54 protein-coding genes and 1 other RNA gene (1 of these 55 only partly in view) are annotated in these 55,575 nt (G+C 64.9%); 29 read left to right on the top strand and 26 right to left on the bottom strand.

From position 1 onward, the window contains the following. On the bottom strand, positions 1-231 hold the 5' portion of the coding sequence (locus BI327_RS33125) for a phytoene desaturase family protein (protein ID WP_076865575.1). It extends 1,371 nt beyond the left edge of the window; only the first 231 of its 1,602 coding nucleotides appear in the window; its start codon is at positions 229-231; its stop codon lies off the left edge, out of view. A 235-nt stretch (positions 232-466) separates the two neighbouring features. On the opposite strand from BI327_RS33125, the gene BI327_RS33120 reads away from it, so the two are divergent. Then, positions 467-2,731 carry a spermidine synthase gene (locus tag BI327_RS33120; protein ID WP_076865574.1) on the top strand — a complete coding sequence of 755 codons (2,265 nt, stop codon included), beginning with the start codon at positions 467-469 and terminating at the stop codon, positions 2,729-2,731. Positions 2,732-2,743: 12 nt separating this feature from the next. Here the strand turns inward: BI327_RS33120 and BI327_RS33115 are convergent, their stop codons facing one another. After that, the gene (locus BI327_RS33115) at positions 2,744-3,331 is read right to left on the bottom strand and encodes a TetR/AcrR family transcriptional regulator (protein ID WP_076865573.1); all 588 of its coding nucleotides are present in this window, start codon (positions 3,329-3,331) and stop codon (positions 2,744-2,746) included. Positions 3,332-3,469: 138 nt separating this feature from the next. Here BI327_RS33115 and BI327_RS33110 point away from each other — a divergent pair, with 138 nt between their 5' ends. Continuing rightward, positions 3,470-4,027, top strand: coding sequence for a DUF308 domain-containing protein (locus BI327_RS33110; protein ID WP_076865572.1), 558 nt, complete (start codon positions 3,470-3,472; stop codon positions 4,025-4,027). Positions 4,028-4,076: 49 nt separating this feature from the next. On the opposite strand, the gene BI327_RS33105 is transcribed toward BI327_RS33110, so the two are convergent. Together BI327_RS33105 and BI327_RS33100 are read right to left on the bottom strand one after the other, a co-directional pair. Next, positions 4,077-4,946, bottom strand: a complete 870-nt coding sequence (locus tag BI327_RS33105; RefSeq protein WP_245335005.1) for an alpha/beta hydrolase — start codon at positions 4,944-4,946, stop codon at positions 4,077-4,079. Between the two features lie 259 nt (positions 4,947-5,205). Beyond that, positions 5,206-5,997: a L,D-transpeptidase gene (locus BI327_RS33100; protein WP_076865571.1), complete on the bottom strand. Its 792-nt coding sequence runs from the start codon at positions 5,995-5,997 to the stop codon at positions 5,206-5,208. A 285-nt stretch (positions 5,998-6,282) separates the two neighbouring features. On the opposite strand from BI327_RS33100, the gene BI327_RS33095 reads away from it, so the two are divergent. Beyond that, entirely contained in the window at positions 6,283-6,609 is a 327-nt protein-coding gene (locus tag BI327_RS33095) for a hypothetical protein (protein WP_076865570.1), read from the top strand. Between the two features lie 51 nt (positions 6,610-6,660). On the opposite strand, the gene BI327_RS33090 is transcribed toward BI327_RS33095, so the two are convergent. From BI327_RS33090 to BI327_RS33060, 7 genes are all read right to left on the bottom strand, one after another. Continuing rightward, on the bottom strand, positions 6,661-7,422 hold the full coding sequence (locus BI327_RS33090; RefSeq protein ID WP_074128774.1) for an ABC transporter permease: 762 nt from the start codon (positions 7,420-7,422) through the stop codon (positions 6,661-6,663). Continuing rightward, positions 7,419-8,342, bottom strand: a complete 924-nt coding sequence (locus BI327_RS33085; RefSeq protein ID WP_076865569.1) for an ABC transporter ATP-binding protein — start codon at positions 8,340-8,342, stop codon at positions 7,419-7,421. Before BI327_RS33085 ends, BI327_RS33090 begins: the two co-directional genes overlap by 4 nt. Positions 8,343-8,463: 121 nt before the next feature. Continuing rightward, a complete protein-coding gene (locus tag BI327_RS33080) occupies positions 8,464-8,754 on the bottom strand; it encodes a type II toxin-antitoxin system HicB family antitoxin (RefSeq protein ID WP_076865884.1) in 291 nt (96 codons plus the stop codon). 8 nt (positions 8,755-8,762) lie between these two features. Then, positions 8,763-8,957: a type II toxin-antitoxin system HicA family toxin gene (locus tag BI327_RS33075; RefSeq protein WP_076865568.1), complete on the bottom strand. Its 195-nt coding sequence runs from the start codon at positions 8,955-8,957 to the stop codon at positions 8,763-8,765. A gap of 79 nt (positions 8,958-9,036) precedes the next feature. Continuing rightward, positions 9,037-9,726 carry an OmpA family protein gene (locus BI327_RS33070; RefSeq protein WP_076865567.1) on the bottom strand — a complete coding sequence of 230 codons (690 nt, stop codon included), beginning with the start codon at positions 9,724-9,726 and terminating at the stop codon, positions 9,037-9,039. Continuing rightward, positions 9,723-10,136 carry a hypothetical protein gene (locus BI327_RS33065; protein ID WP_076865566.1) on the bottom strand — a complete coding sequence of 138 codons (414 nt, stop codon included), beginning with the start codon at positions 10,134-10,136 and terminating at the stop codon, positions 9,723-9,725. The genes BI327_RS33070 and BI327_RS33065 overlap by 4 nt, the downstream gene beginning before the upstream one ends. A gap of 77 nt (positions 10,137-10,213) precedes the next feature. After that, complete coding sequence (locus BI327_RS33060) at positions 10,214-12,751, bottom strand: ATP-dependent helicase (RefSeq protein ID WP_076865565.1); 2,538 nt, start codon at positions 12,749-12,751, stop codon at positions 10,214-10,216. A gap of 282 nt (positions 12,752-13,033) precedes the next feature. On the opposite strand from BI327_RS33060, the gene BI327_RS33055 reads away from it, so the two are divergent. Then, positions 13,034-13,207: a DUF1328 domain-containing protein gene (locus BI327_RS33055; RefSeq protein ID WP_076865883.1), complete on the top strand. Its 174-nt coding sequence runs from the start codon at positions 13,034-13,036 to the stop codon at positions 13,205-13,207. A gap of 181 nt (positions 13,208-13,388) precedes the next feature. On the opposite strand, the gene BI327_RS33050 is transcribed toward BI327_RS33055, so the two are convergent. Next, positions 13,389-13,874, bottom strand: a complete 486-nt coding sequence (locus BI327_RS33050) for a thioesterase family protein (RefSeq protein ID WP_089025681.1) — start codon at positions 13,872-13,874, stop codon at positions 13,389-13,391. Between the two features lie 157 nt (positions 13,875-14,031). Here BI327_RS33050 and BI327_RS33045 point away from each other — a divergent pair, with 157 nt between their 5' ends. Together BI327_RS33045 and BI327_RS33040 are read left to right on the top strand one after the other, a co-directional pair. Beyond that, the gene (locus tag BI327_RS33045; protein WP_076865563.1) at positions 14,032-15,456 is read left to right on the top strand and encodes an FAD-binding oxidoreductase; all 1,425 of its coding nucleotides are present in this window, start codon (positions 14,032-14,034) and stop codon (positions 15,454-15,456) included. Between the two features lie 198 nt (positions 15,457-15,654). Further along, positions 15,655-16,047 (top strand): hypothetical protein, encoded by a 393-nt coding sequence (locus BI327_RS33040; RefSeq protein WP_076865882.1) that lies wholly within the window; start codon positions 15,655-15,657, stop codon positions 16,045-16,047. A gap of 75 nt (positions 16,048-16,122) precedes the next feature. Here BI327_RS33040 and BI327_RS33035 read toward each other — a convergent pair whose 3' ends face one another. Both BI327_RS33035 and BI327_RS33030 read right to left on the bottom strand, forming a co-directional pair. Continuing rightward, on the bottom strand, positions 16,123-17,817 hold the full coding sequence (locus tag BI327_RS33035) for a SulP family inorganic anion transporter (protein ID WP_076865562.1): 1,695 nt from the start codon (positions 17,815-17,817) through the stop codon (positions 16,123-16,125). 251 nt (positions 17,818-18,068) lie between these two features. Next, on the bottom strand, positions 18,069-18,800 hold the full coding sequence (locus BI327_RS33030; RefSeq protein WP_083742303.1) for a cytochrome c biogenesis CcdA family protein: 732 nt from the start codon (positions 18,798-18,800) through the stop codon (positions 18,069-18,071). A gap of 206 nt (positions 18,801-19,006) precedes the next feature. On the opposite strand from BI327_RS33030, the gene BI327_RS33025 reads away from it, so the two are divergent. Continuing rightward, on the top strand, positions 19,007-19,291 hold the full coding sequence (locus BI327_RS33025; RefSeq protein ID WP_076865560.1) for a hypothetical protein: 285 nt from the start codon (positions 19,007-19,009) through the stop codon (positions 19,289-19,291). A 208-nt stretch (positions 19,292-19,499) separates the two neighbouring features. Here BI327_RS33025 and BI327_RS33020 read toward each other — a convergent pair whose 3' ends face one another. Then, a complete protein-coding gene (locus tag BI327_RS33020) occupies positions 19,500-20,249 on the bottom strand; it encodes a FadR/GntR family transcriptional regulator (protein ID WP_245335004.1) in 750 nt (249 codons plus the stop codon). Between the two features lie 172 nt (positions 20,250-20,421). Here BI327_RS33020 and BI327_RS33015 point away from each other — a divergent pair, with 172 nt between their 5' ends. From BI327_RS33015 to BI327_RS32985, 7 genes are all read left to right on the top strand, one after another. Further along, positions 20,422-21,453, top strand: a complete 1,032-nt coding sequence (locus tag BI327_RS33015) for a TRAP transporter substrate-binding protein (protein ID WP_076865881.1) — start codon at positions 20,422-20,424, stop codon at positions 21,451-21,453. A gap of 9 nt (positions 21,454-21,462) precedes the next feature. Next, positions 21,463-23,319, top strand: a complete 1,857-nt coding sequence (locus BI327_RS33010; RefSeq protein ID WP_076865558.1) for a TRAP transporter large permease — start codon at positions 21,463-21,465, stop codon at positions 23,317-23,319. A 12-nt stretch (positions 23,320-23,331) separates the two neighbouring features. Continuing rightward, positions 23,332-24,309, top strand: coding sequence for an NAD(P)-dependent oxidoreductase (locus BI327_RS33005; protein WP_076865557.1), 978 nt, complete (start codon positions 23,332-23,334; stop codon positions 24,307-24,309). Positions 24,310-24,516: 207 nt separating this feature from the next. Next, positions 24,517-25,713 carry an ABC transporter substrate-binding protein gene (locus BI327_RS33000; protein WP_245335003.1) on the top strand — a complete coding sequence of 399 codons (1,197 nt, stop codon included), beginning with the start codon at positions 24,517-24,519 and terminating at the stop codon, positions 25,711-25,713. Positions 25,714-25,732: 19 nt separating this feature from the next. Then, entirely contained in the window at positions 25,733-26,590 is an 858-nt protein-coding gene (locus BI327_RS32995) for a branched-chain amino acid ABC transporter permease (RefSeq protein ID WP_076865556.1), read from the top strand. Continuing rightward, positions 26,590-28,389 carry a branched-chain amino acid ABC transporter ATP-binding protein/permease gene (locus BI327_RS32990; protein ID WP_076865555.1) on the top strand — a complete coding sequence of 600 codons (1,800 nt, stop codon included), beginning with the start codon at positions 26,590-26,592 and terminating at the stop codon, positions 28,387-28,389. Before BI327_RS32995 ends, BI327_RS32990 begins: the two co-directional genes overlap by 1 nt. Beyond that, the gene (locus tag BI327_RS32985; protein WP_076865554.1) at positions 28,370-29,113 is read left to right on the top strand and encodes an ABC transporter ATP-binding protein; all 744 of its coding nucleotides are present in this window, start codon (positions 28,370-28,372) and stop codon (positions 29,111-29,113) included. Before BI327_RS32990 ends, BI327_RS32985 begins: the two co-directional genes overlap by 20 nt. Before the next feature lie 75 nt (positions 29,114-29,188). On the opposite strand, the gene BI327_RS32980 is transcribed toward BI327_RS32985, so the two are convergent. Genes BI327_RS32980 through BI327_RS32970 form a run of 3 tightly spaced genes read right to left on the bottom strand, consistent with a single transcriptional unit; the run spans position 29,189 to position 32,923 of the window. Further along, the gene (locus BI327_RS32980) at positions 29,189-30,229 is read right to left on the bottom strand and encodes an A4/G1 family peptidase (protein ID WP_159450501.1); all 1,041 of its coding nucleotides are present in this window, start codon (positions 30,227-30,229) and stop codon (positions 29,189-29,191) included. Continuing rightward, the gene (locus BI327_RS32975) at positions 30,226-31,107 is read right to left on the bottom strand and encodes a phosphatase PAP2 family protein (protein ID WP_083742302.1); all 882 of its coding nucleotides are present in this window, start codon (positions 31,105-31,107) and stop codon (positions 30,226-30,228) included. The genes BI327_RS32980 and BI327_RS32975 overlap by 4 nt, the downstream gene beginning before the upstream one ends. Positions 31,108-31,150: 43 nt before the next feature. Then, the gene (locus tag BI327_RS32970; protein ID WP_076865551.1) at positions 31,151-32,923 is read right to left on the bottom strand and encodes an adenylate/guanylate cyclase domain-containing protein; all 1,773 of its coding nucleotides are present in this window, start codon (positions 32,921-32,923) and stop codon (positions 31,151-31,153) included. A gap of 700 nt (positions 32,924-33,623) precedes the next feature. On the opposite strand from BI327_RS32970, the gene BI327_RS32965 reads away from it, so the two are divergent. Continuing rightward, a complete protein-coding gene (locus BI327_RS32965; protein ID WP_076865550.1) occupies positions 33,624-34,916 on the top strand; it encodes an MFS transporter in 1,293 nt (430 codons plus the stop codon). A gap of 2 nt (positions 34,917-34,918) precedes the next feature. On the opposite strand, the gene BI327_RS32960 is transcribed toward BI327_RS32965, so the two are convergent. Then, positions 34,919-35,533, bottom strand: a complete 615-nt coding sequence (locus BI327_RS32960; RefSeq protein ID WP_076865549.1) for a TetR/AcrR family transcriptional regulator — start codon at positions 35,531-35,533, stop codon at positions 34,919-34,921. Positions 35,534-35,680: 147 nt separating this feature from the next. Between BI327_RS32960 and BI327_RS32955 the strand changes: the two genes are divergently transcribed. Together BI327_RS32955 and BI327_RS32950 are read left to right on the top strand one after the other, a co-directional pair. After that, entirely contained in the window at positions 35,681-36,913 is a 1,233-nt protein-coding gene (locus BI327_RS32955) for a cytochrome P450 (protein ID WP_076865548.1), read from the top strand. 212 nt (positions 36,914-37,125) lie between these two features. Next, positions 37,126-40,860, top strand: a complete 3,735-nt coding sequence (locus tag BI327_RS32950; protein ID WP_076865547.1) for an AsmA family protein — start codon at positions 37,126-37,128, stop codon at positions 40,858-40,860. Positions 40,861-40,924: 64 nt separating this feature from the next. On the opposite strand, the gene BI327_RS32945 is transcribed toward BI327_RS32950, so the two are convergent. The 6 genes from BI327_RS32945 to ssrA form a co-directional block, all read right to left on the bottom strand. Further along, positions 40,925-41,278 carry a VOC family protein gene (locus BI327_RS32945; protein WP_076865546.1) on the bottom strand — a complete coding sequence of 118 codons (354 nt, stop codon included), beginning with the start codon at positions 41,276-41,278 and terminating at the stop codon, positions 40,925-40,927. 56 nt (positions 41,279-41,334) lie between these two features. Beyond that, positions 41,335-41,610, bottom strand: coding sequence for a ribbon-helix-helix domain-containing protein (locus BI327_RS32940; protein WP_024580116.1), 276 nt, complete (start codon positions 41,608-41,610; stop codon positions 41,335-41,337). Continuing rightward, a complete protein-coding gene (locus BI327_RS32935) occupies positions 41,607-41,795 on the bottom strand; it encodes a DUF4169 family protein (RefSeq protein ID WP_076865545.1) in 189 nt (62 codons plus the stop codon). Before BI327_RS32935 ends, BI327_RS32940 begins: the two co-directional genes overlap by 4 nt. A 275-nt stretch (positions 41,796-42,070) precedes the next feature. Further along, positions 42,071-43,486, bottom strand: coding sequence for a class II fumarate hydratase (gene fumC / locus BI327_RS32930; protein ID WP_076865544.1), 1,416 nt, complete (start codon positions 43,484-43,486; stop codon positions 42,071-42,073). Between the two features lie 179 nt (positions 43,487-43,665). Further along, entirely contained in the window at positions 43,666-44,187 is a 522-nt protein-coding gene (locus tag BI327_RS32925; RefSeq protein WP_076865543.1) for an SspB family protein, read from the bottom strand. Between the two features lie 145 nt (positions 44,188-44,332). After that, positions 44,333-44,695: a transfer-messenger RNA gene (gene ssrA, locus BI327_RS32920) on the bottom strand. A gap of 76 nt (positions 44,696-44,771) precedes the next feature. Between ssrA and BI327_RS32915 the strand changes: the two genes are divergently transcribed. From BI327_RS32915 to BI327_RS32860, 12 genes are all read left to right on the top strand, one after another. Continuing rightward, the gene (locus BI327_RS32915; protein ID WP_076865542.1) at positions 44,772-45,383 is read left to right on the top strand and encodes a chromate transporter; all 612 of its coding nucleotides are present in this window, start codon (positions 44,772-44,774) and stop codon (positions 45,381-45,383) included. Beyond that, a complete protein-coding gene (locus BI327_RS32910; protein ID WP_076865541.1) occupies positions 45,380-45,913 on the top strand; it encodes a chromate transporter in 534 nt (177 codons plus the stop codon). The genes BI327_RS32915 and BI327_RS32910 overlap by 4 nt, the downstream gene beginning before the upstream one ends. A gap of 93 nt (positions 45,914-46,006) precedes the next feature. Further along, on the top strand, positions 46,007-46,507 hold the full coding sequence (locus BI327_RS32905; protein WP_076865540.1) for a tripartite tricarboxylate transporter TctB family protein: 501 nt from the start codon (positions 46,007-46,009) through the stop codon (positions 46,505-46,507). 7 nt (positions 46,508-46,514) lie between these two features. Continuing rightward, on the top strand, positions 46,515-48,029 hold the full coding sequence (locus tag BI327_RS32900) for a tripartite tricarboxylate transporter permease (RefSeq protein WP_076865539.1): 1,515 nt from the start codon (positions 46,515-46,517) through the stop codon (positions 48,027-48,029). A gap of 134 nt (positions 48,030-48,163) precedes the next feature. Further along, positions 48,164-49,144 carry a tripartite tricarboxylate transporter substrate binding protein BugD gene (locus BI327_RS32895; protein ID WP_076865538.1) on the top strand — a complete coding sequence of 327 codons (981 nt, stop codon included), beginning with the start codon at positions 48,164-48,166 and terminating at the stop codon, positions 49,142-49,144. Positions 49,145-49,318: 174 nt separating this feature from the next. Next, the gene (locus BI327_RS32890) at positions 49,319-50,113 is read left to right on the top strand and encodes a thymidylate synthase (protein WP_076865537.1); all 795 of its coding nucleotides are present in this window, start codon (positions 49,319-49,321) and stop codon (positions 50,111-50,113) included. Then, entirely contained in the window at positions 50,113-50,598 is a 486-nt protein-coding gene (locus BI327_RS32885; protein WP_076865536.1) for a GNAT family N-acetyltransferase, read from the top strand. Before BI327_RS32890 ends, BI327_RS32885 begins: the two co-directional genes overlap by 1 nt. Further along, positions 50,598-51,110: a dihydrofolate reductase gene (locus BI327_RS32880; RefSeq protein WP_076865879.1), complete on the top strand. Its 513-nt coding sequence runs from the start codon at positions 50,598-50,600 to the stop codon at positions 51,108-51,110. The genes BI327_RS32885 and BI327_RS32880 overlap by 1 nt, the downstream gene beginning before the upstream one ends. Positions 51,111-51,254: 144 nt before the next feature. Beyond that, positions 51,255-52,400, top strand: coding sequence for an FtsH protease activity modulator HflK (hflK, locus tag BI327_RS32875; RefSeq protein WP_076865535.1), 1,146 nt, complete (start codon positions 51,255-51,257; stop codon positions 52,398-52,400). After that, a complete protein-coding gene (gene hflC, locus BI327_RS32870) occupies positions 52,397-53,296 on the top strand; it encodes a protease modulator HflC (protein ID WP_076865534.1) in 900 nt (299 codons plus the stop codon). The genes hflK and hflC overlap by 4 nt, the downstream gene beginning before the upstream one ends. A gap of 90 nt (positions 53,297-53,386) precedes the next feature. Then, a complete protein-coding gene (locus BI327_RS32865; protein WP_050628416.1) occupies positions 53,387-53,587 on the top strand; it encodes a DUF2065 domain-containing protein in 201 nt (66 codons plus the stop codon). 167 nt (positions 53,588-53,754) lie between these two features. After that, positions 53,755-55,251, top strand: coding sequence for a Do family serine endopeptidase (locus BI327_RS32860; protein WP_076865533.1), 1,497 nt, complete (start codon positions 53,755-53,757; stop codon positions 55,249-55,251). 144 nt (positions 55,252-55,395) lie between these two features. Here the strand turns inward: BI327_RS32860 and BI327_RS32855 are convergent. Beyond that, the coding region (locus tag BI327_RS32855; RefSeq protein ID WP_143271732.1) for a transposase at positions 55,396-55,575 on the bottom strand (180 nt) is incomplete at its 5' end.

Genomic DNA, 55,575 nt, shown 5'->3' with positions numbered 1-55,575 from the left:
GCCGTGATCGGCAAGTTTCAGGTCAGAAATGATCTGCGGGTTGAGCAAGCTCACCGTGTAGGCGGCAACCGAATTGCGGAAGCCCGGACAAAATTCTTCCGTGACGGCGGCACCGCCGACCACCTTGCGGCGTTCCACGACCTTCACCCGCAGCCCCGCCATCGCGAGATAGGCCGCGCAGGTGAGGCCGTTATGCCCCGCACCGATGATGACGACGTCTGCTTCGTTCATGTCCGCTTCAAGAAGGAGTGATTAGAGCATGATCGAGAAAGAAGGAAACCTTCGTTCCCGGAAGGATCACATCCGAAAGATCCAATGTGCTGTGGCGCCGCCGCGCCGCGTCGTCAAGTCCACGTGACCGCGGTTTCTTGTCCGTGATACTGCCGTATGCTCAATTCAAGTCCTCCGGTGTGCCGCCGCCGGACCGTCCGCCTCCGGCGCCCGCCGGGTCCATGCCGGAGCTTTCATGACATCTGAGCCGTCCGCCTCGCGAAACCGGCTGGTGCTGGTTGTCTACACCGCCGCGATCTTCGTCAGCGCCCTGCTGCTGTTCTCGGTGCAGCCGCTGTTCACCAAGATGGTGCTGCCGCGGCTCGGCGGCTCGCCGGCGGTGTGGTCGGTGGCAATGGTGTTCTTCCAGTCGCTGCTGCTCGGCGGCTACGCCTATGCGCATCTCCTGATGAAGCTGAAGCGCCGTGTCGCGCCGGTTGCGGTGCATCTGGTTCTGCTCGTCGTCGCGCTCGTGACATTGCCGCTGTCGATCAGGAGCGGCTGGGGCGAGCCGCCGAATTCGGGCTACGCGCTCTGGCTGCTCGGCCTGTTCGCGGTCTCGATCGGGCTGCCGTTCTTCGCGCTCGCCGCCAACAACCCGCTGCTGCAGGCCTGGTTCGTGCGCACCGGCCACCCCAACGGCCCCGATCCGTATTTCCTCTATGCGTCCTCGAATATCGGCAGCTTCCTCGCGCTGTTGTCCTATCCGGTGCTGCTCGAGCCGATGTTCACGTTGCGCACCCAGAACCTGATCTGGACCGCCGGCTATGGTCTCTTGATCATTCTGATTGCCGGTTGCGGCGTGCTGCTGTTGCGATCGCCGGCCAGTGCCGGCGTACTCAACATGCAGGTCGACGACGCCAACGCGCCGGCGCCGTCGTGGGGCTTGCGGGCGCGCTGGATCTTCCTCGCCGCGGTGCCGTCCGGCCTCCTGATCGCGGTGACGGCGCATATCTCGACCGACGTCGCGGCGGCTCCGCTGCTCTGGGTGCTGCCGCTGTCGCTGTATCTCCTGACCTGGGTGCTGGTGTTCCAGTCGCGGCCGCTGCTGCCGCACAAATGGATGCTGCTGGCACAGCCGCTGGCGATTGCCGGTGTCGTGATCCTGCTCGCGGTCGGCGGCGAGCAGAACCTGCTGCTGACGCTCGGCGGCCATCAGCTCTGCTTCTTCATCATCGCGATGGCCTGTCATGGCGAGCTCGCACGCACCCGCCCGGCTGCGAAATATCTCACCGGCTTCTACGTCGCGCTGTCGTTCGGCGGCATGGTCGGCGGCCTGTTCGCGGGACTGATAGCGCCGTTCACGTTCTCATGGATCGCCGAATATCCGATCCTGCTGGCGCTCGCGGCGCTGTGCCGTCCGCCCGGCGGCGCGGAGCGGCTGCCGCGCTGGAGCGCCTGGTACTGGCCGTTCCTCGCGGTGCTGGCGGTGGCGCTGATCGCGCCGAGCTATTCGGCGGGCGACATCTTCAACTGGTTCGACGACCATCGGGTATGGGTGATCGGCGCCGTCGGCGTGCTCTCGGCGCTGCTCGCGCTCGCGCTGAATGCCAATCGCTGGAAGATCTTCGCCACCGTCGTCGTCGCGTTGGTGGTACTGCGCGCCTATCCGTCCGACGATGGCCGCGTCGAAACCGTCCGCAGCTTCTTCGGCGTGCACAAGATCGTGGTGACGCCGAACGGGCAGTATCACGTGCTGATGCATGGCACCACGATCCACGGTGCCGAGAAGTTCAAGAACGACGACGGCACGCCGGTCACCGGAAAACCGGAGCCGATCAGTTATTATCACAAGGACGGCGGCATCGGGCAGGCGATCACGGCGATCCGCGAGCGCAAGGGCGCGCCGCTGAAAGTGGCTGTCATCGGGCTCGGTTCGGGGACGCTGACGTGCGCATCGGCCCCTGGCGAGGACTGGCGCTTCTTCGAGATCGACCAGTCGATGGTCGACACCGCGCGCGACCCGAAATACTTCACCTACATCCAGAACTGCGAACCGAACCTCAAGCCTGTGATCGGCGACGCGCGGCTGACCTTCGCCAAGGAGCCGGACGGCGTCTACGATCTCATCATCGTCGACGCCTATTCGTCGGACGCGATCCCGATCCATCTTGCGACCGAAGAGGCGATGGCGATCTACAAGGAGAAGCTGGCGCCGCAGGGCGCGGTCGTGATGCACGTCTCCAATCGCCATCTCGAACTGGCCAGCGTCGTGGTCGGCATTGCCGATGCCAACGACATGAAGAGCTGGGTCTACAGCGAGGATTCCGGCCGCGACAACGAGTACATCTTCTCGACCTCGGTCGTGGTCTCCGCGCGCGAGGAGGAGGACGTCGGCAAGCTCGCATCGTCTGATGTCTGGACCGAAACCGAAGCCGACGAGAAGCAGCGGGTCTGGACCGACGATTATTCGAACGTGCTGGGTGCGGTCTACCGGCGCTTGCGCGACGGCGAGCAGTAGCGCCGGCCGTCTCTAGCGGTTCGCTACCAGCAGCCTGGCGATCTGCGGCTTGACGATTGCGGCAAACATTCCGGGGTCGCCGAAGGCTCTCGCGGAGAGCATTGCGCCATGGACCGATGCCATCAGCATCTGGGCCTCGTCATCCGGCCGCTTGTCCAGCCGGATCAATTGCTGCTCCGCGCCGGCCCGCAGCACCGACGTCAGCCATCCCGCGAGATGATGGAAATGGGCGCGGACGCGGGATGCGACCTCTTCCGGCAGCATCGGCGTCTCGCCGGCAAGCATCGCGCACACACAGAACGGCAGCGTGGCGTCCTGAATGCACGCCTGCCAGAAGTTCACGTAAGCCTGCAGTTGATCGGCCGGGCTTGCGGACTGCTCCCGGAGCGCCTTCAGGCCCAGCTCGGTCTGCTGCCTGTAGCGATCCACCAGCGCCGCAACCAGCTCGGCCTTGGTCGGGAAATGATGGTGGATGCTCGCCTTCCGGATGCCGATCGCATCCGAGATGTCGGCATAGCTGAAGCCGTTGTAGCCCCCCGCAACGATGAGGGACTGCGCGACGTCGAGAATTTTTTCGGAAGTCGAAATCATCGCATTCATGTCAGCCCTACCTTCCAGTAGGTAAATTGCTAAGGCATATCAAGGCCTTCGTCGTCTCACACAAGGACGTGTCCAGGCACCAATTGACTCGAAACTTCTGTCTACCTACTAGTAGGAAGACAAATAGGGAGTCTGTCAATGCAAAGCCACCTTTCGACCCAGTCCGCCTGGCTGCGATCCTATTATCTCGGGCGCGCCATCTTCTCGATCGCCTGGGTTGCCGCCGCCGTCCTGTTCAGCGCGCAAGCCGGCCCCGCCGCGTTTCTGCTCGTGATCTACCCGGCATGGGACGGCGTCGCCAATCTGGCCGACGCCCGGGTCAACGGCGGGCTGATCGCCAATCCATCCCAGACCTTGAATGCCGTGGTCAGCGCTATAACCGCGCTCGCCGTGATCGCGGCGGTGGGCCACAGCAGCTATGCCGTTCTCGCGGTATTCGGAGTTTGGGCGATCCTGTCGGGCGTGCTGCAATTGGTCACCGGCGCCAGACGCTGGCGTGACTATGGCGCGCAATGGGCGATGATCCTGAGCGGCGCGCAGTCGGCACTCGCCGGCGGCTACATGATCAGCCGATCGCTAGGCACCGTGGCGCCGACCATTCTGGACGTCGCTCCCTATGCAGGATTCGGCGCATTCTACTTCCTGCTGTCCGCGATCTGGCTGGTTGCGACAGCCCGTCGCCACGCACGTGCGTAGGTGTTGGCTGGCTGCGTCGGAGAGCGCCAGCTCGACTCCAACGCGATAGCTATTTCTGTTCCGGCGGCGCTGCGTTCGCCGAGGTGGTCGCCGCCGTCGGCTTGTCCGGGCTTGAGGCGGCGAGCAGCGGCATCGTCGGCGTGGTTTCGCCGGCGTCCTCGTCGAGGAATTGCTCCACCCCGGCCTGGATCGACGCCTTCGCGCTGTCCGGGCCGCGGTCGCTGAGGTCGTTGTGATGGAATTCGGTCCGCACCACCTTGATGCCGAGCCGCGCGCAGGTCTCGTCGTCGGGCACGACGCCCGGATCGGCCTTGAACACCGGATCCCTGGAGCGGAACGAGAGAATCTTGATCTTGCCGTCGGTGATGAAGGGGACGCGCAGATTGTCCAGCGTCACGACCTTCTTGACCAGGTCGGGATGCTGCTTGGCGAAGAACATCGAGATGTCGCCGCCGTTGGAATGGCCGATCAAGGTCAGCTGGCGATAGTTCGCGTTCGGATAGAGCTTCTTGAGCTCGTCGATCGCATACATGATGTTGAAGACGCCGCGATTGTATTGCATGCGGCGGCCGACATATTCCTCGCCGACCCTGGTCACCATCGGCGCATCGGTGTCGAGATCATGCTGGATGCTGATCACGAGGTAGCCGCGTGACGCGAAGACGTTGGTGAGGAACGAGTACTCGGTGTTCTTGACCGTGTTGCCGTGGCTCAGGATCGCGACCGGCAGCTCGATCATCTCGGCCATGGCCTGCATTTGCCGGTCGCGACGGACCGCCACCTCGACCGTGACGTTGCGGTCGCCGCGCAGAACGTCATGGAACGTCAGCGTGGTGTGACGGATGGCCCATCTGTCCGTCGTGAAATAGCCGGCCATCGTCACGATGCACAGGCAAAGGACAATGATGCCCCGTTTCATTTTGACCTCTGATCTTGCCTACGTGGCGCGCGCTCCGGCCATGATGTCACGGGCATTCCGCGTGAATCGGCCTCCAGAGGCCAGGCGGGCGCTGTTGCCGCCGAATATCGGGCCAATTTTACAATCAGATGACGACACGACGACGGGCCACGGCGCAGGGCGGCGCGGGCGTTTTGCGGCGGTCACAAGCGGGTGAGGGGAGCGTGAACTGACGGCGCGCGGGCTGTGGCGCCGTCAGTGGATCAGGAGAGCAGGCGTCTCAGTTCTGATAGCTGTTGCCGTAGAAGTCGCGCTGCTGCTGGTAGTACGGCCGCGGCTGATAGTAGCCCTGCGGCGCCGGCGCGTAGCCCTGGTTGCCGTAATACTGCTGCTGGCCATAGGCCTGCGCGTCGTAGACGCGACGGCTCGAGGGCGGCGCCGGGTAGCGCTGCGCGGTGGAGCTGCCGTCGGCCGGATAGATATAGCCGTCGTCGGCACGGGCCTGCGCGGGATATTCGCGCGGCTGCGGTGTCAGGACCATGGGGTCGCCGGCGGCGGCGGTGCCGTACTGCTCGTCCTGCTGCGGCGCGCGGCGGGCGACCGCGGTGCCATTGCGGCCACGCGGATTGCGCGCCAGCGCGACCTGGGATGAGCCGGTCAGCGTCACCGTGGTGTTGAGCACGCCTTCCTTCTGGACCAGAGCGTAGAGCGTGGTCGCGTTGTCGCGCGACAGCCGCACGCAGCCATGCGAGGCCGGCGTGCCGAGGCGGCTGACCGAGTCGGTGCCGTGAATCGCGTGTCCGATCTTGGTGAAGAAGATCGAATGTGGCATCGGCGCGTCGTCGAATTCCTTGGAGTAGTGATCCTCTTCCATGCGGAAAGCGCGGAAGCTGCCGTTCGGCGTTTCGCGCGAGGGGATGCCGGTCGAGACCGGCCAGTGATAGCGCGCGACACCGTCGACCGCGACGGTCATCTGCTGGTTGTCCTTGTCGATGGTGATATCGACCTTGGCCTGCGCGGCGCCGGCGGTGAACAGCATCACGGACGTGAACGCAATGAGGAACGAACGCATTTTACCTTTGGCCTCCGGGCCCAATCGCAGCAGCGGCTCTCCGTCCCCGCAACCAATATGCACGGAATCCGAATTTGGTTCCAGTCGGGGACCCCATGCATCGTTAATCCCGCACGCGGCGCAAACAAGGCCGAAGCCGGGCTCGCATGTCACGCTGGGCTGACATTTTCGCGAGCGGGCCGCGACCATGGCCCCAATTCGCCGCCGATACGCAACCATTTGGCCGCACGGGCGTTTTACAATCCCGCCCAGCGCCGCACTCGCGTCGCGCATCAAGGAATCCAGATGAACAACACGGTTAAGACCGCGGCCGTCGTCCCAGCCGGCCTTTCCGCGCGGCCCCTGCTTGCTGCCGCAGCTCTCGCTTTGGCGCTGGTGGCAGTCCCCCATGCCGGTCATGCCCAGGGCATCGTCCGTGGCGCGCATGAGGGCGCCTATGAGGGCAACCGGGTTGCCGGTCCGGTGGGTGGCGTGGTCGGCGGCGCGGTGGGTGCTGGCGTCGGCGGCGCCATGGGCGCGGTCAAGGGCGTGTTCGGCATCCCGGATCGCGGCTACCGCCGTGGCCACCGTTGCCGCGGCTATTACCGCCACGGCCATTTCCATTGCTATTGATTGGAATCGTCATTCGGGGCGCGCCGCGACGCGCCCCGAATGATTGCTTAGTCAGTTCTTCAGCCGGTAGCCGGTCCGGAAAATCCAGGCCACGATCACCATGCAGGCGACCAAAAAGGCCGCGGTCATGCCGAGGCTGAGCCCGACGCTGACATCGGCGATCTCGTAGAAGCTCCAGCGGAAGCCGGAGATCAGATAGACCACCGGATTGAACAGCGTGATGGTGCGCCAGCCGGACGGCAGCATGTTCACCGAGTAGAAGCTGCCGCCGAGGAAAGTGAGCGGCGTCACCACCAGCATCGGGATCATCTGCAGCTTCTCGAAGCCGTCGGCCCAGATGCCGATGATGAAGCCGAACAGGCTGAAGGTGACGGCGGTGAGCACCAGGAAAGTCAGCATCCACACCGGATGCTGGATATGCAGAGGTACAAAAAGTCCGGCCGTCGCCAGGATGATCAGGCCGAGGATGATCGACTTGGTCGCGGCGGCGCCGACATAGCCGATGACGATCTCGAAATACGAGATCGGGGCCGACAGGATCTCGTAGATGGTGCCGGCGAATTTCGGGAAGTAGATGCCGAACGAGGCGTTGGAGATGCTCTGCGTCAAGACCGACAGCATCACGAGCCCGGGCACGATGAAGGTGCCGTAGCTGACGCCCTCGACCTCGGTGATGCGCGAGCCGATCGCGGCGCCGAACACTACGAAATACAGCGACGTCGATACCACGGGCGAGACGATGCTCTGCAGCAACGTGCGCCAGGTGCGCGCCATTTCGAACAGATAGATGGCCCGGATTGCGCGATAGTTCATGGCGCCCTCACGAGGCTGACGAAGATGTCTTCGAGGGACGATTGCCTGGTATCGAGATCGGAGATCCGGATGCCGGCATTGCGCAGATCGTTGAGCAGGCTGGTAATGCCGGTGCGATCACCCTTGGTGTCGTAGTCGTAGGTCACCGTGCGGCCGTCGCTGGACAGTTCGAGATTGTAGGCGGCCAGCACAGCAGGAATGGCATCGAGCTTGCTCTGCAGTTGCAGCGTCAGCTCCTTCTTGCCGAGCTTCTGCATCAACGTCGCCTTGTCCTCGATCAGGATGATCTCGCCCTTGTTGATGACGCCGATGCGGTCGGCCATCTCCTCGGCTTCTTCGATGTAGTGCGTGGTCAGGATGATGGTGACGCCGGCCGCCTGCAGCGTGCGGACCACCTCCCACATGCCCTTGCGCAATTCGACGTCGACGCCGGCGGTGGGCTCGTCGAGGAACAGGATCTGCGGCTCGTGCGACAGCGCCTTGGCGATCATCACGCGGCGCTTCATGCCGCCGGACAGCGTGATGATCTTGTTGTCCTTCTTGTCCCACAGCGAGAGGTCCTTCAGCACCTTCTCGATATGGGCGGGATTCTTCGGCTTGCCGAACAGGCCGCGGCTGAAGCTGACGGTCGCCCAGACCGATTCGAACGCGTCGGTGTGCAGTTCCTGCGGAACCAGCCCGATCATCGACCGCGCCGCGCGGTAGTCCTTGATGATGTCGTGCCCGCCGATCGCAATGCGGCCCTCGCTCGGATTGGCGATGCCGCAGATGATGCTGATCAGCGTGGTCTTGCCGGCGCCGTTCGGACCGAGCAGCGCGAAGATCTCGCCCTTGGCGATATCGAGATTGATGCCCTTCAGCGCCTTGAAACCGGAGCCATAGGTCTTTGAAAGATTGGATACGGAAATGATCGGCGACATCTGGGATCGGAAGCGTGAGGGAGGGGCGCGCGCGGATTTGGGCCCGGGCGGGCGCGTGATGCGGGTTCAGCCGAGATAGGGACGCTAGATACGTTCCGCAATCACCCCGCGGCGCGGAAATTTATTCTGCGGCGTGCGCTCTGACGGGCAGTTCGACCAGTGCGACCATGTAGGTCTTCAGGTCGTCAGCGACCTCAGGGTCTGCCTTCAGTTCGGTCAATGTCCGGGGACGGGGCAGTTCCTGTCCATCGTCCCTCAGGCCCTCGGCATAGAGCTCCAGCGCCTCGGGGGCATTGCGCAACGCCTCGTCGATATCATCGCCGGCGGACGTGCAGCCGGGCAGGTCCGGAAACCAGACGCCTACGGCGTAGTCCGGTCCGGCGTCCTCGATGATGGCGACGTAATGGGTCAAGGTGTGCCTCAATCGGGTTTCCAGCCCGCCCCCTTATAAATGGCACGCACCAGGCCTTTTCCCAAGTCCTTCTTGGGGTGCGGAACGACCAGCGTTTCGCCGGACCGTGGATTCTTGAAGACATGGTGAGAACCGGCAACCCGGACGAGGCTCCATCCCTCCCGCTCGAGGCGCCGAATGATGTCGCGGCTGTTGGTCAACATGAGGATTTCCGAGAACCAAGCGATCCAGACACTATGGTCGTGATTCGCACCGCGTTAAGTGAGCGGGGTCAGGCGTGCTCTAGCGCTTCTTCATTGATTTCGGCGGCTTCTTGGCCGCCGCGGGGGCGGGGTGCGCGGGCGGCGCGCTGTCGGCGACCTTCGCGACCAGCATGATCTGCACCTGGTTGTTGACCGGCGCGTTGGGGCGGGCGGGGTCGAGCAATTGCTCCTCGCCGAGCCCGACCGATTGCAGGCGCTTCGGCGTGATCTTGAAGGTGTTGACCAGGATGTCGCGGATCGCGTCGGCCCGACGCTGGCTAAGGATCACGTTGTTCTCGCGCCGTCCGGTCGATTCGATGTGACCGACGATCAGGAAGGTGTAGGGCAGCAGCGAGGAGTGCGTCAGCGCGTCGGCGATGCGCCCGACGGTCTGGTAGGAATCCGGCAGCACGATCGGCGTGTCGACGTCGAACGCGATGTCGGCATTGAACGTCGGCAGCTTGGTGAGGTCGGGGGCGATCGGCGGCCGCTTCGACGGCGGCGGCTCGTTCTTCGCGCGCGACTTCGATCGTTCGGCCACCTGCTGGCGCAGCGCGGGAACGTCGATCTCGGCGTCGGTCTCGAAATGATTGAGCTTGGCGATGACGTCGTCGCGCGTGACGGCGGTCTGCGCATGCGCCGGCGCGAGCGGCATCGCCAGCAGAAGCAGCGTGCCGAGCAGGCCCAAAAGGTCAAGATCGCGCAAGCCTCGCCGCGACAGCCGCATCATTGATACCCCGCGTCATTGATCGCCTGGGCGCAATTGCGGCTGAGGCCCTTGGCGCTGACGAGGCAGGGCACCGACTTGCTGGTCTCCTTGGTCGAGCCGCCGCAGACCTTGACGATCTCGCGGGTGCAGGCGTTCGCAACGGTGACGCGCGCCGCGATCCGCTTCTGGATCGCATCGAGGGTGGAGAAATAGCTCTCCTTGCACTGCGGCGAGATCACGTCGCGGTTGCGCGAGAGGCATTCCTTGAGGCGGTTGGAGTCGAGATTGACGCCGCGGCAGTTGGCCGTGATGTCGGCGCCGCAGGCCTTGGCAAGTGCGGCTGCCGAATCGCCAAAGCTGATCGTCTCCGCGACCGCCAGCGACGGCGCAGTGAGCGCGACGACAAAAAGGAAAAACCCACCCCGGACCATGAGGCCATCTCAACCCATGAAATCAACTGGGGTCAAGGGCTACGAACAGAGGAGGCCGTCAAGCAAGGCCGGGTGTGTCACACCCGCTCCACAAAGCTGTCGACCACCTTCTTCTCGCCCGCCTTTTCGAAGGCGATGGTCAGCTTGTTGCCGTCGATCTTCACCACATGGCCGTAGCCGAATTTCTGGTGAAACACCCGATCATCCAGCGAAAATTCCGACGTCGTGCCGGTGGACTTCGCCACCAACTCGCCCTCGATCACCATGGGGCCGCGCTTGCTGCGATTGAAGCTGTCCGAGGAGGCATCGCCCCGCGAGCCTGTAAACGACGACTGCCGCTCCTCGAATCCGCTGCTACGGCTTCCGCCACCGCGATTGCGGTTGGCCTGGGCGCGCTGCCAGCCCGGGGTCGTATAGCTCGAGCCGAATGATTCGAGGTTGTCGAAGCGCGAGGCGCCGTAGCCGCCGCTGCCGCCCCAGCCCGATCCGCCCTTGGATTCGGTGATCTCGACATTGTGCGCCGGCAGTTCGTCGAGGAAGCGCGACGGGATCGTGGTCGACCAGGTGCCATGGATGCGGCGGTTGGTGGCGAAATAGATCTTGGCGCGGCGGCGGGCGCGGGTCAGCCCGACATGGGCGAGGCGGCGCTCCTCCTCGAGCCCGGCGCGGCCCTGTTCGTCCAGCGTGCGCTGGCTCGGGAACAGGCCTTCCTCCCAGCCCGGCAGGAATACGTTGTCGAACTCCAGGCCCTTGGCCGAATGCAGCGTCATCAGCGACACCGCCTCGTCGCCGGCCTCGCCATCGCGGTCCATCACCAGCGAGATATGTTCGAGAAACCCTTGCAGGTTCTCGAATTCCTCCATCGACCGCACCAGCTCCTTGAGGTTGTCGAGCCGGCCCGCGGCGTCGGCCGAGCGGTCCTTCTGCCACATCTCCGTATAGCCGCTCTCGTCGAGCACGATCTCGGCGAGCTCGGTATGCGAAGTCACCTCGCGTTGGGCGCGCCAGCGGTCGAACTGCATCACGAGGTCGCGCAAGCTCCCGCGCGCCTTCGGCTTCAGCTCGTCGGTCTCGACTACCGCGCGCGCCGCCTCGAACAGCGGGATGCGGCGCTTGCGGGCGTGGTCGTGCAGCAGCTGCACGGTGGCATCGCCGAGGCCCCGTTTGGGCACGTTGACGATGCGCTCGAAGGCGAGATCGTCGGCCGGCGAATTGATGGTGCGCAGATAGGCCAGCGCATCGCGGATTTCGGCGCGCTCATAGAACCGGGGACCGCCGATCACGCGGTAGGGCAGGCCGAGCGTGACGAAGCGGTCTTCGAACTCGCGCATCTGGAACGAGGCGCGGACCAGGATGGCGACGTCGTTGAGATTTTCGCCCGATCGCTGCAGCTCCTCGAGCTCCTCGCCGATCGCGCGCGCCTCCTCTTCCGAATCCCAGGAGCCGGTGACGGTGACCTTCTCGCCGTCGACATCCTCGGTGCGCAGCGTCTTGCCGAGCCGGCCTTCATTGTGCGCGATCAGATGCGAGGCCGCGGCCAGGATATGGCCGGTGGAGCGATAATTGCGCTCGAGGCGGATCACCTTGGCGCCGGGGAAGTCGTGCTCGAAGCGCAGGATGTTGTCGACCTCGGCGCCGCGCCAGCCATAGATCGACTGGTCGTCATCGCCGACGCAGCAGATGTTCTTCGGCGGCGCGAGCGCAGGCGACGGCGCGGGCTGCGCGGCAGGCGGCTCGGCCGCCGCATCGTCCGTGTCGAGCGGTCCCGGAATCACCGCCGAGAGCGGCAGGCCCGGCCGCGACGGCGCCTGCGACAGCAGACGCAGCCACAGATACTGCGCGACGTTGGTGTCCTGATATTCGTCGACCAGGATGAACTTGAAGCGGTTCTGGTACTGCCGCAGCACGTCGGGGTTTTCGCGGAACAGGCGGATGTTCTCGAGCAGCAGGTCGCCGAAGTCGGCGGCGTTGAGGATCTTCAGCCGCTCCTGATAGGTCGCGTAGATCTTGCCGCCTTTGCCGTTGCCGAACGAGGCGGCTTCGCCCGCCGGCACCTGCGACGGCGACAGCCCGCGATTCTTCCAGCTGTCGATCAGGCCGGCCAGCATCCGCGCCGGCCAGCGCTTGTCGTCGATGTTCTCGGCCTGCAGCAATTGCTTCAGCAGTCGCACCTGGTCGTCGACGTCGAGCACCGTGAAGTTGGATTTGAGCTGCACCAGCTCGGCATGGATGCGCAGGATGCGGCCGCCGATCGAGTGGAAGGTGCCGAGCCACGGCATGCCCTCGACCGCCTGGCCCAGCATCTGGCCGAGCCGCAGCTTCATCTCGCGCGCCGCCTTGTTGGTGAAGGTCACCGACAGGATTTCCTGCGGCCGCGCGCGGCCCTGGCTCAAGATGTGCGCGATGCGCGTGGTCAGCACCCGCGTCTTGCCGGTGCCGGCGCCGGCCAGCACCAGCACGGGGCCGTCGAGCGTCTCGACCGCGTCGCGCTGCTCCGGATTGAGGCCTTGCAAATATTGCGGACCGGCGGCCGCCCGCGCACGCGCGGCGATGCCGCCAGCCACCGGCTGGTGCTCGGGAACGCCGTGATGGGGCAATTTGCTCGGCTCGGTCATTGGCGAATCGTCTTGGCCCCACGATGGCACCGTGGGACGGTGAAGGGGAGCCTTCTTAACAGGGATTGAAGGCCATATAGGGCCTGATCGGCCGTTTTGACAGGTTTTATCCCCGTCGGCAGTCACGGTTTTGGCAGCAGTCTGCAGCCAGTTTGGTTCCTGAAATCGGCGAAAATTTCGCGGTTTCGCGCTCAGGAACCCGCGTTTCCCCGCAGGATTGTTTCAACAGGTGCGGCGCTGGACCGAGGGTCCGCGCAACGAAACGAAGCGAGAGGTTTGATCATGCTGAGCTGGGTCGTCACATTTCTGGTCATCGCCCTGATCGCGGGCGTTTTAGGCTTCGGCGGCATCGCCGGCGCCTCGATCGAAATCGCCAAGGCGATCTTCTTTATCGCCATCATCCTGTTCCTGGTGACGGCTGTGGTCGGATTGGCGCGCGGCCGCACAAGGGTTTAGCCGCGACGGCAGCGTGAAACCTCTCCCATCGGGAGAGGTCGCGCCGAAGGCGCGGGTGAGGGGTTACGCTCTCTCGCGGGACCTGAGCCCCTCACCCGATTTGCTGCGCAAATCGACCTCTCCCGATGGGAGAGGTGATGAGGTTGCGGCGAGATACCCTCAAACAACAACCAAGGGTGAATCACTTCGAGGGCATCGCCACGTTGCGGCCGATGCCCTCGGGGCGCGTCACGCCTGCGTAGCTATTCACGATCGCTTGCGCCCGGGCGCGGATGTCGGGCGGAAACGGTGCCACCTTGCGCGCCTCCATGTCGATGTGCAGCGTGAGGTTTTCCGAGGTCGCCGAGAGCCAGCCTTCGGTGGCGTGGCGCAGCTCCTCGAATGTATGCAGCCGCTTCTCGTCGGCGCCGAGCAGGAACACCGAGACCTGCACGGGATCGCCGAGATGGATTTCCCTGAGATAGCGGACGTGGCACTCGGCGGTGAAGGTCGAGCAGTGCCGCGCCTTCATGTAGGCCGGCCCGATGCCGAGCTGCAGCCACATCTCGTCGATGGCGCGGTCGAACATCACATTGTAGTAGGCCATGTTGAGATGGCCGTTATAATCGATCCATTGCGGGTCGATCTGCATCACAGACGATCTGAACGGGGCAGGCGGGAGCGGCATCTCGCTGGCGGTCACTGAAGTCATCTCCGATCCCTGGTTCGTTGGCGTTCGAGCATGAACTTTTCTGCGACTCCGGCGTCCACATTTTCAAGTCAGGCTCTCTTGACCCCTTATACAAGCTTTGCCACGGTCGGCTAAAGCCGGGAGGAAAATTGACGTGGCGACAACGATTTCGAGCAATGTGACGCGACCTGAGCCGCAGGCCCTGAAGCGCGCGATCGACGCGCTGGCGGCGCGGTTCGGCAACCGGCTCGTCACATCGCAGGCGGTGCGCGAACAGCACGCCCATACCACCACTTGGCTGCCGAACCAGCCGCCGGACGCGGTTGTCATGGCGCAGGAAACCGCCGACATCCAGGACGTGGTGCGGATCTGCGCCGCAAACCGCGTGCCCGTCATCGCCTTCGGCACCGGAACCTCGCTGGAAGGGCAGGTCAACGCGCCGGCGGGCGGCGTGTGCATCGATCTGCGCGACATGAACAAGGTGCTCGAGGTGCATGCCGAGGACCTCGACTGTGTGATCCAGCCCGGCGTGACGCGCAAGGCGCTGAACGAGCATCTGCGCGACCAGGGCCTGTTCTTCCCGATCGATCCCGGCGCCGACGCCTCGCTCGGCGGCATGACCTCGACGCGGGCCTCGGGCACCAACGCGGTGCGCTATGGCACCATGCGCGAGAACGTGCTGGCAATGAAGGTGGTGCGCGGCGACGGCGAGATCATCACCACCGGCACGCGCGCCAAGAAGTCCTCGGCCGGCTACGACCTGACGCATCTGTTCGTCGGCGCCGAAGGCACGCTCGGCATCATCTCCGAGCTGACCATCCGCCTGCGCGGCATTCCCGATACGATCGCGGCGGCTGCCTGTTCGTTCGAGACCGTAGGCGGCGCCTGCCAGGCGACGATCCTGGCGATCCAGACCGGCATTCCGGTGGCGCGGATCGAGCTGCTCAACGCCGCGCAGGTGAAAGCCTGCAACAGCTATTCAAAACTGTCGTTGCCGGAGACGCCGCTGCTGCTGCTGGAATTCCATGGCAGCGAGGTCGAGGTCGCCGAGCAGTCGAAGAATTTCCGCGACATTGCCGCCGAATGCGGCGGCGGTGACTTCACCTGGACCACCAAGCCGGAGGACCGCACCAAATTGTGGCAGGCCCGCCACGACGCCTATTGGTCGGTCAAGGCGCTCCGCCCCGGCGACAGCATCGGCGTCGTCGCAACCGATGTCTGCGTGCCGATCTCGCGGCTGGCCGACTGCGTGACGGAGACGGAGGAGGATCTGACGCGGCTCAATCTGCTGTCACCGATCGTCGGCCATGTCGGCGACGGCAATTTCCACTGCTCGCTGCTCTGCGACGTCAACAACAAGGACGAGATGGCGCGCGGCGAGGAATTCATGCACCGCCTGGTCGAGCGCGCGCAATCGATGGACGGCACCTGCACCGGCGAGCACGGCATCGGCCAGGGCAAGCAGAAGTATCTCAAGGCCGAGCTCGGAGTGGAGGCGCTCGACGCGATGCGGGCGCTGAAGCTCGCGCTCGATCCGCAGAACATTTTCAATCCCGGAAAGATCGTTCCTGCCGCCTGAGCGCGCAGCACTGTCTTGCCCGGCGTGTGTGACGCCGTGTGATCACGGATTCTCGCTCCGGGCGCGTATTGCGCGTGGAACGGACGGTTTGGTGTGACCTCAGCGCCATAGTTCGCGGCTTGCTCGGCGTCGCGCAGACTCTGCCATTCACAGGTTGCACCAGGGCCAGCTATGCTTGCCGCGCTTTCGGGTACGGCGATGTGGTTGTTCAACAAGGTCAAGCGCAAGGACATCTGGGACGATCCCGCTGAGCAGCCGCTCGGCGACATCGAGGCTGCGCACAGGATCCGTGCGATCTGCCGCGATGCGGCCGGCTGCGCCGAGGCGGTCGGCTCGCCCGACAAGCGTTCCCCGAAGAACCAGCAGATCGAGCGCGATCGCTACGAGCGCGCCGCCAAGGCCGCGATGGAGACCGCGATGAAGATCTCCGACGAGCTGGTGCGGGACTCCGCGGTGCGCGAGATCGTCGGCCTCTGCATGAAGGCCAACAACGTCAAGACCGGGCGGGCGCTGTTCCGCGCCATCCACGCGGGCTCGATCAAGGCGGAGGTGCTGAAGGAGCATCCGTCGCTTGTGGACGAGCAGGGGTGAGGTGGTCCCCGTAGCCCGGATGGAGCGAAGCGATATGCGGGAACGGTTTCCCGGGTATCGCTGCGCTCACCCGGGCTACGGATTGTCGGCTCCGCCGAGCGTGCGGACCGCTTCATCGACGCTGCGGAAGACGTGGTCCCGCGGCAGAACCTCGTAGAGATCGAAGCGCTCGAATGCGTCCTGCGCGCGGGAGGATTCCAGCCGCGCCACCGCCACCGTCACGCCGTCATCGCGGCATTCGCGGAACAGGTCGCGCAGTGCCTGCGCCGCGGTGAAATCGATCTCGATCATGCCGCTGGCCTCGATCACCAGCAGACGCGGCTTCGGTGTCGCCGCGCTGATGGCCTTGAGTACATCGCTGTGGAAGCCTTCCGCGTTGAGGAACGACAACGGTGCCTGCAGGCCGACCACGGCGATGCCCACCTTGCGCTCGCCGGTGACATGCGGGCCCGCCGGCCACCAGATCGTGGTGCCGGGGACGTGGACGAATTCCACCAGCCGGCCCCGCGTCGTGGTCCAGATGCCGTGCAGCAGCGACAGCGCGATGCCGACGGCGACGCCTTGCTCGATCGGCAGCACGATGATCGCGGCCGCTGTCGCCACCACCAGCAGGAATTCGTAGAACGACTGGCGGAAGATCTCGACAATCTGCTTCACGCGGATGATGCGCAGCGCCACGAACAGCAACACGCCGCCGAGCGCCGCATCGGGCACATGCTGCAGCAGCGTCGCACCGAACGCCAGCAGCGCGAGCACGATCGCCGCGGCAAACAGCCCGGCAAGCTGGGTGCGTCCGCCGGTCTCCGACACGATGCCGGTCCGTGGCGGACTGGCATTGACGGGAAAGGCGCCGAACAGGCCGGACAGCAGGCTGCCGGCGCCGGCGCCGAGGAAGTCGCGGTCGACGTCGGCCGGCTTGTCCGGATCGGATAGAAACGAGCGCGTCGTCGCTGCGGTCTGCACCATGACGACGACGGCGATCAGGATCGCCAGCGACAGCAGCTTGATCCAGCGCTCCGGCGCGACGTCCGGAAACGACGGCTTCGGGAGCGTGGCCGGAACCGTGCCGACCACCTTGACACCCTTGCTCTCGAGATGGCCGGCGATGACAGCGATGGTGGCCACGACGAGGCCGATCAGCGCGCCCGGAATCCGCGCGCTGATTTTCTCCGATCCCGCGACCAGCGCCAGCACGCCGAGGCCGATCGCCAGCGTGTAAAAATTGGTCTGGCCGATCTTGTCGGCGAGGACGCCGAGCTTGTAGAGCGTCGGCCCGTCCGGCGTGGTCAGGCCGAGCACGCCCGGCAGCTGCGAGACCAGGATGTGGACGGAAATGCCGGCGAGGAAGCCGACCGTCACCGGTGTTGACAGCAGATTGGCGATCCAGCCGAGCTTGAACAGGCTGCCGGCGACCATGATCACGCCGACCATCAGCGCCAGCGCCATCGCGAACGCCTGATAGTCGGGCGAGCCCGCCGTCGCCATCAGCGCGAGCCCGCCGGCGAAGATCGGCGTGATCGTGGAATCGGCGCCGCAGGACAGGAAGCGGTTGGCCCCGAACATCGCAAAGCCGAGCGAGCCCGCCATGAAGGCGAAGAAGCCGATCTGCGGCGAGAAGCCGCCGAGCCGCGCGGTCGCCATCTGCTCGGGGATCGCGATCGCGGCGAGCGTCAGTCCCGCGATCAGATCTCCGGGCAGGTTGCTCGGCTGAAAGCCGGCCAGCGAACGGAAGACCGGCCAGCTGGCGCGGGTCGCGGGGATTTGGGCCATCGGTCTCCGACTCATCTGGCGGCGAGGGGTCGGCAAGTGTCCGTCATCGCGTGGCCAAAAGCCAGCGGTGTTGAGTTTACGTGTGTCTGTGAGGTGGACGGCGCTATACGCCGCCGTCATTGCGAGCCAACGGGTCGCGCGAACGCGCGCCCGATGACAGGCTCCGCGAAGCAATCCATGGAGCCGCGTACGCGGAGGCATGGATTGCTTCGTCGCTATCGCTCTTCGCAATGACGGAGATAAAGCAGGCTCTAGCCGATGTTCTGCAACGCCGGGAAGGTTTCCAGCAGCCAGACGCTCACACCAGAGACCGCGCCGGTCAGGAAGCCGATGCCGGTGATCACCATCAGCACGCCCATCGCCCGCTCGACGGTGTCGAGATGGCGCTTCATCCGCGCGAACAGCGAGGAGAACTGCTTGACCATGAAGGCCGCGAGCAAAAAGGGGATGCCGAGCCCGGCGGAATACACCGCGAGCAGGCCGGCGCCCTTTGTCACCGTGGCCTCCGCGGCCGCAATCGAGAGGATCGCGGCCAGGATCGGTCCGATGCACGGCGTCCAGCCGAAGGCGAACGCCAGGCCCATGACATAGGCGCCCCACAGCCCGACCGGCTTCGGTGCGGTGAGCCGCCCCTCGCGCATCAGGAGGCCGATCCGGGTCACGCCGAGGAAGTGCAGGCCCATGATGATGATGACGATGCCGGCCAGGATCGAGAGCTCGGCCGACCAGGCGCGCACCAGCCCGCCGACGAACGACGCGCTGGCGCCGAGCGCGACGAATACGGTGGAGAAGCCGAGCACGAACATCAGCGCCGCCGTCATCACCGCGCGCTTGGAGGCCGCGGTGGCGCCGTCCTGGTTGACCTGCTCGATGGTCGCGCCGGTCAAATAGATCAGGTAGGGCGGCACCAGCGGCAACACGCAGGGCGACAGGAAGCTGACAAGGCCGGCGATCAAGGCTGCCGGGATCGAGACGTCGTGCATCAATGAAACCTTCGCGGAATAGCGCTTCTGTCTTGGCGTCTACGCGGCCAACAATCCAGAAGTTTCGTCGTCGGCGCATTCAACTATGGTCACAGGCCCGTGTGCGGGGCCGGCGGCGGTCTGGAGATGCGGGCCAAGGTTTGCCAGCGTGCGGAAAATGGCGCTATCGTTCCGCGGATTGCGCGGCCGATCCACGGGAGAGCGGCATGAACGAACAGGATTTCGAGAAGCAGTTGAAGGCCGACGGTTTCCAGGAAATCGAGTTTCAGAAGCTCGATCCTCGCCCCGGCAAGGGACGGCACCGGCATCATTTCGAGATCCGCGGCCTGGTGATCTCAGGAACTTTTGTCGTCAGGCAAACCGGTGAACCCGTCGTCTATCGGTCCGGGCAGATATTTTCCGTGGCCGAGGGCGAACTGCACGACGAGTGGATCGAGGCCGACGGCGCGCACGTCCTGGTCGGCCGGAAATTCTCCGAGGCCAGGTCCTGACGAACGCGGTGGCCGGCGGTAGGAAGCGGCATCCACATCCTCATCTGTCATCGCCCGGCTCGACCGGGCGATCCAGTATTCCAGAGACAGCAGTATTTGAGCCGAGAGGCCGCGGCGTACTGGATCGCCCGGTCAAGCCGGGCGATGACGCCGAATAGTGCGCAATTGCGCACTAGGCCGGGACGACCTTGTAGGGAGACGCGTGCGCTCATGACCGCTTGCGGCCGGGACGCGCCGATGTCGTCTCGAACTCCCTGCCGCGGATTCGCACCAGGTCGTCGGCGGAATGCGCCAGCAGCACCACCGTGGCCGCGCGCGCGGCCTCCGCATCGCCGGCCGCAATCGCATCGAGCACCGCGCGGTGCTCGATCAGCGCGCGTGGGCGGTGCGAGCCGGTTGCGGCGATCGTGAAGCTTTGGCGCAGGGTGATCTCGAACATCTGGGCGATCGGCCAGAAGAACTCGTTGCGGGTCGCGAAATAGATCGACTGATGGAACGCGATGTCGGCGGTGACGAAGTCCTCGTTGGTCGTTGCCGCATCCATGCCGTCGCAGCCGGCACGGATGCGGGCGATGTCGCTTTCGCCGGCGTGGACCGCCGCGAGCGCGGCGGCGGCCGGTTCGACGGCCGAGCGCAGCTGGAACAGCTTGGCCAGGTAGCGGTCGATCTCCGCGGTCTCGAGGTGCCAGCGCAGCACGTCGGGATCGAGCTGATTCCACTGCTCGGGCGGCCGCACCCGCGTGCCGCTTTTCGGCCGCGACTCGATCAATCCCTTGCCGGTCAGGGTGCGGATCGCCTCGCGCACCACCGTGCGGCTGACATCCATCATCTCGCAGATCTGCATTTCCGGCGGCAGCGTCTCGCCGACGCCGATCTCGCCGCGCACGATGCTGCTGCCGACCCGGTCGGTGACCTGGCTGTGCACGCTCCGGCGCAATGCGTTGGATGTCTGGAACATCGGATGCCTCGCTGGGGTTGAAGCCTGCGCCGCCGAGCGGCGCTCTTGCACAACCGTTTCCATTTTGTCATACATTATGACAAATGAGCTGCCAAGCTGGCGCGACAGCCGGGCCGGCCAAGGCAAAGACGATCGGTCCAAAGACGATCCGTTCCTGGGGAGGAGCACCATCATGACGTCGAGGCACGTGAACCGCCGCATCGTGTTGCGGTCGTCGGCCTGTGCCGCGGCCTGGCTCGCCGCCGCGCCCGCCATCATCGGCCGCGCCGAGGCCGCGACCATGAAGATGCGGTGCTCGTCGTCGCTTCCGAACGACCCCAAATACGCCAACGGCCGCGTCTACTACGACAACCTCGTCAAGAGCCTGAAGGCCAACGGGCTCGGCGATCAGATCGAGGTGACCTTCTTTCCGGACAATCAGCTCGGCCAGGAAATCGACGTCATCAACTCGGTGAAGCTCGGGGTGATCGACCTGATGGTCTCGGGCTCGTCGATCTCGGCCAATCTCGTGCCGCTGGTCGGCACGTTCGACCTCGGCTACCTCTTCACCAGCTTCCAGCAGCAGACCAAGGCATTCGATGACGGTGCGGCGAAACCGATCGAGGTTGCGCTGCTCAAGGGCGCCGGCATTCACATCATCGCCTGGGCCTATAATTTCGGCGCACGCAGCGTGCTGGCGAAGAAGCCGGTGAAGACGCCGGACGATCTCGCCGGCCTGAAGATCCGCACGCTGCCCAATCCGATCATCACCGAATGCCTGCGGTTGATGGGGGCGGCCGCGACGCCGCTGGCGTTCGGCGAGATCTATACGGCGCTGCAGGCCGGCGTGCTCGATGGCCTCGAGCACGATCCGCCGACCATCCTGGCCAGCAAGTTCTACGAGACATCGAAGAACTATGCGCTGACCCAGCACATCTTCTCGCCGCTCGCGGTCTATTTCAGCGACACCACGTTCAACCGGATGGCTCCGAAGCTGCGCGACGGCTTCCTCGATGCGGCGAAGAAGGCCGCGGCCGACACCCGCGCGCACGGGCTCGCGGTGGAGAAGGAGGCGCTGGCTTCCCTGGCGGAGAAGGGCGTCACGGTCGTCGAATGCGACAAGGAGGCGTTCCGCAAGCGCGTGCTGCCGCAGACCGACAATTTCATCAAGGCGCGGCCCGAGGCGAAGGCCGTCGTCGATCTGATCCGCGCCACCCAGGCCTGAGGTCGGCGCATGTCGGTCGCCGCGATTGCGACGAGAAGCCACACTGATCGGATCACCGCGCCGCTGCTCGCCATCAGTGACGCGATCGCCGCGATCCTGCTCGCCGCAGACCTCGCGGTGGTCTGCGTCTCGGTGCTGGCCCGCTACCTGTTCAATGCGCCGGTCGAATGGTCCGACGACGTCGCTCGCGGCCTGATGGTCGGGTCGAGCTTCTTCGGCGCGGCGAGCGCGCTCGCGCGCAGCGAAAACCTCGGCGTCGCCTTCTTCGTCAACATGCTGCCACAGGCCGTGCGGCGCGTCGTCGACGCGGTCGGCGCGCTGCTCGTCACCATCATTGCCGGAACCGTCGCGTTCAACGCCATCAAGATGGGCTGGCTGACCACCGGGCAGACCTCAGGCTCCGGCCTGCCGCTGGAATGGACGTTCTATCCGATGGGCGTCGGCGCGACGTTCATGACGATCTTCGCCTTCGAGACGTTCTGCGGCCGGCCGCTGCGCGACATGGTGGCGGGCATCGTCGCGACGGCCGTCATTGCCGGACTCTATCTGGCCTGGGACGCGCTTGCACCGTCGTCCGTGCCGTCGTCGCAGGCGCTGATGCTGATCGGCTTCTTCCTCACTCTGTTCGGCGGATTGCCGATCGGCTTTGCGCTGGCGTTGGCGGCGCTGATCTTCATCTGGGTCGAGGGCACGCTGCCGGGCGTGATCTTCGCCCAGCAGATGGCGCGCGGCATCGACAATTTCGTGCTGCTGGCGATCCCGTTCTTCATCCTGGTCGGCTATTTGATGGAAGCCAACGGCATGTCGGTCCGGCTGATCGAGCTGTTGCAGCGTGCCGTCGGGCGGATGCGCGGCGGGCTCAACGTCGTGATGGTGATGTCGATGGTGCTGTTCTCCGGCATCTCGGGCTCCAAGATGGCCGACGTCGCCGCGGTCGGTTCGGTGCTGATCCCGGCGGCCCGCCGCTCGCGGCAGAATCCGGGCGGCGCGGTGGCGCTGCTCGCCGCCTCCGCCGTGATGGCGGAAACGATTCCGCCCTGCATCAACCTGATCATCCTCGGCTTCGTCGCCAATCTGTCGATCGGCGGCCTGTTCGTCGCCGGCATGCTGCCGGCCGTGCTGATGGCGCTGGCGCTGATCGCGGTGTCGATCATCTTCGGCAAGCGTCCCGCTGCTAACGTCGAGGCCGAGCCGCGCGCCGCGGTGTCCGGCCTGTGGACCGGCGCGATCGCCTCGTTCGGGCTGATCTTCATGATCTTCTTCGGCTTCAAGAGCGGCTTTGCCACGGCGACCGAGATCTCGGCCTTTGCCGCGGTCTACGCCATTGCCGTCGGCAGCCTGTTGTTCCGCGAACTCGGCGTGAAGAGCCTCGCGCACTGCTTCGTGCAGTCGGCAACGCGCTCGGGACTGGTGCTGTTCATCGTCGCCGCGGCGCAGTCGCTGGCCTTCATCCTGACCTTGCAGCAGGTGCCGCATGCGGTCGGCGACCTCATGCTGGCGATCTCGGGCAGCCACGGCGTCTGGCTGTTCATGCTGCTGTCGATCCTGGTGCTGGTGGTGATGGGCTCGGTGCTCGAGGGCGCCGCGGCGCTGATCATCTTCGGGCCGCTGCTGCTGCCGGTCGCCGTCAAGCTCGGCATCGATCCCCTGCATTTCGGCGTCGTGCTCGTGATCGCGATGGGGCTCGGGCTGTTTGCGCCGCCACTTGGGCTTGGGCTCTACGGCGCCTGCCTGATCGGCAATGTGCCGATCGAGCAGACCATCAAGCCGATCACGGGATATCTCGGCCTGCTGTTGCTGTGCCTCCTCGTGATCGCCTTCGTGCCCGCCATCAGCACAGCGCTGCCGCACGCGCTCGGCTACTAGGGGTTTGCTATCGTGAAGGTTCTTCTCGCCCATACCCCGCAGATGCGCCGCGACTATTACGGCGAGCGCAGCCTGAACGGCCTGCGCGCGGTCGCCGACGTCAGGCTGCATGAGGGTGACGAGGCGCTCGACGCGGCGGCGCTGGTCTCGGCCGCGGCCGACGTCGACATCATCGTCGCCGATCGCATGACGCAGGGGCCCGGCGAAATCTTTCCGCGGTTGCCGAAGCTGCGTGCCTTCGTGCGCTGCGCGGTCGATATCCGCAACATCGACGTCGCGGCGGCATCCGCCGCCGGTGTGCTGGTGACGCAGGCGAGCGCCGGCTTCGTCCAATCGGTTGCCGAGCTCGCGCTCGGCTTCATGGTCGACCTGTCGCGCGGCGTCTCCCGCGCGACTGCCGACTATCACGCGGGCAAGCCGCCCGAGGTCGTGATGGGCCGGCAGCTTGCGGGCAGCACGATCGGCATCATCGGCTACGGCAGCATCGGGCGTTATCTGGCCGGGATCGCCAAGGTGCTCGGCATGAACGTGCTGATCGCCGACCCCTTCGTGACGTCAGATGATGCGGCGATCGCGCATCTGCCGCTCGACGATCTCCTGGCGCGCGCCGACTATGTCGTCTGCCTCGCGATCGCCAATGCAGAGACCGAGAATTTGATCGGGGAGGCTGCGTTAGCGCGGATGCAAAAGCACGCGTTCTTCATTAACCTGTCGCGCGGCAACCTCGTCGATGAGGCCGCACTGACGGAAGCGCTGCGCGATGGCCGCATTGCGGGCGCGGCGCTGGATGTCGGCCGCGCGCCCGACCAGATGCCGACGCCGGAACTCGCGAGGCTGCATAACGTCATCGCAACGCCGCATGTCGGTGGCCTGACGCCGCAAGCCATCGAGCATCAATCGTCGGAGACCGTGCGCCAGGTCGCAAAGATCGTTGCCGGGGACACACCTGTCGGTGCCGTCAATGCCGAGCACTGGGCGCGGCGGCCATGAAAGTTCGGCGACGCCCAATGCCGTCGAAGGGGCTGGACAAGGCCTTTGGATCCAGCCCAAACTTGATCTTGCAAACCGCGGCCCAAGAGAACCAAGAGAACCAAGAGAACCAAGAGAACCAAGAGAACCAAGAGCGCGCGGACAATCAATGAACGGACGTCCCGCAGCAAACGACGGGCGCCGAGAGGGAAACAGGGAGTGCATCACATGGCCGTTTCTCGCCGTGACGTATTATTGGGCAGCGCCGGCGCACTGGGCGCCGCATCATTCTCCTTCCCAGCTCCCGCCATCGCACAATCGGAACCGATCAAGATCGGCTGTCTCGCGGCGATCACCGGGCCGAGCTCGGCGCCGACCGTCGGCTTCAACCGCGGCGTCAATTTCGCCGTCGATGCCATCAACGGCGCCGGCGGCGTGAAAGGCCGCAAGATCGAGCTTGTCATGCGCGACACCCAGGGTGACCCGACCAAGGCGGTGAATGCCACACAGGAATTGATCAGCCAGGCCAAGGTGCACGCGATCTGGGGCCCGTTGAATTCCGGCGAGGCGCTGGCGACCACGCCGATCATGGCGCGCGCCAAGATGCCCGACCTGCACCCTTGCGTCGTCGAGACCCTGATCGACCCGGTCAAGTTTCCCAATGCATTCCGCATCGCTCCGTCGAACAATCAGTGGGACGATGCCGTGCGCAATTATTGCCTCAAGATCCTCAAGGTGAAGAAGGTCGCCGTGATCGGCGACACCACCGGCTATGGCGTCACTGCGGTCGGCGCCTCCGTCGCGGCGTTCAAGAAGGACGGCGCCGAGGTCGCTTATCAGGCCAATGTCGATGCCACGCAGCCTGACATGACGCCGGACATGCTGCGCGCCAAGAACGCCGGCGCCGAGGCGATCGTGGTGTGGAGCGTCTCCACCGGCATGGAGGCGCGGATGTTCAACACCCGCGCCGCGATGAACTGGGACGTTCCCTTCGTCGGCCACCCCTCGATGGCGTCGGGCGAGCTTGCAGGCCTGGTCGCCAAGCCGGAGAACTGGAAGAAGGTCTATGCGATCGGCTACAAGAGCTGCAGCTATGACAGCGCCGGCAAGCTGCCGCCGAAGAGCGAAGACCTGGTCGCGCGGCTGACCAAGGCCAATATTGCGCTGAACGATACGCTGCTCTGGTGGGTCGCCGGCGGCATCGACTGCATCGAGCTGATCGCCAAGGCGGTCGCGGAAAGCGGCTCAACCGACAGCGCCGGCATCATCAAGTACTGGAATTCGCTGTCGACCTATCCCGGTTATTTCGGCAATTACCGTTTCTCGCCGACCGAGCATAACGGTTATCTGACCGAAGAGATCGTGATGTCGGAATCGAGCACGGCCAAGAACGGCACTTTCGCGCTGGCGCCGGGATACACATAGAACGGCGAGGGCGCAGCCGATGCTGGCCTCGATCCTTGCATCCGGTCTCGCGGCGGGCGCGATCTACGCGCTGGTCGGCGTCACCTACAACACCATGTTCTCGACCTCGCGGGTGATGAGCTTCACTGCCGGCCAGCTTGCGATGCTGGGCGGCGTGTTCGGCTCGATGTTCACGCTGAAGCTCGGCCTGCCGATCATCGCAGGCTTTGTGCTGACGCTGCTCTGCTGCGCGGTGATCGGGGTCATCACCGAATTCGTCGCGGTGCGACCGGTGCTCAAGAGCCTCGACCAGCATCTCTACGTGCTCTCGACGCTCGCGGTCGCGCTGATGATCCAGCAGGTCACCGCGATCAAATGGGGCACCGAGCCGCAGCCGTTCCCGCGTATCGTCGGATTCGGCGAGGGCGTCTGGGACGAAAAGTTCTGGCTGCCGGTCGCCGCCTGCGCCGTCACCATCATTGGGCTTGAATATCTCTACCGCCGCACCCTGGTCGGACGCGCGTTCCTGGCCATCGCGGAGGACAATTTCGCGGCCCGGGCGCTCGGCCTGCCGGAGCGCAATCTGCGCGTCGCGAGCTATGCGCTCGCCGGCGTGGTCGGCGGCATCGCCGGATTTTCCGGCGGGCAGTTGCTGCTCGCCTTCTTTGCCAACGGCGCACTGCTGAATTTCTACGGCTTCGTGCCAGTGGCGCTCGGCGGGCTCGGCAACAACAGGGGCGCGATCATCGGCGGGCTGGCGCTCGGCCTGTTCCAGCAGGCCGCGAACTTCCTGGTCGGCGGCATCTTCTCCTCGGTTGCGGTGTTCACGCTGTTCATCGTGGTGCTGCTCGCTGCGCCGCAAGGACTGTTCGGCGGCTCGACCGCGCGGAGAGTGTGATGACGTCGGTCGCAACCACTCCGCTCCGAACCGACAGCGGCGCATGGCGCGCCGCGCTGCCGCACGTCCTGCCGTTCCTCGGCATTCTGGTGGCGGCCTTGCTGTTGCCCTTCGTCAGCAATGACTACTGGGTGCTGATCGGCACCCGCATGGCGATCTACTGGGTGCTGGTGTCGGGCCTCAACCTGGTAGTCGGCTTCGCCGGTCACCTTGCGATCGGCTATGTCGCGCTGCTGACGCTCGGCGCCTACACGACCAGCGTGCTGGTCGCCGGCAATGTGATGCCGGCCATTCCGGTGTTTGCCGCCCTGCCGGTCGCGGGCCTCATCGGCGCGATCTTCGGCGTGATCGTCGGGCTGCCGGCCCTGCGCCTGCGCACCTTCTACTTCGCGATGTCGACCTTGGGTTTTGCGACCATCGTGACCCAGATCGCACTGGCCTGGCAGAGCGTGACCGGTGGCGGCATCGGCATTACCGGTCCGGAATTCCCGGCACCGTTCAATACGCCGTGGGGCTTTTACGCGCTCTGCATCGGTTTCGCCGCCTTGACCACCTGGATGAGCGCCAATGTCGCGCGCAGCCGGTTCGGCCGCGCCTTGATCGCGGTGCGCGACGCCGAGGTCGCCGCCGAAGCCAGCGGCATCTCGAAGCCGAAAATGCTGATCGCGATCTTCCTGTTCGCCGGCGCGCTGGCGGCGATCGCCGGCGGGCTGTTCGCGACCCTGCAGACCTACATCACGCCCGATGCCTTCACCTTCGATCTCTCGGTGCTGTTCTTCATCGCGATCCTGATCGGCGGCCGCGGCTCGATCCTCGGGCCGATGCTCGGCACCATCATCCTGACCATCCTGCCCGAGATCGCGGCGCCGCTCGCGGCATGGTCGACCTTCCTCTACGCGGTGCTGCTGCTGCTGATCGTGCTGGTGATGCCCGGCGGCATCGCGGCGCTGCTCGATTTCCGCAACCGCCGGCCGCTCGCCAGCAACCGCGCCATCGTTCCGCGCCCGGCCGCGCTCGCCGACATCGTGCGCCGGCGCGACGGCGGCAAGACGCTGCAGTTGCGCGGCATCGCGCTGAGCTTCGGCAATGTGAAGGCGATCGACGGCCTCGATCTCGATGTCGTGCCGGGCGAGATTCATGGCCTGATCGGCCCCAATGGCAGCGGCAAGACCACGACGCTGAACGTGATCTCGGGCTATTACGCCGCGAGGGCCGGCAGCATGACGCTTGGCGACAAGGTATTGCCCGCGGGCCAGCCGGTCGAGCGCGCCGCCTGCGGCATCGCGCGCACCTTCCAGACGCCGCGCGTGATCGGCGAAGCCTCGGTGCTCGAGAACGTCATGATCGGCGGCTCGATCGAGGGCAGGGCGAATTTCGTCGAGGCGATGCTCGCACTGCCGCGCAACGGCGCCGACGAGCGGATGCTCGCCGACAAGGCGCGGGCGCTGCTCGGCGTCGTTGGGCTCGAGGCGCTCGCCGACGTGCGTGCCGATCGGTTGCAGCACAGCGAGCTGCGCTTCATCGAGATCGCCCGCGCCCTGATGCTCGATCCGGATTTCCTGCTGCTCGACGAGCCCGCCGCAGGCCTCTCCAATGACGAGATCGAGCGGCTTGCCAGCCTGATCAAGGCGGTCTGCGGCCGCGGCACCGGCGTGCTGCTGGTCGAGCATCATGCCGATCTGATCTTCGATATCTGCCACCAGGTCACCGTGCTCAATCTCGGCCGCACGCTGGCGGCGGGAACGCCGGCGGAGATTCGCGTCCACAAGGAGGTCGTCAGTGCTTACCTCGGCGGCTGAACCCTTGCTCAAAGTCAACGCGCTGGAATCCGGCTACGGCAAGATCCGCGTGCTGCACGGCATCGACATGACGATCGCCGCCGGCGAGGTCGTCGCACTGCTCGGGCCCAACGGGGCCGGCAAGACCACGTTGCTGCGTGCGATGTCGGGGCTGTTGCCCGTGACTGCCGGGCAGGTCCGGTTCGGCGGCCGCGACATGACCAACGCCACGCCGCGCGATGCCGCGCGCGCCGGGCTCGTGCATGTGATTGAAGGACATCGTGTGTTCACGCAGATCTCGGTGACCGACAATCTGCTGCTCGCGGGCTACGACCTGCCGCGCGCCGAACGCGCCGTGCGCATCGAAGAAGCCTTGTCGTTCTTCCCGGAGATCGCCGAGAAGCGCCATGAGCGCGGTGGTGCGCTCTCGGGCGGGCAGCAGCAGATGCTGACGGTGGCGCAGGGGCTGGTCCGCCGGCCGCGGCTGTTGATGCTCGACGAGCCATCCGCGGGACTGTCGCCGGTGCTGGTCGATCGCGTTCTCAACGTGATCGGCCGGCTGCGCGAGCAGGGCACCTCCGTGCTGCTGGTCGAGCAGCTGCTCGAGAAGGCGCTGGCCTGTGCCGATCGTGTCTACGCGCTGGTGCAGGGTGCGATCGCGCTTGAGGCTGTGACCGGCGAAAGCGACCTCGCACACCGGCTCGAGCGCGCCTATTTCGGCCATGAGAGCCACGCGTTGGCGTAGCGTAGTCGTTCCAATTTCTTCGGCGCCGAGCCCCGCACCCGCTGCGGCCGGCGGGTGTGCCATGTCGAACGCTAGCTAGCGGAAGTAGGTCAGGAATTCCGTCGAATCGACTGGCTTCGCAATGGAGGGCTTCTCGGTCCTTTCCGGGTTCTCCTTCACGACGTACATATCGATGAGCTTCGCGCCGGAGAGATTGCGCTCCACCGTCGCTCCGGTATCCATGTTGATTGCTGACGCGCCGCAGTCGTGGAAGACCACCGTACCATAGTCCGGGAGCTGCATCGGGGTCGGATTCCCCGGGGCGGCCGACCTCTCCATCACCCATTCCGCCGTTGCGCCGGGAATTTTGAAGGGGCGTCCCAGGTTGGTAAGGGGGGCGGTTTGAGAGAACTGCACGGAGCGACTGGTCGTCAGGTTCGTGATCGCGAACGACACCTTGGTGCGATCCGGCGCTACCTGCATCAGGCACATGATCAGATCGCCGGCATGGATCTTCGGGGACACAAGTGTTTTGGGAAACGCTTGGGCCGGGTCGTCCCTTACCCACCATTGCCACCACGCGGAGAACGTTGTCGTCGGGCTGCCCCCCACGCCGGTGGCGGGGTCGATGTGCTGCGCGGTGCCAAATTGCGGCAGCGTCGATCTGTAATACCGACGTTGTCCATCAAAGCCGATCCACGTCGAACTGTAATATCTGTCGCTGGCCCGGCCGTTAGCCGGCCGGGTTGGCGTCGGCACCTGAAACTTGCCCCAGACCGACGAGAATACGGTTCCATCCCTTGGCGTGATGTAGGCACCGGACCAGTTGAGGCTGCTCTCCCGCCGCGGCGATTGGTCGAATGATCGGCGGAGGCCCGCAGTGACGGGCGAAAGCACTTGGAAATCGAACGCCTCGAACGCCACCGTCGGACCAAACATCTTCTGCCAGAACGCATACTCGGCCGGCTGAAGCACCGGGTCCGGTCGTCTTGGAAAACCGAGCGACTTCAGCTCGTCCTGGGACGCGACCAGGGTGCGAAATCCGGTGGGAGGAAGAACGCTGGTCGTCGAATCCTTGATGGCCTTCTTCAGGCTTTCGGTGTCGTATGTCGGGCTCTGCCCGTCCCGGTCGCTCATGGCCATTCGCCTGCCGCAGCCGCGATCGCGTCGTCAAACATCGGCACGACGGTCGGGGTCAGGATGGCGGTGTCCAGCAAGTCGGCGATTCTGGCACCACCTTCCGAATCCTTCGGATAGTGCACGCCGGCAATCTCGCGGTTTCGGGCGATCGAATCCGCCAGGATCGACAGGTCGGATTTCCATACGGCCTGGTCGGCCGCAGACATCGCCGTTGCGGCGAACACCCTGAGCATGCAGTTCTTCATGAAATGCGCCTGGGTGGAATGCCCGCTCGGCCAGGACGAGTGGCCGGGGACCTGGATCGGCGGCAGCAATGCGGGACAAATCTGCGACGGCCGGGGCAAATCGTACTTGCCCTTGAAATACAATGCAGCAAAGGACCCAATCAAACTCGCGATATTCAACAGGCGCCAGGTTTGCGTATGCGATCCGGGCCTGGCGGTCAGCACGGCCAGGAAATCGGTGAAGAACTCGCCATCCTGCGAGAGGATCAGGCCCATGGCGTCCGGCCGTTCATCCCGCGCGGCGAGCACGAGGTTATCGATCTGGGCGGCATAGTTGGCGATCAGGTCGGTCCGGATCTGTGTGAAGGTGGCGTCAGCATCGATGGTTGCTGCCCAGGTGGGGACTTTGGCGATGAACTGATGCAAGACGCGCCACGCATACCAGTTTGCAGACCATTGTCGGCTGCCGAAATTCGCCGGCGGCGTCTTCCGCAGGGTGCCAAGCTCGTCCGTGCCCGCGGGGTCGAGCCTTGTGACGAACGGCAAGTCGACGCGGTCTGAAATAAACCAACCACCCCCTCCGACGTTTCCGGTATTGCCGGTGTTTCCGGTATTGCCCGTGTTACCTGTATTACCTGTGTTGCCTGTCATCGACGTCTCTCCCTCTGTCGGCAGTTGTCGTCAGCAATCCAAGTCAATCAGGAAGCCCCGCCGATCGCAGGTGGCCGAGCCAGGTTTCCAATGCATCGCCACGAAACGGGCAGTGCGGCGCGTAAGACGAAATGCGGAATCCGGGTTGAATTTCCAGATAACGGCGTGCCGCCTCCGCGGCTTCCACACGACGGCCCAGGGCACCGAGCGTGACGATGAGCAGGCGGTGATTGAAGCGAATAAGTCCGTTGCGGTTCAATGCGCCACGCACCCACTCCAACGCCTGCTCATAATCGCCATTCACGTAGTGAGCCTGGCCGAACAAGCCCTCATGCCAGAACGAGCGCGCATCGAGCGGCGACAGCCGGACGCCCTGCTCACCCTGGCGCAGGGCGGCAGGGCCATCACCCAGAAAGCCGGATGTTGCGCTCGCCATGGTCCAGGCCATGGCTGAACTCGGACCGGCGGCAATGGCGCGGTCGAGGGCTATCCTTGCGCTCTGAAAATCATGCAGCAGGAACGACTGGACGTGACCATACACCGCCAGCGCGAACGCATCGTCGCCGCCTCGATCGATAGCCTCTTTGGCATATCTGGCACCGGCGATGACATCACCCTCGGGATCCGGCGATCCGATTTCTCCGATCCGGAACACATACCACAGCGCGACGTAGGAATAGGCCAAGGCAAAATTGGGGTCGTATGAAATGGCTTGCTCGAGCAGGCCGCGCGCCCTGGAAAAGGAATCGTAGTCCATCCGGTACAGCAAATCGAGCGCCTGCAGCACGAGATCGTAGGCGGTCAGGTTCTGCGGATGCTTGCGCATCGATCGCATCAGCTCACGCTCGCGAACCTGCGGCGCGATCTGTCTGACGACATTGATGGCGATCCGGTCCTGAAGCGCAAACAATTCGCGAATGTCGCCTTCGTGCAAATCCGAACGAATGACTTCGCCCGACTCGGCGTCGCTGAGTTCGGTCACGATACGGACCGAGGTCATCGTCCTCTGCACGCCTCCGTAGAGAACGTAGCGAACTCCGAGCTGGCGCCCGATTTCGCGCACGTCGATATTGCGGCCGCCGAAGCCAAGGCTAGACCCGCGTGAGACGACAAAGAGCTCCTTGAGCCCGGCAAGGCCGCGAATGATGTCGTCGACAATACCATCAGCGAAGTACCCCTCGTCCGGGGTGGCGAGGTTCATCCGGAACGGCAGAACGGCAATCGAGGGGCGAGGTTCGGAGTCCGCCAGCGCTTCACCAACAAGCTTGGCGGGTTGCATGGATGGATGCAGCGCATACACGCGGACGGGGCGGCCCATATTGCGAAGATGCAGATCGCCAAGATCAATCACACTGACGCCGAAATCCCGGCCGATCTGCTCCGCGACGGCGCCCGAGACGACAATGCCGCCGGCCGGCGCATAATTCTGCAGGCGTGCTGCAATGTTCACGCCCTCGCCATAGACGTCGTTTTCTTCAACGATGATGTCCGCGGCGTTCAATCCTATGCGAAAGCTGATGCGCTCATCAGCGGGCATCCCCGCCGTATTCAACGCGACCTTTTCCTGCAGGGAGAGCGCACAGCGTGTTGCATCGTGCGCGGTATCGAATGTCGCAAGGAAGCCGTCGCCGGTATTCTTGACGATCCTTCCGTTCTGCGCCGTAACGCCCGGGTCGAGGACTTCCGAGCGTAATCGCATCAGCCGGGTATGGGTGTTTTCCTCATGCGCCTCCATCAAGCGCGTATATCCGACGACGTCTGCCGCAAGGATTGCCGCAAGACGCCGGCGAACTTCCGGGACCGATGGGGTCATCATACTATTGATACTTCTGCAAAATTTTACTGATACGCGACTAAAATCCGGCACAAGCAACAGAACACCAATGCCAAAAGAATATCGTCATCAAGATCATAAAGGAAGGCTTGATCCCGAGGTGTGCCAATCGGGTGGGCTGGTACAGTATGGTGTTTGCAATCCTTGAGGGAGTGTCCGTGGATGCGCAATTGCGATACTCCCGACGGGTGGGACGGTGCGGGCCAAGCAGGCATTGGCGCCTTGCGTATGCAACGCAAATGCGTCCCTTGACTTCATGGCTGGATCATCTTGCGGCGAAAACTCGCCGCCATTGATCTGCGTCAATGCGGAGAACAGTGTTCTCGTTTCTTCCCGCCAACGATGGGCGGGTTTGGCCGGGAGCGCGGTGTTACCGCTGGAGCGATCATCATCGTCGTATCCGGTGCTGCCGGTCGTTCGATGGAGGGGGAACGGAATTCCCGCGGGCAACGGAAGGTCAGCCGAGATGGCGAGGGTGTTCGACATTGCGCGCGAGTCTGCCGCGCCAGGCCTGACTGTCTATGAATTGCTTCACACAATACGGACCGTTGATCGAGCGAATTGACGCGGTCTGGTGGAATACCCGCCGCTGAAACCACCTTGTCGGTCCATGGGGCTTGACCGTCGGCGGGCGCGGGCTGAAACAAGTATTCGTCCTCCGACCCCGGCAGCGAAGACCCTCATGCGACTTCCCTTCTTCTACGGCTGGATCATCGTCGCGGTGACGTTCGTCACCATGGCGATCGGCGTCAACGCACGAACGGCGTTCTCGCTGTTCTATCCGCCGATCATCTCCGAATTCGGCTGGGAGCGCGGCGTCACTGCGGGCGCATTCTCGTTCGGCTTCGTCGCCTCGGCGATTGCGAGCCCGCTGATCGGCCGGCTGATGGACCGCAGCGGGCCGCGCGCGGTGATGGAGCTTGGCGTGCTGCTGATGGGCTCGGGACTATTGCTGGCGCCGCTGACCACGCAGCCCTGGCATCTCTATCTCACCATCGGGGTGCTGGTCGGCTCCGGCAGTGTCTGCCTCGGCTATTCCGGGCAATCGCTGTTCGTGCCGAACTGGTTCATCCGGCGCCGCGGGCTGGCGATCGGGCTCGCCTTCGCCGGCGTCGGCATCGGCTCGGTGACGCTGCTGCCATGGGTGCAGCACATGATCGAGCACACCGGCTGGCGCACCGCCTGCACCGCGATGGGGATCATGGTGCTGGTCGTGCTCGCGCCGATCAATCTGCTGCTGCACAAGCGGCCGGAGGACATCAGCCTGCAGCCGGACGGCGATGCCGCGCCGACCGCGACGTCGGCCAGGCCGGCGTCGAACATCGTCGATCCGGTATGGGCCGGCACCGACTGGACGCTGCCGCGGGCGCTGCGCACCGCGCGGTTCTGGTGGATCGCGATCGGCTATTTCTGCGGCCTGTACATCTGGTATGCCGTCCAGGTGCACCAGACCAAATTCCTGCTCGACATCGGCTTCAGCTCCAATGTCGGCGTCTGGGCGCTTGGCGTCGTCAGCCTGCTCGGTATTCCCGGCCAGATCTGGCTCGGGCACCTCTCAGATCGCATCGGCCGCGAATGGGTGTGGGCGATCTCCTGCTTCGGCTTCGTGATCTGCTTCGCTGCGCTGGCCGCGTTGAAATTCTGGCCGAGCATGACACTGATCTATCTCATGGTGTTCACCCAGGGCGCGCTCGGCTATGGCCTGACATCCGTGATGGGGCCGGTGGTGCTCGAGATCTTCCAGGGCAAGCACTACGGCAGCATTTTCGGCACCGTGATGCTGGCCGCGCTCGCCGGCGGCGCCGCCGGTCCCTGGATCACCGGCCAGCTCTATGACCTCTCCGGCAGCTATACCAGCGCGTTCCTGCTCGGGATCGCGGTCAGCCTGTTGTCGGCGTTCGCGATCTGGCAGGCGTCGCCGCGCAAGGTCCGCGCCGTCGCCGGACAGATGCACAAGGCCGCAAGCGCCGCCTGAACTTATCGGACCGATGAGACGCCGATCGCGCGCTGCAGGTCGGTGATCGCGCGCAGGAAGCTGTCGGCCGGCGTGGTGTCCGGATCGATCAGGCGGTGCAGCCGGAAACCGTCTTCCAGCGCAAGGACGATCGCGCCGGTCCATTCCGGGTTGAGCGCCCCGTTGCGGCCGCCATTCTTCCCCGTGGTCGCGACGATATCGGTGATCAGCTTGCGCCGCGCGCGCAGCCTTTTTGCCAGTTCGGGCCGCCGCTTTTCCGCACGTGCGACAAACAGGATCATCTCCATGTGCAGCAGCGGGGAGCGGCCGAGCGGATCCTGCCGGCTGCGATCCATGGTCCGCAGCGCCTCGATGAAGTCGGCGAGGTTCTGGTGCTGGGCCAGCAGGTCGAGACATCGCCGGATCGACTGATCGACGTGATCCTCGAGCATCGCGATGATCAGCTCGTCCTTGCTGTTGAAGTTCGAATAGAAGGCGCCGCGGGTGAACCCGGCTGCGGCCGCAATCGCCTCGATGCTGGCGCCGCCAATGCCCTGTTCCTCGAACACCCGCGCCGCTGCCTCGAACAGCTTCTCGCAGGTGTCGTCCCGTGTCGGCCTGGTTCGAACCCTTGACATCGTCGCATTTTAGGGCACAATGCAACTCAATACAAGAGTGTATCGAGTTGCAGATACCAGAATGGCAGCGCCGTTGTTGCGCGGCCTTGAGGATGACACCAAGGCGCGCCAGGTACAGCACCGGCGCCTCGAGCGAACGAGGTCACCATGAACGAGCAAGTTCAGCCGGCGAGCGGCGAGCCGCTTTTCAATCCACTCGCGCCCGAATTCATTCGCAATCCCTATCCGTATTATGAACGGCTGCGCCGGCTCGATCCGATGCATGTCAATGCGCATGGCGCCTTCGTCGCCAGCCGGCATGCCGAGGCGAGCCTCGTGCTGCGCGACAAGCGGTTCGGCAAGGATTATGTCGAGCGCACGATCCGCCGCTACGGCCCCAAGATCATGGACGAGCCGGTGATCCGCAGCATGAGCCACTGGATGCTGCAGCAGGATCCGCCGGATCACACCCGGCTGCGCGGTCTCGTCGTCAAGGCCTTCACCGCACGCCGGGTCGAAGACATGCGCCCGCGCATCCAGCACATCGTCGACGAGACGCTCGACCGCATCATTCCGCAGGGGCGGATGGACCTGATCGAGGACTTTGCATTCCGCCTGCCGGTGACCATCATCTGCGACATGCTCGGCATCCCCGAGGAGCATCGCGAGGCCTTCTACAACGGCTCGCGCGACGGTGGCCGTCTGCTCGAGCCGGTGCCGCTGTCGGCGGAGGAGATCAAGCAGGGCAATGCCGGCAACGCGATGGCGGCGATGTATTTCCACCAGCTGTTCGAGCTGCGCCGCAAGCAGCCTGGCGACGACCTCACCACGCAACTGGTGCAGGCCGAGGAGGATGGCCAGAAGCTGACCAACGAGGAACTGACCGCCAACATCATCCTGCTGTTCGGCGCCGGCCACGAGACGACCGTCAACCTGATCGGCAACGGCCTGCTCGCCCTGTTCCGCAACCCGGACCAGCTCGCGCTGCTGAAGGCCAATCCCGGCCTGATCACCAACGCGATCGAGGAGTTCCTGCGCTACGATTCCTCGGTGCAACTGACCGGCCGCGTCGCGCTTGAAGATATCGAGGATCTCGGCGGCAAGCGCATCCCGAAGGGCGAGAGCGTGCTGTGCCTGCTCGGCTCAGCCAATCACGACGAGGCGGTCTATCCCGACCATCCCGAGCGGCTCGATATCCAGCGGCCGAACGTGAAGCCGCTGTCGTTCGGCGGCGGCATCCATTTCTGCCTCGGCGCCCAGCTGGCGCGGATCGAGGCCGAAATCGCGATCTCGACGCTGCTGCGCCGGATCCCCGATCTGCGGCTCGACGACGCGGAAAATCCGGAGTGGCGGCCGACCTTCGTGCTGCGCGGCCTGAAGCGGCTCCCCGCGAGCTGGTAATATCCCGGATCTGCGGCAGGGCGGCGATCCCTGCCGCAGCAGCCGGCGCGCACGCACGCTTGAACGGAAATCCACGTTCCAGCTGACGTCGCAGCGGTAAAGCCGCTGTGACTTCGCCATACTTGTCTCTATATTTGGGCTGCTCCGGCCAAGGGTTGGCAAAGCGTTCAGCATGAGGAGGCTGCCGCGGAGCGGGCTCAAAGGGAGACACCGTGCAGACGACGCTGCTCGGCCTGGCAATCGCCTTCATTCTTGCACTGGTCGCCGCGCTGATCGGTCCGTATTTCGTTGACTGGAACCAGTTCAGGCCGCAGTTCGAGGCGGAGGCCTCCAAGATCATCGGGGCGCCGGTTCGCGTCGCCGGCAATCTCGACGCGCGTCTGCTGCCTGCGCCCTCGCTGCGGTTGAAAACCGTCACCGTCGGCGGCGCCAACGACCTCGGCAAGGTCCGGGCCGCCAATCTCGACGTCGAATTCAGCCTGAGCTCCTTGATGCGCGGCGAGGTGCGCGCGAACGAGCTCACCATCAATGGCCTGTCGCTCGATCTCGGGCTCGATCCCAAGGGGCGGATCGACTGGTCGCCGTCGAGCGGGAGCTTCAACCTGGCTTCGCTGGCGATCGACCGGCTCAATCTGACCGGCCGCGTCGCGCTGCATGATGCCGCGAGCCGCAGCACGCTCGAGCTGAACGACATCGCCTTCAGCGGCGACGTCCGCTCGCTCGCCGGGGCGATCCGCGGCGACGGCAATTTCATGTTCGACGGCAACCGCTATCCGTTTCGGGTCTCTTCGGGGCAGAGCGCCGATGGCGGCGGCACCCGGCTGCACTTCAACATCGATCCCGGGCAACGGCCGGTGTCGGCCGATCTCGACGGCGTCCTGACCTTCGAGGCCCGCGCGCCGCGGTTCGAGGGCAGCGTGACGCTGGCGGGCACGCCGGGCCAACGCGGCGGCAGCGACATGCCGCCTTGGCGGATCGCGGCCAAGATCAAATCGGATTATTCGGCGGCACGGCTCGACCAGGTCGAGGTCAGCTATGGCGCCGAGGACCGTGCGCTGAAGCTCGCGGGCAATGGCGATCTCCGTTTCGGCGCCTCGCCGCTGCTGCGCGCCTCGCTCACGGCGCGGCAGCTCGACGGCGACAAGTTCGCCGCCAAGGATAGTGCCAAGGACAACTCGAAGGACAGCAGCAACGGCAATGTCGAGCCGGTCCGCGTGCTGCCGGCCATGCGCGCGGTGTTGTCGGGCCTGCCGCAAAGCCCGATTCCGGCGCAGGTCGAACTTTCATCCGAGCAGATCATGCTCGGCGGTCGCCCCCTGCAGGACATCTCGGCCGAACTGCAATCGGATGCGAAATCATGGACGGTGCGCCGGCTGGAGTTTCGCGCCCCGGGATCCACGCGCGTCTCGATGAGCGGCGCCAGCGCCCAGGCCGGAGCCGCGAACAGCTTCAAGACCGCGCTCAATATCGAATCGTCCGATCCCGATGCGTTGATGACCTGGCTGCAGGGGCGCGGTGACATCACCTATCGCAGCCAGAAGCCGCTGCGGTTGCGCGGCGACGTCACGGTGTCGCCGGCAGGCTTTTCGATCGACGCGATGAAGGCGGAGATCGAGGGCGGCACGCTCGAGGGCCGCGTCGCGGTCGCGCATCGCGAGGCAACGAGCGGCTCGAAGGTCGAGGCGCAGTTGAAGGCGGAGCGGCTCGATCTCGATGCGACCGCGGCGGTCATTCGCTCGCTGGCCGGTCCGCAGGCCGAATGGCCCGACGAGGCGCAGCTGTCGCTCGACGTCGGACGCGCAATCTTCTCGGGGCAGGAATTGCGGCCGTTGCTGGCGAAGATCACCTACGGCCCGAAGAGTATCGTGCTGGATCGCGTGAAGATCGGCCAGCCCGACAATGTCACGCTGGACGGCAGCGGCAATTTCGACCGCGGCAATTCGACCGGCAAGCTCGCTGTCGATGCGACTGCCGCATCGCTTGCCCGGCTCACAGCCGTCGTCCAGCCGTTTGCGCCGGCCCTTGCCGCGCGGCTCGGCGTGCTTCGCGCGGATGCCGGCCCGGTCCGCGCCAGGCTCGCGCTCGACCTCGGCAAGGGCAAGGCCGCCGATCGCGTCAGCGCGCGCGCGACGCTTGATCTCGATACGCCGCAGCTCAAGGGTAACACCGTGATGTCGGCGACGCCGCAGGTGGCTGCGATCCGTGCGCTGGATTTCGATGCGCTTCGCCGCAGCGACGTGACGGCGGAGGCGAAAGTCTCGGCCGGCGACGGCAATGCGCTGCTGGCGCTGCTCGGGCTTGACCGCGCGGTCGCTGCCGGCGCGGGCCCGACGCAATTCGAGGGCACCGTCAGCGGCGCCTGGCAGACGCCGTTGCGGCTGAAGGCGCGGCTCTGGGGCGCGGGGCTCGACGCGGACGCGGAAGGCACCGCGGAGCCCTGGGTCAAGGACGGGGCCGGCGAGAGCAAATCGAGCGTCAGCCTTCGCGTCCGCAGTGCCGACATCAGTCCGCTGCTCAATCTGAAATCCTCCGATCCGGCCGCGAACATCCGCCTGTCGTCGAAGCTAACCCTCGCAGGCGACAGGCTGACCTTCGACGATCTCGACAGCATCGTCGCCGGTTCGCGGCTGCGCGGCCGCCTGGCGGTCACGCTGGCCGACCAGAAAAGCATCGACGGTGAGGTCGGCCTCGATCAGATCACGCTGGCGCCGATTTTCGCGGCTGCGATCGGCGCGGCCGGCCACGATGCGACCGAGCCGCTCGGGCAGGGGCTGACGAGCGCCTGGCGCGGCAAGGTCACCTTCGAAGCGCTGCACGGTCTGCTGCCGGGCGGCGCCGAATTGCAGCCGGTCAGCGGCACCATCAGGTCGGACGGGCAGTCGCTGACCTTCGATGGCATCAAGGGCAAGATCGGCGGCGGCGAGGCGACCGCCTCAATCGATGCGCGACAGGGCGTCAATGGACTCGCCTTGAATGCAAATGTGCAGCTGTCGGGCGTCGACGGTTCAGCCTTGCGCTATCGCAGCCTTGCGATGCCGAAGGGACGTGCCTCGATGCAGATGACGTTGTTGACGCAAGGCCGCAGCGCCTCGGCGCTATCAGGCGCATTGTCCGGCAGCGGCACCGTGACGCTGGAAGGGCTGAACCTTCCGGGGCTCGACCCGCGGGCATTCGACGTCGCGATCCGCGCCAGCGATTCCGGGCAGGCGACCGACGACACGCGGCTCCGGCAGATCGTCGAACCGGCGCTCGCCGCCGGGACACTGTCGATTGCTTCGGCGCAGATTCCCTTCAACATCCGCGATGGCCGCATCCGGGTCGGCGCCACCACGCTCGCGGCGGGTGGTGCCAACGTGATCCTGTCGGGCGGCTACGACATTCCGGCCGACCAGGCCGACATCCGCGCCGCGCTGGCGTCGACGCAGGTCGGCACCGCCACCAGCCGTCCTGAAATCCAGCTGCTTGCGGTCGGCACGCCCGACGGGCTGACCCGCAGCATCGACATCGCGGCGTTGTCGTCGTGGCTTGCGGTGCGCGCGATCGATCGCGAGACCAGGCGGCTCGATGCGATCGAGCGCGGCGAACCGGCACCGCCACCGATCCCAGCGGCGCTTCCGCCTCCCGCCGAGCCGGCGCCGGATGCCGCTAGCCCGAATGCGGTGGGGGTGCCTCCTGCTGATGTGCCGGTGCCCGGCCGCGATCCGCGGCGCGTGCCGGCGAAGCCGAAGATCGTTGCGCCGCGGCCGCCGATGGTCCCGCCGGTTGCCACGGCTCCCGCCGTCGTGCCGCCTGCGCCGGTCGCAAACCCGCCGCAGCTGGCGCCACTGCCGCCGCCGATCGAGGTCAAGCCCGTGCCCGGCGCGGCGAGGTCGAGGCCGCTGCGCCCGCCATTGTCGCTGACACCGCAGGTCGCCAATCCGCCGCCGCGGCCGGCGGTGCAGAACTAGACCGCGTCTTCAAGCGAAGAGGACACCGGTTCGCCTGAAGAAACCGCACCAAACGAAGCGCGGCTCACGATTGGTGCTGGAGAATATTGATCAGCCGGCCGAAGGGATCGCGGACGTAGAAGCGCCGCACGCCCCACGGCTCGTCCGCCGGTCCGTACTCGATCGCGATGCGGGCGGCCTTCATCCGGCGCAGGGCATCGTCGAGATCATCGACCTCGATCGAGAGATCGGGCACGGCTGTTCCTGAACCACCTTCGGAAGCGAAGGTGATTTGAACCTGCATCGTTTCGGATGAGCCGTAAGTCGCAACCCAACCGAAATCCATCAGCGGCGCGAGGCCGAGGATGTCCTGATAGAACGACTTCGCTGCCGCAATGTCTGGTGCGGCAACGTTGGCGACGATGCGATTGACTTTCATGCTGAAGTCCGCGCAACGAACGACCGTCTGCTCGATGGCGACGGCCGGAGAGGCCGTCAGGCCTGCTGGCGCGTGTCGACCTGCTGCGGCCTGACATCCGTCGGCACGGCCGGGGTGGCGCGCGAGCGGAAGTAGTCGAGCACGAACAGGCGGATCGCTGAGGACAGATTGCCCTGCTGGCGGTTGTTGTCGATCTCGCCGACCAACTCCGACAGCGTCATGTTCCGCAATCCGGAAATCTCCTTCATGCCATTCCAGAAAGCCTCTTCGAGGCTGACGCTGGTCTTGTGTCCAGCCACCACGATCGAGCGCTTAACGACGGGAGACTTCATGATGCGTCTCCATTTTCGATGAGATGCTGATCGAGTACGCGCGCGTTGCGCTCGCCGAGAAATTCGTCACGCGCTCGCTCGGCCTTGGTGCGACCGAATAGCGCACGGTTGGCTTCGGCCTGCTTCGCTGCTTGTTCGCGCTCACCGCGCTTCTTGAATCGTTTCAGGTTGACCACGTCGCCCATGCTCGTCGTCCTTATCGTCCCCAGAGCGGAGTTGGTGATGCATCGTGACGAAAGCAAGAGCGACGGCACTGCGCGCCCGGTTCGATATTCATCCCGAATCCCCGTTTGATGCTTCTGATAGCATCAAAGAATCCGTTTCGCTCTGCGAAAACTAGACGTCTGTACCATGCGCCAGCGCAGAGCTGATAGGTAACGCGCCTTAGTCTTTAGGCGTTATGATCCATAATTATATCACGCGCGCTGACCGTAATTATCCGGACATTGCGCGGCTCCGCTCAGCCCGGGTGTGTCATTTTGTCCGGCTGCACCAGGCGATCAAATTCGTCGGCAGTTACGAATCCGAGCCGCAAAGCCTCTTCCTTCAGCGTCGTTCCGTGCGCGTGCGCCGACTTGGCGACCTTGGCTGCGTTGTCGTAACCGATCTTCGGCGCGAGCGCCGTGACCAGCATCAGCGAGCGCTGCATCAGTTCGTTGATGCGCTTTTCGTCGGCGCGTATGCCGACAACGCAATGCTCAGTAAATGAGCGGACAACGTCAGACAGCAACTGAATGGAATTTATCATACAATATGCCAACACGGGCTTGTACACGTTCAGCTCGAAATGGCCCTGGCTGCCGGCGACGGTGACGGTGGTCTGATTGCCGAACACCTGACAGCAGACCATGGTCATGGCTTCGCACTGGGTCGGGTTCACCTTGCCCGGCATGATCGACGAGCCGGGCTCGTTCTCGGGCAGGATCAACTCGCCGAGGCCCGAGCGCGGGCCCGAGCCGAGGAAGCGGATGTCGTTGGCGATCTTGAACAGACCGGTCGCCACCGAATTGATCGCGCCGTGCACCAGCACATAGGCGTCGTTGGAGGCCAGCGCCTCGAACTTGTTCGCGGCGCTCGTGAACGGCAGCTTGGTGATCTCGGCGACATGCCTGGCGAAGCTGCCGGCGAATTCCGGTTTCGAGTTGAGGCCGGTGCCGACGGCGGTGCCGCCCTGCGCCAGCGGGAACAGCTCCTTCACCGCCGTGTGCAGCCGCGCGATGCCGCTCTCGACCTGCGCGGCGTAGCCGGAGAATTCCTGGCCGAGCGTCAGCGGCGTCGCGTCCTGGGTATGCGTGCGTCCGATCTTCACGATCTTGGCGAACGCGTCCTGCTTCTGGTGCAACGCCTGGTGCAGCTCGGTGAGGGCGGGGATCAGGTCGGCGATGATGCGGCTTGCCGCTGCGATATGCATCGCGGTCGGAAACGAGTCGTTCGACGACTGGCTCATGTTGACATGATCGTTCGGATGGATCGGCTGCTTGGCGCCGAGCTCGCCGCCGAGCATCTGGTTGGCGCGGTTGGCGATCACCTCATTTACGTTCATGTTGGTTTGCGTGCCCGAACCGGTCTGAAACACGACAAGCGGAAAATGATCGTCGAGCTTGCCGTCGATCACTTCCCTGGCGGCGCTGATGATGGCGTCGGCACGGCGTGCATCGAGCTGGCCGAGTTCGTGATTGGTCTCGGCTGCCGCGAGCTTGACGATGGCGAGTGCGTGAATGATCGCGATCGGCATGCGGTCGTGGCCGATCTTGAAATTCTGCCGCGAGCGCTCGGTCTGCGCGCCCCAGTAGCGGTCGGCGGCGACGTCGATCGGACCGAAGCTGTCGGTCTCGCTGCGGGTGGCGGCGTTGGATGGTGTGGTCGATTGAGCCATGGATGCTCTCCGTTGCGTCGTCAGAAGAACGTGGTCCGGCGTCGCGCCGGCTTTCCGGCGCGGCAACGCGAGCCCGCCCGCGCGGCGGCACGTTCATGCAGAAGATAGTCCGCGATGACGATCTGTCATCCCGGACCTCGCAAGCATCCTACAGGGTCGAGGCGTGATCTGCGTTTAGATTATTTCTTGCGGAAGCGATCCAGCCGCACGACCTCGGCGCCTTCGCTCGGCTTCGCCGGCTCGGTCTCGGGCGTCTCGGTCTCGGCGGTCGCCCGGGCCGCGGGTGCGGGAAGGGGAGAGGCAGGTGCTGCGGCAGCGGCAGGAGCATCTTCCTCGGACAGCGCGTCAGAGACGTCGAACCGCAGGTCGAACGGCGCGGACGGATCGAGGAAGCGCGTCACCGCGGCGAACGGCACGGTCAGCCGCTCGGGAATCCCGCCGAACGACAGGCCGACCTCGAACCTATCCTCCGTCACCACCAGATCCCAGAACTGGTGCTGCAGGATGATCGTCATCTCCTCCGGATATTGCGCGAGCAGCCGCGGCGACAGCTTCACGCCGTCGCCGTGCGACAGGAAGGTGATGTAGAAATGGTGCTCACCCGGCAGGCCATGTTCGGCGGCGTCGGACAACACCCGGCGCAGCACCCCGCGCAGCGCATCACGCGCCAGCACGTCATATCGGATGTGATCGGTCGCCATGGTGATCCTGTCGCTTCGAAAATAGCCGGTGAGGCTCGCCGGATGATCCGACTCGCCCTCTTTGGCCCCATGCTACCTCGCCGGGAGCCGGAAATCAGCAGGGCTGGCAGCTGATAATGCGGGCGGACGCCCGTTCGTGAAATAAAGTGGAGGCTTCTGTTGCCAGGTGCCTCCGAACCCCGCCTAGCGGAGCTTAACCCGCTAGGACTTTAAGATGGTCTTTCAAACTGCGTTACGCAGCCTGAGCAACCGGAGCAAAGTTGTCGTTGGCAACTATTGCATTGGCCCGATGTCGGCGGAACCATACCGAGAAAAAACACGCCCTTTACGCCCTCGTCGATCCTATTTCGCCCCCGCCAAAAGCCACCGAAAACGGCTCGGGATGGGTTTTGGTGGAGGCGCCGGGTACCGCCCCCGGGTCCGAATGGTTTATTGCGACGGTCATTTATTTCCATAGCCGGCGAACCGGCACCCCCAATATAGCGGCAAAGCCATAGAAAAACAGAGCCGATTCAGGCCCTTTCTGCTGTGAAAACACACCAATTTGGGTGGCCCGCGTCCGGGCAGCGTTCTAGATTTTGGCCATGCCCCCGGAATCCCCGCCGGTTGCCGCTCCGGCGCCGGATGCCTCCGCACCGTCCCCACCCCACCAGCCCGGCCTCTTCGAGCTGTTCCTGGCCTTTGCCAAGATGTCGCTGGCGGGCTTCGGCGGGGTCCTGGTCTGGGCCCGGCGGTCGATCGTCGAGCAGCACCGCTGGATGACGGCGGAGGAGTTCAACGAGACCTTCGCGCTGTGCCATTTTCTGCCAGGTCCGAACATCGTCAACCTGTCGGTCGTGTTCGGCGCACGCTTTCGCGGCATCGCGGGCGGACTGGCAGCCTTCGCCGGGCTGGTCGGGCCACCGATGGTGATCGCGACCGTGCTTGCCGCGCTCTATGCCCGCTACGGCGATATCGACCTGCTGCGCCGGACGCTCGCCGGCGTGGCCTGCGCCGCGGTCGGGCTGCTGTTCGCCGTCGTCTTCAAGATGATGATGCCGCTTCTGAAGCGACGCGATGTCACAGGCCTCGTCATCCTGGCCGCGGTTTTCGTCGCGATCGGGCTGATCCGATGGCCGCTGCAGATCGTGCTGCTGGTGGCGATCCCGCTCAGCCTCGCAATCACGATCCTGACGCGCCGCATGGTGAAGGCATGAGTTCGGAGTCCAACCCGATCGCGGCGCTGGTCTGGACCTTCGGCCTGATGTCGCTGTTTGCGGTCGGCGGCGCCAATTCGGCGATCCCCGAAATGCACCGCGCCGCCGTCGACGTGCATCACTGGCTGACCGACAAGCAGTTCGCCGACGTGTTCGCGATCTCGCAGCTCTCGCCGGGGCCGAACGTGCTGATCGTGACGCTGATAGGCTATTCTGTCGCAGGCGTCGCCGGGGCGCTGGCCGCAACTGTCGCGATGTGCGGACCGACCGCGCTGCTTGCCTATTATGTGAGCCGCTTCATCGATCGCTCGCGCGACGCGCGCTGGCCGGCGATCATTCAGGCCGCATTGGTTCCGCTGTCGATCGGCCTGATGGCCGCCTCTGGCCTGATCGTGGCGCAGACATCAGACCAAAGTTGGATCGCGGTCCTGATCACCATTGTCGCAGCCGCGCTTGCTTTTGCGACGCGGATCAATCCTTTGTGGATGTTGCTCGCCGGAGGTCTCTTGGGTTTCGCTGGCGTTATCTGACGAAAATCGCTAGCAAGGCTTGCGGTCAACGCACCACAAGCCAAGCCATTCAATCAATACGGGCGGGACAGCCCTGACGGGGGAAGCGAAGTCATGAGCGATACGCCGAGCGAGGCGCCGGTCAAATCGATCTTGCCGAAATGGGTGCGCGGTCCGCAGGACTTTGTCGGCGGGCTCGCCATGATGGGAGTTGCGCTGTTTGCCTTGTGGGCCTCGAGCGATCTGCAGGGCATGCACGGATTCTCGTTCGGCGCCGGAACCGCGCCGCGCATGTTCGCCGTGCTGCTGTTGTTGCTCGGCGGCGCTGTCGCGCTGATGGGAATCCTGAAGGACGGCCCGCATATCGCGGCCTATTCCTGGCGCGGCCCGCTGTTCGTGTCCGCGGCGATCGTGTTCTTCGCATTGGCGATCCGCCCGCTCGGGCTCGTCGTCTCCGCCTTCGCCGGCTTCCTGATCGCGGCGATGGGCTCGCACGAGACGAAATGGATCGAAGCCATCATCGTCGGCGCCTGCCTGACTCTCGGCTGCGCGCTGCTTTTCCCCTATGTGCTGGGACTTCCGATGCCGATGTTCCCGCGTTTCCTGATCCAGTGAGGGCGTGATGGAACTGTTTGCCAATCTCGCCCACGGTTTCGCGGTCGCATTCTCGCCGATCAACCTTCTGATGTGCCTGATCGGTGCGTTGGTCGGCACGCTGGTCGGCGTGTTGCCGGGCATCGGCACCATCGCCACCGTCGCCATGCTGCTGCCGATCACCTTCGGCCTGCCGCCGGTCGGTGCGCTGATCATGCTCGCCGGCATCTACTACGGTGCGCAATATGGCGGTTCGACCACCTCGATCCTGGTCAATATTCCGGGTGAGGCGACCTCCGTGGTCACCGCGCTCGACGGCCACCAGATGGCCAAGCAGGGCCGTGCCGGTCCGGCGCTGGCGATCGCCGCGATCGGCTCGTTCTTCGCCGGCTGCGTCGCAACCGTGCTGATCGCCGTGCTCGGCGCGCCGCTGACCAAGCTCGCGCTGGCGTTCGGCCCGGCCGAATATTTCTCGCTGATGGTGCTCGGCCTGATCTTCGCGGTGGTGCTCGCCAAGGGCTCGGTGCTGAAGGCGATCGCGATGATCGTGTTCGGCCTGCTGCTGTCGATGGTCGGCTCCGACATCGAGACCGGCGCCTCGCGCATGGCCTTCAACATCCCCGAGCTTGCCGACGGCCTCGGCTTCGCCACCGTTGCGATGGGCGTGTTCGGCTTCGCGGAGATCATCCGCAACCTCGACCACGGCGCGGAGATGGACCGCAATCTGGTGCAGCAGAAGATCACCGGGTTGATGCCGACCAGGAAGGATTTGGCGGACTCGACGCCCGCGATCCTGCGCGGCACCGTGCTCGGCTCGATCCTCGGCATCCTGCCGGGCGGCGGCGCCGTGATCGCGTCGTTCGCGGCCTACACGCTGGAGAAGAAGCTGGCGAAGGATCCGAAGCGGTTCGGCCGTGGCGCGATCGAAGGCGTGGCGGCGCCGGAAAGCGCCAACAACGCCGCGGCGCAGACCTCGTTCATCCCGCTGCTCACGCTCGGCATCCCGCCGAATGCGGTGATGGCGCTGATGGTCGGCGCGATGACCATCCATGGCATCGTGCCGGGCCCGCAGGTGATGCAGAAGCAGCCCGATCTGGTCTGGGGCATGATCGCCTCGATGTGGATCGGCAATCTGATGCTGATCATCATCAACCTGCCGCTGGTCGGCATCTGGGTCCGTCTGCTGCGCGTGCCGTACCGGCTGATGTTCCCCTCGATCGTGGTGTTCTGCGCGATCGGCATCTACTCGGTGAACAACGCGCCGGTCGACGTCGTGCTCGCAGGCGTGTTCGGTCTGGTCGGCTATTGGCTGATCAAGCACGATTTCGAGCCGGCGCCGCTGCTGCTCGGCATGGTGCTGGGTCCGCTGATGGAGGAGAACCTGCGCCGTGCACTCCTGATCTCGCGCGGCGACTGGAGCGTGTTCGTCTCGCGGCCGCTGTCGGCGGTGCTGCTGGCGATCGCAGCAGGTCTCCTGGTGCTTGCCGTGCTGCCGACGTTGCGAGCGAAGCGCGACGAAGTGTTCGTGGAGTCGGAAGGCTGAGTACTCTGTAGGGCCTGCGTCGGCGCGCCGCAGGCGGAAGTCGAATCGACTCGCGCCGTCGTCCCGTGAAATGAAAATGCCGGCCCGATTTGGCCGGCATTTTTATTGGTCAAACGATCCCGGGAGGAATTGAGATGATGTCCATTCGCTCGCTTGCGGGCGCATGCCTTTCGGCATTTGCCGCACTGAGTGCCTTCGCTGTGCCGGCGTCCGCGCAAAACTATCCGACCCGCACCATCACCATGATCGTGCCGTTCGCAGCCGGCGGTCCGACCGACGTGATCTCGCGCATCGTCACCGCGCACATGGCGCAGACGCTCGGCCAGAGCATCGTCATCGAGAACGTGGTCGGTGCCGGTGGCACCACGGCGACGACCCGCGCCGCACGCGCCGCCAATGACGGCTATACGCTGATTACAGGGCATATGGGCACGCACGCCGCCTCCGTGCCGCTCTATCCGAAGCTGGCCTATCATCCGGAAAGGGATTTCGAGCCCGTCGCGCTGCTCGCAGGCACCCCGATCCTGATCCTTGCCCGCAAGGATTTCCCGCCGAAGGACCTCAAGGAATTCGTCGCCTACGTGAAGGCCAACGCCGAGAAGGTCAACGCCGCGCACGCCGGCATCGGCTCGGTCTCGCACGCTTCCTGCGAGCTGTTGAACTCGATCCTCGACGTCAAGCCGGTCGGCGTGCCCTTCAACGGCACCGGTCCCGCCATGAACGCGCTGGTCGCGGGCCAGGTCGATTACATGTGCGACCAGATCGTCAACGCGGTGCCGCAGATCAAGGCCGGCACCATCAAGGCCTATGCGGTCGCGACCCCCGAGCGCAATCCGTCGCTGCCGGAGGTGCCGACCACGACCGAAGCCGGCCTGCCGGCCTTCCAGGCCCAGGCCTGGAACGCGATCTTCGCGCCGAAGGGAACTTCGCCCGCCATCATCGCCACGCTGAACGCGGCGGCGATCAAGGCGCTCGACGATGACAACGTCCGCAAGCGCCTGCTCGACCTCGGCAGCGTGATCCCACCGTCGGCCCAGCGCACCCCGGAGGCGCTCGCGACCCTCGTCAAGAACGAGATCGCGAAGTGGACGCCGGTGCTGAAGCCCGCGACTTAAGCCAACGCGATCAAGTGGATAGGGCAGGGGGGGACGCGAGTTCCGCCCCTTGTCGTTTGCCGGGGAGTGTTCATTTTTCAGGGTATAATCGGTGTATCCAGCCGAATCGGCGTGTCGACCTGCGGCTCCGGCAGCTAAATTGCCGCTCCGCCCAGAGAGCCCGAAACAGAAGCCATGAACCAGTATCACGACCTGCTTGAACGCATCCTCGCCGACGGCGCGGAGAAGCACGACCGCACCGGCACCGGCACGCTGTCGATCTTCGGCCATCAGATGCGCTTCAACCTCGCGGCCGGCTTCCCGATGCTGACCACCAAGCGGCTGCCGCTGAAGGCGATCGTGCACGAGCTGCTCTGGTTCCTCGCCGGCGACACCAACATCAAATATCTCAACGACAACGGCGTCACGATCTGGGACGAATGGGCTGACGCCAATGGCGACCTCGGCCCGGTCTACGGTTCGCAGTGGCGCTCCTGGCCCGCGCCCGATGGCCGCAGCATCGACCAGATCGCTGGCGTGATCGAGATGATCAAGCGCAATCCGGACTCGCGCCGGCTGATCGTCAGCGCCTGGAATCCGGCCGAGGTGGACAAGATGGCGCTGCCGCCGTGCCACTGCCTGTTCCAGTTCTATGTCGCCAACGGCAAACTGTCCTGCCAGCTCTATCAGCGCTCCGGCGACGTCTTCCTCGGCGTGCCCTTCAACATCGCCTCCTATGCGCTCTTGACCATGATGGTTGCGCAGGTGACCGGCCTCAAGCCCGGCGATTTCGTGCATTCGCTCGGCGATGCGCATCTCTACTCGAACCATCTCGAGCAGGCGCGCCTGCAATTGACGCGGCCGACGCGGCCGTTGCCGACGATGGCGATCAATCCCGACGTGAAGGATATCTTCGCGTTCCGCTACGAGGACTTCAAACTCGAGGGTTACGACCCGCATCCGCACATCAAGGCCGAAGTCGCGGTCTGATGTCGCTCACCATCCGCCGCGCGCGGCCCGATGAGGCCGGACTGGTGTTCTCGCTGGTCCGCGAGCTCGCCGAATACGAAAAGCTCCTGCACGAGGTCCACGCCAGCGAGGCCGATATCGCCGAGGCGCTGTTCGGCGCCAACCCGCGGCTGTTCTGCGACATCGCGGAATGGAACGGCGAGCCTGCCGGCTTCGCGGTCTGGTTCGTCAATTTCTCGACCTTCGCCGGCCGCCACGGCATCTATCTCGAAGATCTCTTTGTGCGCCCGGCGCTGCGCGGCAACGGCATCGGCAAGGCGCTCCTGGTGCATCTGGCGAAGCAATGCCTCGCCAATGGCTGGGCGCGCCTGCAATGGGCGGTGCTCGACTGGAACGCGCCGTCGATCGCATTCTACAAATCGCTCGGCGCCGAGATGATGGCCGAATGGACGATCTGCCGCGTCTCCGGCGCGGCGCTGTCGGCACTCGCGGAAGGAGCGCGCTGATGGAGATCGTGCTCGTCGTTGCGGTCGCCGAGAACGGTGTGATCGGGAGCAACAACGCCATTCCGTGGCGGCTGAAATCCGACCTGCAGCGTCTCAAGGCGATGACGCTGAACAAGCCCATCGTGATGGGGCGCAAGACGTTCGAATCCCTGCCCAGGCCGCTGCCGGGACGCACCAACATCGTGGTGACGCGCGATGTGAATTACCGCGCGCGCGGCGCCATCGTCACGACGTCGTTCGAAAACGCCCGCGCAATTGCGCTTGGTGACGCGCTGCGGCGTTTCGCCACTGAGATTGCAATCATCGGTGGCGCCGAGATCTACGCGCAGTGGATGGGCATTGCCGATCGCCTCGAGATCACCGAGGTCCACGCCCGGCCGGATGGCGATACACGGTTCGACAAGATCGATGCGAAGGACTGGGAAGAGGTCGCGCGCGTGCGAAATCCGGCAGGTCCGGACGACAGCGTCGACTTCTCCTATGTGACATATCGTCGGCGCGGCCGGGGTTAACCAATGTTTGCATTGACAATTTTGCCCCGGCGCATAGCTCGTCCGGCCAGGAAGCTTGCGTTGTAAGGGCCCTGACGGTCCCCTATAACCGGGCCGGACATTCGAGCCCGGGCGTCCCGTCCGGACTTGCCGAGGAGATGTTTGATGCCGTGGAAAAATCAGGGCGGGGGGCCATGGGGCTCGGGTCCGAAAGGGCCGTGGGGCACGGGTCCGCAGTCAGCCGGGCCGAGGCCGCCGGATCTTGAGGATCTGCTGCGGCGTGGTCAGGACCGGCTGCAGCAGTGGCTGCCCGGCGGGCACTTCAGCGGCATGGGTATCGCGCTGGTGCTGGTCGCTGCGCTCGCGATCTGGTTCGCGACCGGAATCTTCCGCGTCCAGTCCGAAGAGCTCGGTGTCGTCATGCGCTTCGGCAAGTATGACCGCGATGCGCAGCCGGGCCTGCGCTATCACCTGCCGTACCCGATCGAGACGGTGCTGCTGCCGAAGGCGCTGCGCGTCAACACGATCTCGATCGGCATGACCCTGATCGACGATCCCGCACGGCGCGGCCGCACCATGCGCGACGTGCCGGAAGAGAGCCTGATGCTGACCGGCGACGAGAACATCGTCGACGTCGACTTCACCGTGCTGTGGCGCATCAAGCCGGGCGGGGCCGGCGCCTATCTGTTCAACATCCAGAATCCCGAGGGTACCGTGAAGGCGGTGGCCGAAAGCGCGATGCGTGAGGTGATCGGCCGCTCGCAGATCCAGCCGATCCTGACCGGGGCGCGCAACGTCACCGAGCAGAACGTCCAGGAGCTGATGCAGAAGACGCTGGATAGCTACAACGCCGGCATCCAGATCACCCAGGTGCAGATGCAGAAGGTCGATCCGCCGGCGCAGGTGATCGACGCCTTCCGCGACGTGCAGGCGGCGCGCGCCGACCTCGAGCGCAAGCAGAACGAGGCGCAGACCTACGCCAACCGGATCGTGCCGGAAGCGCGCGGTCGTGCCGCGCAGATCCAGCAGGCCGCCGAAGGCTACAAGGAGCAGGCGGTGGCCGAGGCCAAGGGCCAGAGCGCACGCTTCCTGAAAGTCTATGAAGAGTACAAGAAGGCACCCGACGTGACGCGCGAGCGCATTTATCTGGAGACCATGGAAAAAGTGCTCGGTGGCTCCGACAAGCTGGTCTACGACGGTGGTCAGGGCGGCCAGAACATCGTGCCTTATCTGCCGCTGAGCGAATTGACGACGCGGCGCCCGCCGGCGGCACCGGCCACTGCCGGCCAGCAGCAGGGAGCCACCCGATGAGGTCCCCTGTCACCGGCATTGTGTCCCTGGTCCTTCTCTTCATCATCCTTGCCGTCGGCTACAGCTCGGTGTTCACCGTGCAGCAGACCGAGCAGACCATCGTCCTGCGGTTCGGCGAGCCGGTCGATGTCGTCACCGATCCCGGCCTGCACTTCAAGGCGCCGTGGAATTCGGTGATCAATGTCGACAAGCGCATCCTCGATCTGGAGAACCCGTCGCAGGAAGTGATCGCCTCCGACCAGAAGCGGCTCGTGGTCGACGCCTTCGCGCGCTATCGCATCAAGAATGCGTTGCGCTACTACACCAGCGTCGGCTCGATCCAGGCCGCCAATCTGCAGCTGACCACGCTTTTGAACGCGGCGCTCCGCCGCGTGCTCGGCGAGGTCAACTTCATCACCGTGGTGCGTGACGAGCGCGAGAAGCTGATGTCGCGGATTCGCGAGCAGCTCGACAAGGAAGCCGACGGCTACGGCATCGAGGTCGTCGACGTCCGGATCCGCCGTGCCGACCTGCCGGAGCAGAACAGCCAGGCGGTCTACGACCGGATGAAGACCGAGCGTCAGCGCGAGGCTGCCGAGTTCCGCGCCCAGGGCGACCAGAAGGCGCAGGAAATCCGCTCCAAGGCCGACCGCGAAGCGACCGTGATCGTCGCCGAGGCGAATTCGGCGGCGGACCAGACCCGTGGTGCCGGCGATGCCGAGCGCAACCGTCTGTTCGCCGAGGCCTATGGCAAGGATAAGGACTTCTTCGCGTTCTATCGCTCGATGACGGCCTATGAGAACGGCCTCAAGTCCGGCGATACGCGTTTCCTGTTGCGGCCGGACTCGGAATTCTTCAGATACTTCGGCAGTGCCAGCGGCAAGCCGCCTGAGGCGGCCGCCGCGCCGAAGCAGTAACGTCACGAACATCAGGACTTGGCGGCGACGCGGTCAACGCGCCGCCGCCACTTCAAGAACAACAAGCATCGAGCGGGAGGTTGCCATCCGATGAGGTCAATAGCGTTCGGCGACTTCCTCATCGGGTTGGGAATCCTGTTCGTGCTCGAAGGCATCCTGTTCGCGGCAAGTCCCGCCTGGATGCGCCGGGCGATGAAGAGCGCACTGGCGACGCCCGACAACATCCTGCGCATCGTCGGCATCGGTTCGGCGGTCGCCGGGCTGATCCTGATCTGGGTGGTGCGGCGCTGAGCATTGCTTGTTCCAGCGCGCGGATTGCGCCGGAATGAACACAATCGTGAGCCTCGCGCCGCCGGTTTTTCGCCGAAATGCCCGGCTGAGATGCTTGCGCCATATGCCCGTTCGGGCGCACTCTCTAACCAGCTAGTTTGAACCCGTTTGCCTGGAGAAACTCCGACATGATCGCTGCCAGACCAGCCCTGAGCCGCCGCCTCCGCATGATGGGGGCCGCGATCTCGATCGGTGCTGCGAGCATGCTGAGCTCCGTGCCGGCGTTCGCACGCGGTCCCGAGGGCATCGCCGACATCGCCGAGAAGGTGATCGATGCGGTCGTCAACATCTCGACGTCACAGACGATCGAGGCCAAGGACCGCACGATGCCGCAGCTGCCGCCGGGCTCGCCGTTCGAGGAATTCTTCGACGACTTCTTCAAGAACCGTCGCGGGCCGGGCGGCAAGGGCGGCGAGAAGGGCGGCGAGTTCCAGCCGCGCAAGACCAACTCGCTCGGCTCGGGCTTCATCGTCGACACCGCGGGCATCGTCGTCACCAACAACCACGTGATCGCCGACGCCGATGAGATCAACGTCATCCTCAACGACGGCACCAAGATCAAGGCCGAGGTGGTCGGGGTCGACAAGAAGACCGACCTTGCGGTGCTGAAGTTCAAGCCGCCGAAGCCGCTCACGGCGGTCAAGTTCGGCGACAGCGACAAGATCCGCCTCGGCGACTGGGTGGTCGCGATCGGCAACCCGTTCAGCCTCGGCGGCACGGTGACCGCGGGCATCGTCTCGGCCAAGAACCGCGACATCAGCCAGGGCCCGTATGACAGCTACATCCAGACCGACGCCGCCATCAACCGCGGCAATTCAGGCGGCCCGCTGTTCAATCTCGATGGCGAGGTGATCGGCGTCAACACGCTGATCATCTCCCCGACCGGCGGCTCGATCGGCCTCGGTTTCGCCGTGCCGTCGAAGACGGTGGCCGGCGTCGTCGACCAGTTGCAGAAGTTCGGCGAGCTGCGCCGCGGCTGGCTCGGCGTGCGCATCCAGCAGGTCACCGACGAGATCGCCGACAGCCTCAACATCAAGCCGGCGCGCGGCGCGCTGGTTGCCGGCGTCGACGACAAGGGCCCGGCCAAGCCGGCCGGCATCGAGCCCGGCGACGTCGTCGTCAAGTTCGACGGCAAGGACGTCAAGGATCCGAAGGATCTGTCGCGCATCGTCGCCGACACCGCGGTCGGCAAGGAAGTCGACGTCGTCATCATCCGCAAGGGCAATGAGGAGACCCGCAAGGTCACGCTCGGCCGGCTCGAGGACAACGAGAAGGTTCAGCAGGCCAACGCCAAGCCGAAGGACGAGAGCGCCGAGAAGCCGGTCACCCAGAAGGCGCTCGGCCTCGACCTCGCGGCGCTGAGCAAGGATTTGCGCACCAAGTACAAGATCAAGGACAGCGTGAAGGGCGTCGTCGTCACCGGCGTCGACGGCAATTCCGATGCCGCCGAGAAGCGACTGTCGGCCGGCGATGTCATCGTCGAGGTGGCGCAGGAGGCGGTGTCGAACGCCGCCGACATCAAGAAGCGCGTCGATCAGCTGAAGAAGGACGGCAAGAAGTCCGTGCTGCTGCTGGTCTCCAACGGCGACGGCGAGCTGCGGTTCGTCGCGCTGGGCGTGCAGTAAAGTCGCGCTGACGCCTCATCCACAACTGTCATCCCCCGCGAAAGCGAGGGCTTTGCGAAAGTCGATCGCATCGGCGGGAGCTTGGGGGTATTGGTGTGGGTCGGTTGGGTGGCTCGGGTTGGTGAGCCATGATGGCTGGTTTGGTTAGACGACGTGGAGTGGCGTCCTCGCCCATCGCTGGAGATTGATCGCGATCGCTGCGAGTTGGAAGGCTGCCGCATTGCGCGTCAGGCCCCGATAGCGGGCGCGCGCGAGGCCATAGACGCGCTTGAGCAATGCAAACAACGGCTCGATCGGGGCGCGTCGATGCGAGATAACCGCGTT

The sequence above is a fragment of the Bradyrhizobium mercantei genome, assembly GCF_001982635.1.
GTDB lineage: Bacteria > Pseudomonadota > Alphaproteobacteria > Rhizobiales > Xanthobacteraceae > Bradyrhizobium > Bradyrhizobium mercantei.
Note: the sequence above shows the minus strand (reverse complement) of the source record. Positions and strands in the feature narration are given on the sequence as shown.

What these genes read in the sequence shown, in the direction of transcription:
- BI327_RS32910 (WP_076865541.1), top strand. Translation starts at nt 45,380, where the DNA reads ATGAGTTCGGAGTCCAACCCGATCGCGGCGCTGGTCTGGACCTTCGGC.
- BI327_RS33020 (WP_245335004.1), bottom strand. Translation starts at nt 20,249, where the DNA reads ATGTTCCAGACATCCAACGCATTGCGCCGGAGCGTGCACAGCCAGGTC.
- BI327_RS32885 (WP_076865536.1), top strand. Translation starts at nt 50,113, where the DNA reads ATGTCGCTCACCATCCGCCGCGCGCGGCCCGATGAGGCCGGACTGGTG.
- BI327_RS32990 (WP_076865555.1), top strand. Translation starts at nt 26,590, where the DNA reads ATGACGTCGGTCGCAACCACTCCGCTCCGAACCGACAGCGGCGCATGG.
- hflK (WP_076865535.1), top strand. Translation starts at nt 51,255, where the DNA reads ATGCCGTGGAAAAATCAGGGCGGGGGGCCATGGGGCTCGGGTCCGAAA.
- BI327_RS33010 (WP_076865558.1), top strand. Translation starts at nt 21,463, where the DNA reads ATGTCGGTCGCCGCGATTGCGACGAGAAGCCACACTGATCGGATCACC.
- BI327_RS33115 (WP_076865573.1), bottom strand. Translation starts at nt 3,331, where the DNA reads ATGAATGCGATGATTTCGACTTCCGAAAAAATTCTCGACGTCGCGCAG.
- BI327_RS32975 (WP_083742302.1), bottom strand. Translation starts at nt 31,107, where the DNA reads ATGACAGGCAACACAGGTAATACAGGTAACACGGGCAATACCGGAAAC.
- BI327_RS33055 (WP_076865883.1), top strand. Translation starts at nt 13,034, where the DNA reads ATGCTGAGCTGGGTCGTCACATTTCTGGTCATCGCCCTGATCGCGGGC.
- BI327_RS32980 (WP_159450501.1), bottom strand. Translation starts at nt 30,229, where the DNA reads ATGAGCGACCGGGACGGGCAGAGCCCGACATACGACACCGAAAGCCTG.
- BI327_RS32900 (WP_076865539.1), top strand. Translation starts at nt 46,515, where the DNA reads ATGGAACTGTTTGCCAATCTCGCCCACGGTTTCGCGGTCGCATTCTCG.
- BI327_RS33035 (WP_076865562.1), bottom strand. Translation starts at nt 17,817, where the DNA reads ATGGCCCAAATCCCCGCGACCCGCGCCAGCTGGCCGGTCTTCCGTTCG.
- BI327_RS33015 (WP_076865881.1), top strand. Translation starts at nt 20,422, where the DNA reads ATGACGTCGAGGCACGTGAACCGCCGCATCGTGTTGCGGTCGTCGGCC.
- BI327_RS32860 (WP_076865533.1), top strand. Translation starts at nt 53,755, where the DNA reads ATGATCGCTGCCAGACCAGCCCTGAGCCGCCGCCTCCGCATGATGGGG.
- fumC (WP_076865544.1), bottom strand. Translation starts at nt 43,486, where the DNA reads ATGGCTCAATCGACCACACCATCCAACGCCGCCACCCGCAGCGAGACC.
- BI327_RS32955 (WP_076865548.1), top strand. Translation starts at nt 35,681, where the DNA reads ATGAACGAGCAAGTTCAGCCGGCGAGCGGCGAGCCGCTTTTCAATCCA.
- BI327_RS33120 (WP_076865574.1), top strand. Translation starts at nt 467, where the DNA reads ATGACATCTGAGCCGTCCGCCTCGCGAAACCGGCTGGTGCTGGTTGTC.
- BI327_RS32935 (WP_076865545.1), bottom strand. Translation starts at nt 41,795, where the DNA reads ATGGGCGACGTGGTCAACCTGAAACGATTCAAGAAGCGCGGTGAGCGC.
- BI327_RS32905 (WP_076865540.1), top strand. Translation starts at nt 46,007, where the DNA reads ATGAGCGATACGCCGAGCGAGGCGCCGGTCAAATCGATCTTGCCGAAA.
- BI327_RS33100 (WP_076865571.1), bottom strand. Translation starts at nt 5,997, where the DNA reads ATGCGTTCGTTCCTCATTGCGTTCACGTCCGTGATGCTGTTCACCGCC.
- BI327_RS33065 (WP_076865566.1), bottom strand. Translation starts at nt 10,136, where the DNA reads ATGGTCCGGGGTGGGTTTTTCCTTTTTGTCGTCGCGCTCACTGCGCCG.
- BI327_RS32895 (WP_076865538.1), top strand. Translation starts at nt 48,164, where the DNA reads ATGATGTCCATTCGCTCGCTTGCGGGCGCATGCCTTTCGGCATTTGCC.
- BI327_RS32865 (WP_050628416.1), top strand. Translation starts at nt 53,387, where the DNA reads ATGAGGTCAATAGCGTTCGGCGACTTCCTCATCGGGTTGGGAATCCTG.
- BI327_RS32970 (WP_076865551.1), bottom strand. Translation starts at nt 32,923, where the DNA reads ATGATGACCCCATCGGTCCCGGAAGTTCGCCGGCGTCTTGCGGCAATC.
- BI327_RS33030 (WP_083742303.1), bottom strand. Translation starts at nt 18,800, where the DNA reads ATGCACGACGTCTCGATCCCGGCAGCCTTGATCGCCGGCCTTGTCAGC.
- hflC (WP_076865534.1), top strand. Translation starts at nt 52,397, where the DNA reads ATGAGGTCCCCTGTCACCGGCATTGTGTCCCTGGTCCTTCTCTTCATC.
- BI327_RS33090 (WP_074128774.1), bottom strand. Translation starts at nt 7,422, where the DNA reads ATGAACTATCGCGCAATCCGGGCCATCTATCTGTTCGAAATGGCGCGC.
- BI327_RS33085 (WP_076865569.1), bottom strand. Translation starts at nt 8,342, where the DNA reads ATGTCGCCGATCATTTCCGTATCCAATCTTTCAAAGACCTATGGCTCC.
- BI327_RS33050 (WP_089025681.1), bottom strand. Translation starts at nt 13,874, where the DNA reads ATGCCGCTCCCGCCTGCCCCGTTCAGATCGTCTGTGATGCAGATCGAC.
- BI327_RS33060 (WP_076865565.1), bottom strand. Translation starts at nt 12,751, where the DNA reads ATGACCGAGCCGAGCAAATTGCCCCATCACGGCGTTCCCGAGCACCAG.
- BI327_RS33025 (WP_076865560.1), top strand. Translation starts at nt 19,007, where the DNA reads ATGAACGAACAGGATTTCGAGAAGCAGTTGAAGGCCGACGGTTTCCAG.
- BI327_RS33110 (WP_076865572.1), top strand. Translation starts at nt 3,470, where the DNA reads ATGCAAAGCCACCTTTCGACCCAGTCCGCCTGGCTGCGATCCTATTAT.
- BI327_RS33105 (WP_245335005.1), bottom strand. Translation starts at nt 4,946, where the DNA reads ATGAAACGGGGCATCATTGTCCTTTGCCTGTGCATCGTGACGATGGCC.
- BI327_RS32890 (WP_076865537.1), top strand. Translation starts at nt 49,319, where the DNA reads ATGAACCAGTATCACGACCTGCTTGAACGCATCCTCGCCGACGGCGCG.
- BI327_RS33040 (WP_076865882.1), top strand. Translation starts at nt 15,655, where the DNA reads ATGTGGTTGTTCAACAAGGTCAAGCGCAAGGACATCTGGGACGATCCC.
- BI327_RS32960 (WP_076865549.1), bottom strand. Translation starts at nt 35,533, where the DNA reads ATGTCAAGGGTTCGAACCAGGCCGACACGGGACGACACCTGCGAGAAG.
- BI327_RS32965 (WP_076865550.1), top strand. Translation starts at nt 33,624, where the DNA reads ATGCGACTTCCCTTCTTCTACGGCTGGATCATCGTCGCGGTGACGTTC.
- BI327_RS32880 (WP_076865879.1), top strand. Translation starts at nt 50,598, where the DNA reads ATGGAGATCGTGCTCGTCGTTGCGGTCGCCGAGAACGGTGTGATCGGG.
- BI327_RS32940 (WP_024580116.1), bottom strand. Translation starts at nt 41,610, where the DNA reads ATGAAGTCTCCCGTCGTTAAGCGCTCGATCGTGGTGGCTGGACACAAG.
- BI327_RS32995 (WP_076865556.1), top strand. Translation starts at nt 25,733, where the DNA reads ATGCTGGCCTCGATCCTTGCATCCGGTCTCGCGGCGGGCGCGATCTAC.
- BI327_RS33000 (WP_245335003.1), top strand. Translation starts at nt 24,517, where the DNA reads ATGGCCGTTTCTCGCCGTGACGTATTATTGGGCAGCGCCGGCGCACTG.
- BI327_RS33070 (WP_076865567.1), bottom strand. Translation starts at nt 9,726, where the DNA reads ATGATGCGGCTGTCGCGGCGAGGCTTGCGCGATCTTGACCTTTTGGGC.
- BI327_RS32945 (WP_076865546.1), bottom strand. Translation starts at nt 41,278, where the DNA reads ATGAAAGTCAATCGCATCGTCGCCAACGTTGCCGCACCAGACATTGCG.
- BI327_RS33075 (WP_076865568.1), bottom strand. Translation starts at nt 8,957, where the DNA reads ATGTTGACCAACAGCCGCGACATCATTCGGCGCCTCGAGCGGGAGGGA.
- BI327_RS33095 (WP_076865570.1), top strand. Translation starts at nt 6,283, where the DNA reads ATGAACAACACGGTTAAGACCGCGGCCGTCGTCCCAGCCGGCCTTTCC.
- BI327_RS32925 (WP_076865543.1), bottom strand. Translation starts at nt 44,187, where the DNA reads ATGGCGACCGATCACATCCGATATGACGTGCTGGCGCGTGATGCGCTG.
- BI327_RS32915 (WP_076865542.1), top strand. Translation starts at nt 44,772, where the DNA reads ATGCCCCCGGAATCCCCGCCGGTTGCCGCTCCGGCGCCGGATGCCTCC.